This is a genomic window from Cohnella massiliensis, assembly GCF_900169535.1.
Taxonomy (GTDB): Bacteria; Bacillota; Bacilli; order Paenibacillales; family Paenibacillaceae; genus Cohnella; species Cohnella algarum.
This window is the reverse complement of sequence record NZ_LT821259.1, coordinates 3,076,504-3,134,174: the sequence shown is the minus strand read 5'-3', so window position 1 is coordinate 3,134,174 and position 57,671 is coordinate 3,076,504. Positions and strand designations below refer to the sequence as shown.

Annotated in this window: 48 protein-coding genes and 1 pseudogene (2 of these 49 only partly in view); 29 read left to right on the top strand and 20 right to left on the bottom strand. The window is 59.6% G+C overall.

The annotated features are described in order from the left end of the window. Positions 1-671: the 3' portion of an alpha/beta hydrolase family protein gene (locus tag B7E11_RS28360; protein ID WP_080840773.1), read on the top strand. The gene continues 367 nt to the left of window position 1, outside the view; the window shows 671 of its 1,038 coding nt (coding positions 368-1,038); the start codon falls outside the window, past its left edge; the stop codon is at positions 669-671. 56 nt (positions 672-727) lie between these two features. After that, a complete protein-coding gene (locus B7E11_RS28355) occupies positions 728-1,843 on the top strand; it encodes a glycoside hydrolase family 88/105 protein (protein ID WP_080841095.1) in 1,116 nt (371 codons plus the stop codon). A 66-nt stretch (positions 1,844-1,909) separates the two neighbouring features. Here the strand turns inward: B7E11_RS28355 and B7E11_RS28350 are convergent, their stop codons facing one another. The 3 genes from B7E11_RS28350 to B7E11_RS28340 are packed head-to-tail and all read right to left on the bottom strand — an operon-like array spanning position 1,910 to position 4,543. Further along, positions 1,910-2,764, bottom strand: a complete 855-nt coding sequence (locus B7E11_RS28350; RefSeq protein WP_080840772.1) for an SDR family oxidoreductase — start codon at positions 2,762-2,764, stop codon at positions 1,910-1,912. Continuing rightward, complete coding sequence (gene uxuA, locus B7E11_RS28345; RefSeq protein ID WP_080841090.1) at positions 2,733-3,848, bottom strand: mannonate dehydratase; 1,116 nt, start codon at positions 3,846-3,848, stop codon at positions 2,733-2,735. Before uxuA ends, B7E11_RS28350 begins: the two co-directional genes overlap by 32 nt. Positions 3,849-3,856: 8 nt before the next feature. Further along, a complete protein-coding gene (locus tag B7E11_RS28340) occupies positions 3,857-4,543 on the bottom strand; it encodes a GntR family transcriptional regulator (protein WP_080840771.1) in 687 nt (228 codons plus the stop codon). A 108-nt stretch (positions 4,544-4,651) separates the two neighbouring features. Between B7E11_RS28340 and B7E11_RS28335 the strand changes: the two genes are divergently transcribed. From B7E11_RS28335 to B7E11_RS28310, 6 genes are all read left to right on the top strand, one after another. After that, the gene (locus B7E11_RS28335) at positions 4,652-6,721 is read left to right on the top strand and encodes an alpha-glucuronidase family glycosyl hydrolase (protein ID WP_080840770.1); all 2,070 of its coding nucleotides are present in this window, start codon (positions 4,652-4,654) and stop codon (positions 6,719-6,721) included. 144 nt (positions 6,722-6,865) lie between these two features. Then, a complete protein-coding gene (locus tag B7E11_RS28330; protein WP_080840769.1) occupies positions 6,866-7,843 on the top strand; it encodes a carbohydrate ABC transporter permease in 978 nt (325 codons plus the stop codon). Further along, complete coding sequence (locus B7E11_RS28325) at positions 7,840-8,682, top strand: carbohydrate ABC transporter permease (RefSeq protein ID WP_080840768.1); 843 nt, start codon at positions 7,840-7,842, stop codon at positions 8,680-8,682. Before B7E11_RS28330 ends, B7E11_RS28325 begins: the two co-directional genes overlap by 4 nt. Before the next feature lie 132 nt (positions 8,683-8,814). Beyond that, positions 8,815-10,578, top strand: coding sequence for a sensor histidine kinase (locus tag B7E11_RS28320; RefSeq protein ID WP_080840767.1), 1,764 nt, complete (start codon positions 8,815-8,817; stop codon positions 10,576-10,578). A 92-nt stretch (positions 10,579-10,670) separates the two neighbouring features. Beyond that, a complete protein-coding gene (locus B7E11_RS28315; RefSeq protein WP_080841088.1) occupies positions 10,671-11,999 on the top strand; it encodes an ABC transporter substrate-binding protein in 1,329 nt (442 codons plus the stop codon). A 111-nt stretch (positions 12,000-12,110) separates the two neighbouring features. Beyond that, the gene (locus B7E11_RS28310) at positions 12,111-13,733 is read left to right on the top strand and encodes a response regulator transcription factor (RefSeq protein WP_080840766.1); all 1,623 of its coding nucleotides are present in this window, start codon (positions 12,111-12,113) and stop codon (positions 13,731-13,733) included. Positions 13,734-14,319: 586 nt separating this feature from the next. On the opposite strand, the gene B7E11_RS28305 is transcribed toward B7E11_RS28310, so the two are convergent. The 3 genes from B7E11_RS28305 to B7E11_RS28295 all read right to left on the bottom strand — a co-directional run bounded on the left by B7E11_RS28305 (position 14,320) and on the right by B7E11_RS28295 (position 15,884). Then, complete coding sequence (locus B7E11_RS28305; RefSeq protein ID WP_176220933.1) at positions 14,320-14,730, bottom strand: integrase core domain-containing protein; 411 nt, start codon at positions 14,728-14,730, stop codon at positions 14,320-14,322. Positions 14,731-14,910: 180 nt separating this feature from the next. Continuing rightward, on the bottom strand, positions 14,911-15,384 hold the full coding sequence (locus tag B7E11_RS28300; RefSeq protein ID WP_080840764.1) for a helix-turn-helix domain-containing protein: 474 nt from the start codon (positions 15,382-15,384) through the stop codon (positions 14,911-14,913). After that, complete coding sequence (locus B7E11_RS28295) at positions 15,381-15,884, bottom strand: transposase (protein ID WP_139787343.1); 504 nt, start codon at positions 15,882-15,884, stop codon at positions 15,381-15,383. The genes B7E11_RS28300 and B7E11_RS28295 overlap by 4 nt, the downstream gene beginning before the upstream one ends. Before the next feature lie 165 nt (positions 15,885-16,049). Between B7E11_RS28295 and ltrA the strand changes: the two genes are divergently transcribed. Next, positions 16,050-17,342, top strand: a complete 1,293-nt coding sequence (ltrA, locus tag B7E11_RS28290) for a group II intron reverse transcriptase/maturase (protein ID WP_080840763.1) — start codon at positions 16,050-16,052, stop codon at positions 17,340-17,342. 479 nt (positions 17,343-17,821) lie between these two features. Here the strand turns inward: ltrA and B7E11_RS28285 are convergent, their stop codons facing one another. Beyond that, entirely contained in the window at positions 17,822-18,814 is a 993-nt protein-coding gene (locus B7E11_RS28285) for an acrylyl-CoA reductase family protein (RefSeq protein WP_080841087.1), read from the bottom strand. Between the two features lie 278 nt (positions 18,815-19,092). Between B7E11_RS28285 and B7E11_RS28280 the strand changes: the two genes are divergently transcribed. The 7 genes from B7E11_RS28280 (at position 19,093) to B7E11_RS28250 (ending at position 26,305) form a co-directional block, all read left to right on the top strand. Next, on the top strand, positions 19,093-20,391 hold the full coding sequence (locus tag B7E11_RS28280) for an IS110 family RNA-guided transposase (protein WP_080840762.1): 1,299 nt from the start codon (positions 19,093-19,095) through the stop codon (positions 20,389-20,391). A gap of 410 nt (positions 20,392-20,801) precedes the next feature. Further along, positions 20,802-21,563 carry a MerR family transcriptional regulator gene (locus tag B7E11_RS28275; protein ID WP_080840761.1) on the top strand — a complete coding sequence of 254 codons (762 nt, stop codon included), beginning with the start codon at positions 20,802-20,804 and terminating at the stop codon, positions 21,561-21,563. A gap of 242 nt (positions 21,564-21,805) precedes the next feature. Then, positions 21,806-22,975, top strand: coding sequence for an SMP-30/gluconolactonase/LRE family protein (locus B7E11_RS28270; protein WP_080840760.1), 1,170 nt, complete (start codon positions 21,806-21,808; stop codon positions 22,973-22,975). A gap of 31 nt (positions 22,976-23,006) precedes the next feature. Further along, positions 23,007-23,912, top strand: coding sequence for a LysR family transcriptional regulator (locus tag B7E11_RS28265; RefSeq protein WP_080840759.1), 906 nt, complete (start codon positions 23,007-23,009; stop codon positions 23,910-23,912). Positions 23,913-24,000: 88 nt separating this feature from the next. After that, positions 24,001-24,357, top strand: coding sequence for a CidA/LrgA family protein (locus B7E11_RS28260; protein WP_080840758.1), 357 nt, complete (start codon positions 24,001-24,003; stop codon positions 24,355-24,357). Continuing rightward, positions 24,354-25,049, top strand: coding sequence for an LrgB family protein (locus B7E11_RS28255; RefSeq protein WP_080840757.1), 696 nt, complete (start codon positions 24,354-24,356; stop codon positions 25,047-25,049). The genes B7E11_RS28260 and B7E11_RS28255 overlap by 4 nt, the downstream gene beginning before the upstream one ends. A 110-nt stretch (positions 25,050-25,159) precedes the next feature. Then, positions 25,160-26,305, top strand: coding sequence for a 5-methyltetrahydropteroyltriglutamate--homocysteine S-methyltransferase (locus tag B7E11_RS28250; protein ID WP_080840756.1), 1,146 nt, complete (start codon positions 25,160-25,162; stop codon positions 26,303-26,305). Between the two features lie 54 nt (positions 26,306-26,359). On the opposite strand, the gene B7E11_RS28245 is transcribed toward B7E11_RS28250, so the two are convergent. Then, positions 26,360-27,553, bottom strand: a complete 1,194-nt coding sequence (locus B7E11_RS28245) for an MFS transporter (protein WP_080840755.1) — start codon at positions 27,551-27,553, stop codon at positions 26,360-26,362. A 222-nt stretch (positions 27,554-27,775) separates the two neighbouring features. On the opposite strand from B7E11_RS28245, the gene B7E11_RS28240 reads away from it, so the two are divergent. The 7 genes and pseudogenes from B7E11_RS28240 to B7E11_RS28210 all read left to right on the top strand — a co-directional run bounded on the left by B7E11_RS28240 (position 27,776) and on the right by B7E11_RS28210 (position 34,178). After that, positions 27,776-28,477, top strand: a complete 702-nt coding sequence (locus B7E11_RS28240; RefSeq protein WP_240353327.1) for a FadR/GntR family transcriptional regulator — start codon at positions 27,776-27,778, stop codon at positions 28,475-28,477. A gap of 108 nt (positions 28,478-28,585) precedes the next feature. Further along, complete coding sequence (locus B7E11_RS28235; protein WP_080840754.1) at positions 28,586-29,953, top strand: uracil-xanthine permease family protein; 1,368 nt, start codon at positions 28,586-28,588, stop codon at positions 29,951-29,953. Positions 29,954-30,051: 98 nt separating this feature from the next. Beyond that, a complete protein-coding gene (locus tag B7E11_RS28230) occupies positions 30,052-30,729 on the top strand; it encodes an isochorismatase family protein (protein ID WP_080840753.1) in 678 nt (225 codons plus the stop codon). Positions 30,730-31,259: 530 nt separating this feature from the next. Further along, positions 31,260-31,802 (top strand): PadR family transcriptional regulator, encoded by a 543-nt coding sequence (locus B7E11_RS28225; protein WP_080840752.1) that lies wholly within the window; start codon positions 31,260-31,262, stop codon positions 31,800-31,802. A gap of 18 nt (positions 31,803-31,820) precedes the next feature. Continuing rightward, positions 31,821-32,999 carry an MFS transporter gene (locus B7E11_RS28220; RefSeq protein ID WP_080841084.1) on the top strand — a complete coding sequence of 393 codons (1,179 nt, stop codon included), beginning with the start codon at positions 31,821-31,823 and terminating at the stop codon, positions 32,997-32,999. A gap of 44 nt (positions 33,000-33,043) precedes the next feature. After that, positions 33,044-33,229: pseudogene (locus tag B7E11_RS30515) on the top strand (aldehyde dehydrogenase family protein); the annotation flags it as partial. 91 nt (positions 33,230-33,320) lie between these two features. Then, positions 33,321-34,178, top strand: a complete 858-nt coding sequence (locus tag B7E11_RS28210; RefSeq protein WP_139787342.1) for a helix-turn-helix domain-containing protein — start codon at positions 33,321-33,323, stop codon at positions 34,176-34,178. 93 nt (positions 34,179-34,271) lie between these two features. On the opposite strand, the gene B7E11_RS28205 is transcribed toward B7E11_RS28210, so the two are convergent. Next, entirely contained in the window at positions 34,272-35,057 is a 786-nt protein-coding gene (locus B7E11_RS28205; protein ID WP_080840750.1) for an AraC family transcriptional regulator, read from the bottom strand. A 139-nt stretch (positions 35,058-35,196) separates the two neighbouring features. Between B7E11_RS28205 and B7E11_RS28200 the strand changes: the two genes are divergently transcribed. Continuing rightward, positions 35,197-37,446 carry an FAD-dependent oxidoreductase gene (locus B7E11_RS28200; RefSeq protein ID WP_080840749.1) on the top strand — a complete coding sequence of 750 codons (2,250 nt, stop codon included), beginning with the start codon at positions 35,197-35,199 and terminating at the stop codon, positions 37,444-37,446. 20 nt (positions 37,447-37,466) lie between these two features. Here B7E11_RS28200 and B7E11_RS28195 read toward each other — a convergent pair whose 3' ends face one another. Further along, a complete protein-coding gene (locus tag B7E11_RS28195) occupies positions 37,467-39,023 on the bottom strand; it encodes a histidine kinase N-terminal 7TM domain-containing diguanylate cyclase (RefSeq protein ID WP_080840748.1) in 1,557 nt (518 codons plus the stop codon). Between the two features lie 133 nt (positions 39,024-39,156). Continuing rightward, entirely contained in the window at positions 39,157-40,275 is a 1,119-nt protein-coding gene (locus tag B7E11_RS29905) for a LacI family DNA-binding transcriptional regulator (protein ID WP_176220931.1), read from the bottom strand. Between the two features lie 171 nt (positions 40,276-40,446). Between B7E11_RS29905 and B7E11_RS28185 the strand changes: the two genes are divergently transcribed. Beyond that, positions 40,447-43,662 carry a beta-galactosidase gene (locus B7E11_RS28185; RefSeq protein WP_080840746.1) on the top strand — a complete coding sequence of 1,072 codons (3,216 nt, stop codon included), beginning with the start codon at positions 40,447-40,449 and terminating at the stop codon, positions 43,660-43,662. A gap of 154 nt (positions 43,663-43,816) precedes the next feature. On the opposite strand, the gene B7E11_RS28180 is transcribed toward B7E11_RS28185, so the two are convergent. Continuing rightward, positions 43,817-45,562: a sigma-54 interaction domain-containing protein gene (locus tag B7E11_RS28180; protein ID WP_080840745.1), complete on the bottom strand. Its 1,746-nt coding sequence runs from the start codon at positions 45,560-45,562 to the stop codon at positions 43,817-43,819. Positions 45,563-45,771: 209 nt separating this feature from the next. Here B7E11_RS28180 and B7E11_RS28175 point away from each other — a divergent pair, with 209 nt between their 5' ends. Then, positions 45,772-46,683 carry a proline dehydrogenase family protein gene (locus tag B7E11_RS28175; protein ID WP_080840744.1) on the top strand — a complete coding sequence of 304 codons (912 nt, stop codon included), beginning with the start codon at positions 45,772-45,774 and terminating at the stop codon, positions 46,681-46,683. 187 nt (positions 46,684-46,870) lie between these two features. Beyond that, positions 46,871-47,653, top strand: a complete 783-nt coding sequence (locus tag B7E11_RS28170; RefSeq protein ID WP_080840743.1) for an SDR family NAD(P)-dependent oxidoreductase — start codon at positions 46,871-46,873, stop codon at positions 47,651-47,653. A 15-nt stretch (positions 47,654-47,668) separates the two neighbouring features. Here the strand turns inward: B7E11_RS28170 and B7E11_RS28165 are convergent, their stop codons facing one another. The 6 genes from B7E11_RS28165 to B7E11_RS28140 form a co-directional block, all read right to left on the bottom strand. After that, positions 47,669-48,577, bottom strand: coding sequence for a LysR family transcriptional regulator (locus B7E11_RS28165; protein WP_080840742.1), 909 nt, complete (start codon positions 48,575-48,577; stop codon positions 47,669-47,671). Positions 48,578-48,658: 81 nt separating this feature from the next. Then, positions 48,659-48,964 carry a hypothetical protein gene (locus B7E11_RS28160; protein WP_139787341.1) on the bottom strand — a complete coding sequence of 102 codons (306 nt, stop codon included), beginning with the start codon at positions 48,962-48,964 and terminating at the stop codon, positions 48,659-48,661. Positions 48,965-49,029: 65 nt separating this feature from the next. Further along, positions 49,030-50,424 carry a sugar porter family MFS transporter gene (locus B7E11_RS28155; RefSeq protein WP_080840740.1) on the bottom strand — a complete coding sequence of 465 codons (1,395 nt, stop codon included), beginning with the start codon at positions 50,422-50,424 and terminating at the stop codon, positions 49,030-49,032. 238 nt (positions 50,425-50,662) lie between these two features. Continuing rightward, entirely contained in the window at positions 50,663-51,997 is a 1,335-nt protein-coding gene (locus B7E11_RS28150) for an AraC family transcriptional regulator (protein ID WP_080840739.1), read from the bottom strand. Next, entirely contained in the window at positions 51,972-53,441 is a 1,470-nt protein-coding gene (locus B7E11_RS28145; RefSeq protein WP_080840738.1) for a sensor histidine kinase, read from the bottom strand. The genes B7E11_RS28150 and B7E11_RS28145 overlap by 26 nt, the downstream gene beginning before the upstream one ends. Position 53,442: 1 nt before the next feature. Further along, entirely contained in the window at positions 53,443-54,444 is a 1,002-nt protein-coding gene (locus tag B7E11_RS28140; RefSeq protein WP_080840737.1) for a substrate-binding domain-containing protein, read from the bottom strand. 287 nt (positions 54,445-54,731) lie between these two features. On the opposite strand from B7E11_RS28140, the gene B7E11_RS28135 reads away from it, so the two are divergent. After that, entirely contained in the window at positions 54,732-55,145 is a 414-nt protein-coding gene (locus B7E11_RS28135) for a hypothetical protein (RefSeq protein WP_080840736.1), read from the top strand. 87 nt (positions 55,146-55,232) lie between these two features. Next, positions 55,233-57,122, top strand: coding sequence for a molecular chaperone HtpG (htpG, locus tag B7E11_RS28130; RefSeq protein ID WP_080841082.1), 1,890 nt, complete (start codon positions 55,233-55,235; stop codon positions 57,120-57,122). A gap of 82 nt (positions 57,123-57,204) precedes the next feature. Here the strand turns inward: htpG and B7E11_RS28125 are convergent, their stop codons facing one another. Then, positions 57,205-57,435: a cation:proton antiporter regulatory subunit gene (locus tag B7E11_RS28125; protein ID WP_080840735.1), complete on the bottom strand. Its 231-nt coding sequence runs from the start codon at positions 57,433-57,435 to the stop codon at positions 57,205-57,207. 235 nt (positions 57,436-57,670) lie between these two features. After that, position 57,671: a 1-nt sliver of an AraC family transcriptional regulator gene (locus tag B7E11_RS28120; RefSeq protein ID WP_080840734.1), read on the bottom strand. 836 nt of this gene lie beyond the right edge of the window; a 1-nt sliver of its 837-nt coding sequence is all that appears in the window; its start codon lies off the right edge, out of view — the gene reads right to left on this strand; the stop codon is cut by the window's right edge — 1 of its three bases falls inside, at position 57,671.

Genomic DNA, 57,671 nt, shown 5'->3' with positions numbered 1-57,671 from the left:
GCTCGCCGCGCCGGGGGGATCCGGGCCTGCACAAGGATTTCGCGGTTACGCTTGCGAGGCAGGGCTTCGTCGTCGCGGCGCCGGAGCTGCTCGGCTTCGGGGACCGGCGGTTTTCCCGGGACGCCGCGGAAGGGCCGGCCAAAAGCTCCTGCTACGCGATGTCGGTTCATCTCTTGATGACGGGGCACACGCTCGCCGGGTACCGCGTCTACGAGACGATGCGCGCGCTCGACTACCTGTGCGGCAGAAGTGAAGTCGACGGCGACCGGATCGGCGCGATGGGCATTTCGGGCGGAGGGCTGGTGGCCGCCTTTGCGTCCGCGTTGGACGAGCGGATTCGCAGGACCGTCGTCAGCGGGTATGCGAACACGTTCCGGGGAAGCATTCTGGACCGGGACCACTGCCTGGACAATTACGTGCCCGGCATTTTGCAAGAGGCCGAAATGCCCGAATTGATCGGACTGATCGCGCCGCGGGCGCTGCTGATCGAATCGGGGGACGAGGATCGCGTCTTCCCGGCCGCTTCGGCGCGGGAAGCCTATGCGAAGCTTCGCGAAATTTACGAGGCGGCGGGAGCGCCGGACCGGCTGGAGGCCGATTTTTTCGCGGGCGGCCACGAAATCGGCGGCGCCAAGGCGTTTGGCTGGCTGGGACGGCTGCATAACCGATGAGCAGATGGAACAGACGAACAATGAACAAAATGAACGCCATCGAGGAGGAAGCGCGAATGACGGCACCCCATGACCTTTTTTCCCGAAAAATCGCCGAAACGATCGCCGGGCAATGCGGCGAGGACGGCTACCATCCTTTCCCCTCGGGGCGCTGGTCCTATGTCGAAGGCATGCTGCTGATGGCCATGCGGCGGGCGGGCGTTCAGCTCGAGGAACCGGGCTACGTCGATTTTATGCGGCGTCATATGGATCTGTACGTTCAGGCGGACGGAACGATCCGTTCGTACTCGCTGGAGGAATACAATCTCGATCAGATCAATCAAGGAAAAAATTTGTTCCCGCTTTTGAGCGCGGACGACTCCCGATACGAGCGGGCGGCGCACTTGCTGGCGGCGCAGCTGATCGGGCAGCCGCGCACTTCGGAAGGCGGCTTCTGGCATAAAAAAGTGTACCCTTTTCAAATGTGGCTGGACGGCTTGTACATGGCGACCCCGTTTTTGGCCGAATACGCCAAGACGTTCGAGCGCCCGGATTTGACGGACGAGGCGGCGCATCAGCTGCTGTTGATCGAGCGGAAAACGCGCGATCCGCGAACCGGCTTGCTGTATCACGGCTGGGACGAGGCGAGGGAGCAGGAATGGGCCGATCCCGTGACGGGAAGGTCGCCGAATTTCTGGAGCCGGGCGGTCGGGTGGTATGCGATGGCGGTCGTCGACGCGCTGGATTTTTTCCCGGTCGACCATCCGAAGCGGGGAACGATCGTCGGGGCGTTCCATCGGCTCTGCAAGGCGCTCGTCCGGGTGCAGGACGCGGAAACCGGCCTGTGGCATCAGGTGCTCGACCAGGGCGGCCGCGAGGGCAACTATTTGGAAGCTTCCGGCTCGTGCATGTTCGTTTACGCGATGGCCAAAGGAATCCGCATGCGATATTTGGAGTCCGGCTTCCGGGATGCGGTCGCCAAAGGCTACGAGGGGATTCGGCGTCATTTGACGGAGGAGGACGAAACGGGCGTCCATTTGCATCGAATTTGCCATGGCGCGGGACTGAGCCATGACCGCAACGGGACGTTCGCCTATTACGTTTCGGAGAAAGTCGTTTCCGACAGCTACATGGGGATCGCCCCGCTGCTGCTGGCATCGCTGGAGGTCGAACGGCTCTTGGCACCGCAATGAAAAAACGCATCCGAACGGCTGCCGCCGCAAGGATGCGTTTGCGTTTTCGCCCGTTCCGGCCGGCGGCTATACCCCGGCGTAGGCCATGAAGCCGCCGTCCACGGGAACGACCGTGCCGGTGACGAAGCCGGACGTCTCGTCGTCCGCGAGCCACAGCAGCGTTCCGAGCAAATCCTCGGGCACGCCGAACCGCCTCATCGGCGTGTGCGAAATGATTTTTCCCGACCGTTCGGTAAGCGTTCCGTCCTCCTTGACGAGCAAGCCGCGGTTTTGCTCCGTCAGGAAAAAGCCGGGGGCGATCGCGTTCACGCGAATGTTGGATTCGGCCAAATGAACGGCCAGCCACTGCGTGAAGTTGTTGATCGCGGCTTTGGCCGCGCTGTAGGCGGGCACCTTCGTCATCGGCGAAGGCGCGCTCATGGAGGAGACGTTCAGAACGACGCCGCCCCCGCGTTCCGCCATCGGCCGCGTGAAGATTTGGGTCGGGATCATCGTTCCCATGAAGTTCAGGTCGAGCACGTTGCGGAAGCCGGGAACGCTCAAGTCGAAGAACGTCGTGATCCCCTCCGCGTTCAAATCCTCAAGCTTCAAAATTTCGTTCGACGTGTTGGCGCTCGGGTGGTTGCCGCCGGCGCCGTTGAGCAAAATGTCGCACGGGCCGAGCTTTTCGCTCACGACGCGCTCCGCCTCGCGGACGCTGTCCGCGCTCGTAACGTCGCAAGCGACCGCGATCGCGGCGCCGCCGGCCTCCCGGATTTCGCGGGCGACCCGCTCGCCCTTGTCCGGCGTCCGGTTCAGCACCGCGACTTTGACCCCTTGCCGGGCGAGCTCGGCCGCCATGACGCGGCACAGCACGCCGGCGCCGCCGGTTATGACGGCGATTTTGCCTTCAAGAGACGGATGCTTCGGAAGTCCGCTCATCGGATCCCCTTCCTTCCTCGAATGGGTTAGAATGACGGGTCGCGTCCCAAAGGCCCCACAAGTACATGATGCCAAGCGCGCGATCGTACAGGCCGTAACCGGGGCGGCACTTCTCTCCCCAAATATGGCGGCCGTGATCGGGACGCGCGTAACCGGCAAAGCCGACGTCGCGATAGGCTTTGACGATGCCGGCAATGTCGACCGTGCCGTCCTGCGTGCGGTGCGACGTTTCAATGAAGTCGCCGTTATCGTACACGCGGACGTTGCGGATATGCGCGAACGGGATGCGGTCCGCGAATTCATGGATCATCCCGACGATGTCGTTCGCCGGATTCGAGCCGAGCGAGCCGCTGCAAAGCGTAATGCCGCTATAAGGGCTGTCGTGCAGCTTCAGGAAGCGGCGAAGATTGGCTTGGTTCGTCATGATCCGCGGCAGCCCGAACACCGGCCACGGCGGATCGTCCGGATGGATGGCCATCTTGATGCCGTGCCTGGCCGCGACGGGAACGACCTCGTCCAGGAAGTATTTCAGATGGCTCCACAAGTCTTCCTCGGAGACGTTCTTGTAGGCTTCGAACAGGGACGCCAGCCGGGCCAGGCGCTCCGGCTCCCATCCGGGCATCGTGAACTCGGGATTGGCGTTGATTTTGCCGGCCATCTCGAACGGATCGATGTCGTCGATCCGGCTTTTTTCGTAAAACATCGCGGTCGAGCCGTCTTCCAATTCCTTGTGCAGGTCGGTTCGCAGCCAGTCGAAGACGGGCATGAAGTTATAGCAAATGACTTTGGCGCCGACCTGCCCGAGCTTTTCGATCGTTTTCTTGTAATTTTCGATGTAAACGTCGCGGCCGGGCCGCCCCAGCTTGATGTCCTCATGAACGTTGACGCTTTCCACGACCTCGATGTGGAAGCCGGCCGCATGCGCCTTGTCGCGCATTTCCAATATTTTGTCCATCGGCCATTCCTCGCCCGCCGGGACGTCGTGCAGCGACCAGACGATGCCTTCGACGCCGGGAATTTGCCTGATCTGGTCCAGCGTAACGGTATCGTTGCCCTCTCCGAACCAACGAAAAACCATTCTCATGCCGGCTTTCATCCCCCTTGTTTGAAATAGTGCGGAAATTGCTCCATGAGCGCCGCCTGGTCCTTGACGCTGAGAAGCAAATGCTCCTGCATCGTGCCGGCGGCCGCATCGGCGTCGCCCGCCTCGATTGCCCGCACCATCCGCTCGTGCTGCTCGTACACGTGGCTCCATTGATGGGCGGAAACGAGGCGAAGCAGGCGCGCGCGGTTCAAATGGGCGTTGATTTGCTGGATGGCGATCCAGGTGTTCAGCTTGCCGCAGCCCTCGAACAGCGTCCGGTGAAACGCTTCGTCCAGCTCGAACAGGGCCATGTCGTCCTGCCGCTCCATGCCTTCAAGCTGCTTGCGCAAGTTGCTTCGCAGAGCCTCGAGCGATTCCGCCGGGAATTCGTCGCAAGCAAGCCGAATGACCGCCTTCTCCAGCTGCTCCCGCATAAAGCGGGCTTCCTCGACCTGATTCGGGTCGATCAGGGAGACGAACGTTCCCCGCTGGGGCAGCACTTGAACGAGCCCTTCCTGCGCAAGCCGCAGGAAACTTTCGCGCACGGGCGTACGGCTGACGTTAAAAGCCGAAGCCGATTCTTTTTCCGATAACGCGGTGCCGGGAGGCAGCTCCAGGTTCAAAATCTGGTTTTTCAGCTTCGCATAGACGAAATCCTTTGCGGAAACCGCCGACGTCGGGTCGAAAAATGACATGGTCGTTCACTCCTTCTATTCCATACTACCACACTTGTATGGTAGTATGGAACCGAGAAATGCTATCGATTGGAACGACGTATTCATGCATCGAGGAGGATATCATTTATGGAACATGCAGCAAAAGCCCCGAAGCCGGCCGGATACGAAGCCTGGCTGGCCCATCCGCCGATCGCCGGCTCCGAGCGGACGAAGCGGATCGTTTCCCGGACGGGGACGATCGACGCTCCCGAGCGGGAGCTTTGCGTGGCGACCGCAGCGGCGGAGCTGGAGGAAGGAATCGCCAGGCTGACCGGAACGCGGCCGGCAAGAGGAACTCCGCGGGACGGCGCGCGCGGCATCGCGATCGGAACGTTCGCGGGCAACGCGGCCGCGAGGGAGCTGTTCAGCGCGGAAGAACAAGCCGCCGTCGCCGAGGAAGGGTACCGCATCCGCGCGAACGGCCGGACGATCGCGATCGCCGGGACGACGGCCCGCGGCGCGCTGTACGGAGCGTTTCATTTCCTCCGGCTGCTGCGGGCGGGAGCGGACCTGGAAACGCTTGACATCGCCGAAAATCCCGTCAACGGAATCCGGATGATCAACCAATGGGACAACATCGACGGGAGCATCGAGCGCGGCTACGCCGGCGGCTCGATATTTTACCGGAACGACGACATCGCGGACGACCTGTCCCGCGTTCGCGACTATGCGCGGCTGCTCGCTTCCGTCGGGCTGAACGCCATCGCGATCAATAATGTGAACGTTCACAAATACGAAACGATGTTTTTGACGGAGCGGTTTTTGCCGAAAATCGCCCGCATCGCCGAGACGTTCCGCGCCTACGGCATCCGCACGTACCTCAGCGTCAACTTCGCGGCGCCGATCGAAGTCGGCGGGCTCTCGACGGCGGACCCGCTGGAGCCGTCCGTGCAGGCGTGGTGGAAGGAGAAGGCCGCGGATATTTACCGCCATATCCCCGATTTCGGCGGCTTTCTCGTGAAGGCCGACTCGGAAAACCGGCCGGGACCGTTCACGTACGGCCGCGATCACGCGGACGGAGCCAACCTGCTGGCGGACGCCCTGCGGCCGTTCGGCGGGCTCGTCTTCTGGCGCTGCTTCGTTTACGACTGCAAGCAGGACTGGCGCGACCGGAAAACCGACCGCGCCCGCGCCGCCTACGACCATTTCACCCCGCTGGACGGAAGGTTCGCGGACAACGTCATCCTTCAGGTGAAAAACGGGCCGATGGACTTTCAGGTGCGGGAGCCGGTATCGCCGCTGTTCGGCGCAATGCCGAACACGAACATGGCGATCGAGTTCCAGATTACCCAGGAGTACACCGGCCAGCAGCGCCATCTGTGCTATCTCGTGCCGCAATGGAAGGAGGCGCTCGATTTCGAGACGTACGCCCGCGGCGAAGGCTCCGCGGTCAAACGGATCGCGGACGGCTCCCTGTTCGGCAGGCCGCACGGGGGCTTCGCGGCCGTTTCCAACATCGGCGACGATCCGAACTGGACGGGCCACCCGCTGGCGCAGGCGAATCTGTACGGCTACGGGCGATTGGCCTGGAACCCCGATCTTTCGTCGGAGGCGATCGCGGACGAATGGATCGGCCTGACGTTCGGCGACGACGAACGGGTGCTTCAAGCCGTCCGGGGCATGCTGCTCGATTCGTGGAGCATCTACGAATCGTACACCGCGCCGCTCGGCGTCGGCTGGATGGTGACCCCGCATTTCCATTACGGGCCGGACCCGGACGGCTACGAATATTCGATGTGGGGCACGTATCACTTCGCGGACTGCAAGGGCATCGGCGTCGACCGGACGAAGGCGACCGGAACGGGGTACGCGGCGCAGTACAAGGGAGCCAATTTCGAGCGGTTCGAGTCGCTCGCCGATACGCCCGACGACCTGCTGCTGTTTTTCCACCACGTTCCTTATACGCACGTCCTTCGTTCGGGCAAAACCGTCATCCAGCACATTTACGACAGCCGGTTCGAGGGAGCGGAACGGGCGGAGGAGCTCGTTCGGCGGTGGAGAGCGCTGGAAGGGCTCATCGACGAAGGCATCTTCACGCAAGCGGAAAGCCGGTTCCGGGAGCAGGCCAAGCACTCGAAGGAGTGGCGCGACGTGCTGAACACGTACTTTTTCCGCAAAAGCGGCATTCCCGACGCCCGCGGCCGCACCATTTACTAAAGCTCGGAATCAAGTCCGAAGAGGCCCCGAGGCCTCTTTTTTTCGTTATTTTTTAAAAGAATTCGTGCATTTCTCTTCTACTGCCGCGGCGGCGGCTTTTCCTATAATGGAACTACACAAAGAGAGACATGAGGTGAAGTCCGCATGAGCCGTACCGCCAACGCAACGACCGCAAGCGGCAGCAAGCCCGGCCGCGCAGCCCCGAAGAAGCGCGGCCGCTTCTGGAGCCGATGGGAAACGCCGGGAATCGGCTATTTGTTCATTTCCCCGTGGCTGATCGGATTTTTCCTGCTCACGTTTTATCCGATGGCGCTGTCCTTGTACTACTCCTTTACCGACTATACGCTGATGAAACCGATCGAATGGATCGGCTTTCGCAATTACGAGCGGATTTTCACGGCCGACGACAAGTTCATTCAATCGGTCAAAGTGACCTTCCTTTACGTGCTCGGCTCCGTCCCGCTCAAGCTGATCGCGGCGCTGCTTGTCGCGATGGCTCTCGCCAAAGCGGTCAAAGGCATTTCCGCCTACCGCATCGCGATTTACTTTCCGTCGCTCATCGGCGGGAGCATCGCCGTATCGATGCTGTGGCGCAACATTTTCGGCGTGGACGGCTCGTTCAACAGCTTGCTGGGCGCGCTCGGGATCGAAGGAACCGGCTGGATCAGCAATCCGAAAACGGCGCTCTGGTCGCTGATCGTCCTGACCGTCTGGCAGTTCGGCTCCTCGATGGTCATTTTCCTGGCCGGCCTCAAGCAAATTCCCCGGGACCTGTACGAAGCTTCGAGCGTCGACGGGGCGAACCGGTTCGTGCAATTTTTCCGGATTACGCTGCCGATGCTGTCGCCGACGCTGTATTTCAACTTCATCATGGGCGTCATCAACGGCTTCCAAATGTTCACGTCGGCCTACGTCATCACGAACGGCGGACCGATGAATTCGACGCTCGTTTACGCCGTCTACCTGTACGAACGCGCCTTCAGCCGCTACCAGCTGGGCTACGCTTCGGCGCTTGCCTGGATCATGCTCGTCGTCATCGCCGTCATTGCCGGCTTGATCGCCGCGACTTCGAAATACTGGGTGTTTTACGAGACGGACGCCGGAAGGAGGAAACGCAAATGAGCTTGAAAACGAAGGGCGGCATCCGCCACGTCCTGCTGACCCTTTTCAGCCTCGCGATGGTGTATCCCGTCTTCTGGTGGGTCGGCGCTTCCCTGAAGTCCAACGAAGAGCTGTCCTCGGCCAACCTGTTTCCGTCCAAGCCGCTCTGGAGCAATTTCGTCGACGGCTGGAACGCCATTCCGGGCTATACGTTCACCGATTTTTATTTGAACACGTTCGGCCTGGAGCTGGCGGTGCTGATCACGACCATCTTCTCCTGCACGCTCGTGGCGTTCGGGTTCGCGAGGTTGGATTTTCCGTTAAAAAATTTCTGGTTCGCCATTTTGATGCTGACGCTCATGCTTCCCGCGCAGGTGCTCATTATTCCGCAGTACGCCATGTTCCATCAGTTCGGCTGGGTCAACACCTATTGGCCGTTCATCGTCCCGCACTTGCTCGCCTCGGGGGCGGGCGGCACCTTCTTCGTCTTTTTGCTCATCCAGTTTATTCGCGGCGTTCCCCGCGAGCTGGACGAATCGGCGAAAATCGACGGCTGCTCCTGGTTCGGCATCTACTGGCGGATCGTCATGCCGCTCACCAAACCGGCCATCGTCACGGTGTCGATCTTCTGCTTCCTCTGGAACTGGGATGACTTCCTCGGTCATTTGCTGTATATTAATTCAGTCGAGAAATACACGGTCGGCCTCGCGCTGAAAATGATCAACGACGCGCAATCCGGCATGCAGTGGGGCCAGGTTCTGGCCATGTCGCTCGTTTCGATCGTGCCGGCGACGATCGTGTTCGCCTTCGCGCAGAAGCAGCTGGTCGAAGGCGTGGCGACGACGGGGATCAAAGGATAAGCGCGCGGGAGCGGATCGCTCCCGTTGCGTTTCGATAGGCAAGAAACGAAAAAGCGACGGTTATCGTTGCTTTTTTGGCGTATTCGAGGCTGCAAGCATCAAAGCGAGGGGAGGCGACGGCGAACGGCGGCCATGATCAATCCTTTCAAGCGGTACCGCATCGATTATTTGTTTTTCGGCAGCTTCGCGGCGCTGATCGTCATTATCCTCGGCTGCACGATCTGGACGACCTACGTTCTGTCGTCCAAGGAAATGGCGAAAGCGACCTCCGCCAACCAGCAGAAGCTGCTCGACCAGCTGAACGGCGAAATCTCGTCGAGCTTGGCCACGCTGGAGCAAATTTCGCTGTCGACCTCCAGGGACAACACGCTGGTCGACTTTCTGCGCGGGGACGTTTCCGGGGATACGTTCGCGAGGCTGCAGAAATATAAGGAAGTTCAGCAATCGCTGGCCAATTTGACGTATTCGATCCCGCTCATTCAAGGCATCGACCTGTATATGGAAAATCCGTTTCGGTCGGAGTCCAACAGCTACATCCAGTTCCGCGATCTCGAAGGCGCCGCGTCCCAAAGCTGGCACGAGGCGATGCGGCAGAACGATTTTTTCTGGGCGGGCAAGCAAACGATCCAGACCTTTCAGGGACGGGCGGAAGTGATCAGCTTCGTAAGGACGATCGTCTACAACGACCGCCGTCTGGGCTATCTCGTTCTCCACGCCAAAGCGAAAACGCTGGAAGAAATGCTGCTCGGCTCATCCCCGGACGGCAACCGGATGATGCTCGACGCCTCGGAACAGCCGCTCATCGCCATCGGCAAAGTGCCGGACGAGCCGACCTGGTCTTCCTGGAAAAGCCGGCTGAACGACAGCTCCGGTTTGCTGCGGCTTCACTGGGACCGGGAAGGGGAGATGCTCGTCGTCTACTCCAAGCTGAGGCAGTCGAACTGGATGATGGTCGAAATTACGCCCTGGTCGTCCGTCACGGAAGGGAGCCTTCGCCTGGCCCAGACGATCGGCTTGATCGGCGCCGGCGCGATCCTGCTGGCGCTGCTGCTCGCGCTATCGCTCAGCAGGCAGTTCGTTTGGCCGATTTCGAAGCTGGTGTCCGCCATGAACCGGTATACGGTCACGGGCAAAAAGGAGGAGCTTCCCGAAGATTACCGCAATGAATTTGGGTATTTGTTTTCGGGGTACCGCAAGCAGACGGAGCGGATCGAGGAGCTGTACGAATCGCTCGAAATCCGCCACGAGCAGCTGCGCAAAGCCGAGATCGAATCGCTTCAGGCGAATATCAATCCGCACTTCCTCTACAACACGCTCGATCAGTTGAACTGGATGGCGATCGAAAGCGGGCAGGCGGAGATGAGCCGGATACTCGAATTAATGGGCCGAATGTTCCGCATCGGCCTCTCCAACGGGGAAAGTTTCATAACGGTAGCGGACGAGCTGGAGCATATCGGCTATTATCTGGAAATCCAGCGGCTTCGGTTGGGCGAGGGGCTGAGCTACCGAATCGAAGCGGACGAGGGGACGCGCAAGCTCTACATGCCCAAAATGGTGCTCCAGCCGTTCGTGGAAAACGCGGTCGTCCACGGCTTTCATGCCAGCGGCGAAGGCACGATCGGGATACGCATCCGGCCGTCCGGGGAGCGCTTGCGGATCGAAATCGAAGATAACGGCATCGGTCTTCGAGGGGATCCGGACGCGTTGAAGAAGCGAAAAACCGGAGGCTACGGCGTTCGCAACGTCCGGGAGCGGATTCGGACGCATTTCGGCGATTCGTACGGAGCCGAGCTGTCGAACCGTCCGGAGGGCGGGACGAAAGCGGTCGTCGAGCTGCCTCTTTTGCGGGAGAGGCCGGGGCCGGCGGTCCGGAAACAAGATCGGATTATTTTATAAATTATTGTGCATTTCTCTTCTACAATCGGGAGGGTGCAGCGGATACGATAAAGGAGAAAAGAGAATCGTATTCCTAGGGGAGATGAATGAAAATGGTATTTTGGAAGCGCTTAGCCGGCGTCTCGACGTCGCTCGTCCTGGCGGCCGCCCTCGCGGCTTGCGGAGCGGGCGGGAACAATAACAACGGCGGCGAAGCCGCGAGCTCGCCTTCCGGCACGTCTTCGTCCGATAGCGGAAGCTCCGGCGAGCAGGTCAAGCTCCGCATCATGTGGTGGGGCTCCCAGCAGCGGCACGAAGCGACGCTCGACGCCCTGGAGCTGTATACGCAGCAGAATCCGAAAGTCACGTTCGAGCCGGAATATTCCGGAATGGACGGCTATTTGGACAAGCTGTCCACGCAGGCCGCCGCGAAAAACGCTCCCGATATTTTTCAAATCGATCCGGGCTGGGTGGCGGACTGGGCTTCCCGCGGCTCGCTCGCGGACCTGACGGACGGCGTCGATTTGTCCGAAGTGGACGAGAAGCTGGCGAACGGAGGAAAATTCGACGGCAAGCAATACGCGATACCGCTCGGCTCCACCGCCTACGGGATGATTTACGATAAAGCCGCGCTTGAAAAGCTCGGCCTAACGGCTCCGGAGAACGGCTGGACGTGGGACGACTTCTTCGCTCTCGCGAAGGAATCCAAATCGAAGCTCGCTTCCGGCCAATATTTCACGAAGGACTACGCCGGCGACTATTTCGCGTTCAGCGCGTACCATTACGCCCAAGGCAAAGGCTTGCTCGTGACCGAGGACGGCAAGTTCAACATCGACGAGGCGACGTTCCTCGACTGGACGAAAAAATTCCAGGAGCTGCGCGAGCTCGGCGTCGTGCCTCCGGCCGACGTGAACGCTTCCGACAAGGAGTTCGATCCGACCGGCGATCTGATGGTCAAAGGAACGATCCTGTTCCGTCTCGGCTTCTCCGCCAACTTCGTCTCCTGGGACAGCCTGAAGGCCGACGCTTACGCGATGGTGACGATGCCCCGCGGCGCGGAAGCGGGCGGATGGCTCAAGCCGTCGCTGTTCTTCGGCGTATCCGAGAACTCTCAGCATGCCGAAGAAGCGGCGAAGTTCCTCGACTGGTTCACGAACAGCCCGGACGCGGTCAAAATTTTGGGCACGACCCGGGGCAATCCGGTCAACAACAAAGTGTCGGCGGAGCTGCTCTCGACGTTCAGCGAGGCCGACCAGGTCGGCATCGAGCTGTACAACGCGACGCTTCCGGACGGCCAGCAATGGGTCGCCGGCGCCAGCGGCTGGACGAACTGGATCGACAAGGACTGGGCGCTCATCCGCGACGAGCTGAGCTTCGGCAAGAAATCGCCGGAAGAGGCGTTCGCATCCTTGAAGAGCACGGCCCAGGAATACGAAAGCTAAACGGATCCGCGGCATGCCCGGAAGACGCGAAACGCGCCTTCCGGGCATGTTCCGGTACGAAGGGACCGCGCGAGGGGGGAAGGCGCGTCCGGCAAAAAGGAGAGAACGCGCATGTGGAAAATCGCCATCGTCGACGACGACCGCCAGGTGCTGCAGGGCATGAAACGGGCCATTCCGTGGGAGGAGCTGAACGCGGAATGGGCGGGCGAGGCGCTGAACGGTCAGGACGGACTGGAGATGATCCGCGCCGTTCGCCCGGATGTCGTTATCACGGATATATACATGCCGGTGATGAACGGGCTGGACATGATCGAACATCTCCGGACCGAAGCCTTCGACGGCAAGGTCATCATTTTGAGCGGCTATTCCGATTTCGAGTATGCGCGGCAGGCGCTGCGGCTGAACGTCAGCGATTATTTGTCCAAGCCGATCAGCATTCCGACGCTTAAGGAAGTGCTCGCCAAGGCGATCGCGGGCCTTGCCGAAGAGGAGGAGCGCCGCATCAAGCAGGACGAGCTTGAGCAGCGGTTCAGGCTCTACGCGCCGTTCGTGGAAAAGGAATGGATCAAGTCGGTCATCTCGGGCACGCTCGCGGATATGTACTTGCGGGACGAGGCGCTGCCTCCCGCCTATTCCTGCTGGCGGCAGGCGGAGCATACGGTGATCGGCTTCGACATCGTGCGGGATCGCCGGATCGGGGCGGCATCCTTGTCCGATCTGAACCTGTTTCGCTTCGCGGTGCGCAACATCGCCTGCGAAATCGCGGCGGAGCGGTTCGGCGGGTTCGAATATACGGAGCTGCACGGGACCCACTCCGCGCTCGTGGTCCGCTCGGAAGCGGGTTCGGACCGGAAGCTTGCGGAAAGGCGGTTGGCCGAATTCGGCGTCAAGCTGATCGAAGCCGCGGGCAGCTATTTGAAGCTGAAGCTCCGCGTCGGCGTCGGGGAGACGAAAAGCGACTGGCGCGGCATTTCCGATTCCACGGAGGAGGCGTTCCGCGCGATCGAGTGGCGGAGGCGGCCGCTCGTCGCGGGCTACGAAGTGTACGGGGCGGCGGAAGGTCCGGACGGCGAGAAGGAGATTCGCCGGATTCGTCCGGTCAAATTTTATCAGGAGCTCGCGTCCGCGATCAAATCGAGCCGGGAAACGCTCGCGCACGAGATCGTCGACGACTTCGCCGTGCAGCTGGCGGGGCGGGAGGAGACGACGCCGGAGTATTTAAAGACGCTCGCAAGCGAAATTTGGGCGATTCTCGCTTACAGCTTGTACGAAGTCGGCATGGTGCTGGACGAGTTGTTTCCGAGCGAAGCCGTGCGGCGGGAATGGGCCGGCTTTGCCCGTCCGGAGCAGCTGACGCGGTGGCTGAAAGAGAAAATTTCCGCGATTTGCGGGAGCCGCCAGTGGAGGGGCAACGGCAAGCATCGTCAGGCGGTCGATTTTATGATCCAGTACATTCACGACAACTACGCCGAAGATATCACCCTCGCGGACCTGGCGGACAAAGTGTTCATCTCGCGCAATTACTTGTCCCACATTTTCAAAAGCATGACGGGCGATTCGTTCAACACGTATTTGACCCGCGTCCGCATGGAAAAAGCCAAGGAACTGCTGATGGAGCACAAAATGCTCGTTTACGAGGTTGCGGAGAAGGTCGGCTATCAGAACGTTCCCTATTTCAGCACGCTGTTCAAAAAGTACAGCGGCATGAATCCGACGGACTTGGCGAAGTCGTAGGCGCCCGAAGGATCGCGCGTTTCCCGGCTGCGGCGTTCGCCGGCGCTGCCGCCGCAAGTTTATTTTTTTCCGAGGACGCCGCCAGGCGTTTTTTTTGTGCTTTGGCGTGCCCAGCTAAGCACGCATCTTCTAGCCGGTGAAAGTCCGGTCACAGGAGGGGCCAAGCCCCTGTGTAGCTAGGATACCTGCGTATGGCGAAAGCTGTGCGTAGAAGCGTATCGACGAAAGTACCTGTCGGAGACAGGGCGAGCAACATGTCAGGCCGTAACATAAAGTGAATCCTGCCGCGTCGTCAAAAAGGCCTCGCAAGAGGGAAAAGAGGAAGCCGAGCCCCGCGAGCATGGGCGAAGGCCATGGAAGCTGATAAGAACTTGGAGCGTCAGCGAAAAATCCTCCGGTGTAGAGGGATCGGCATGGGATGAAAGAGGATGCAGTGAACTGGGGAGACCCTCCCCTGCACGGAGATTTTTTTTTTCGAAACCGTAAAGAGACGCTCTATAAGCCAAAAGGTGAAGTGATCCGTCTGCAGGAAGGGAGTCCGGTATTTGTCAAGATAGTTGTCGCGATTCCTTAGGGAAAGTAAACGTTAAGATAGCGATTTTTTTGCAGCCGGAATAAGCGTCACTTTTTCAGGATTCAGCCAGACTTCATCTTTCAGGCTCCAGTCGCGAATGGTGCCAGACCAGCGATTAGGGTTTCTGGCTTTTGCGGCCAAATAAATCTCCTTGCGTTTCTCAAACACTTGGTGTGCTAATCCTTCATGCCGCTGGTTAGGTGTAATAAAATTCAGTCCGCTGTGTCGATGTTGTTCGTTGTACCAGCGAACAAATCGCATGACCCATTCACGCGCCTCTGACAAGGCCTTAAAGCCTTCCGTTGGATAGCCAGGACGGTACTTGCATGTGCGGAAAATCGATTCTGCGTAAGGGTTGTCGTTGCTGACGCGTGGTCGGCTTCGAGAGGGGGTAATGCCCAAACTGTACAGGGTCTCCAGCAACGTGGCCCCCTTCATCGGGCTTCCGTTATCCGAGTGAAGCACAAGCGGCTGCCGACGAATCACGCATTGCTCTCGCACGACCGTACGACGGATCAATTGGCTGGCATGCGCGGCAGACTAATCATCCGAAATCTCACAGCCTTCATGTTGACGGCTGTAGAGAGCCAGGACGGGATACAGCTAGAAGAACAGCCCTATCACGGGCCCTGGCACACATGTGATATCACACAGCCAAACTTCATTCGGGCCACTCGCAGCTTTACTGGTGATGGGTTTAGGCATGCGTTTCTTGCTGCGCCCGCGATGGAGCTGCTGATTGAATTTATGCATCACCCGGTAAAAGCTGGACTCGGAGGCGATGTAGGTTCCTTCATCGGCCAGCGCCGGCACAATCTGGCTTGGCGGCAGGCTCCTGTACGGCGGCTGCTGAAGAACCTCCAGCACCTGCTGCTCTTCTGCATCGCTTAGCTTGTTAGCGGGTGTCGGCCGTTTGGCGTGAGGGCGTCCGTCTACGGTGCCGCCTTGCTTGCGCCAGCGCTGGAGCGTCCGCTGAGTCAGTCCGAGCTCTCGGCAAGCAGCCGCTTCTCTTGCACCGGCGGCAACGGCTTCTTGAATCAGTGTAAGGGCATGCTCGCGATCTGAGGCACTGATCATTCGTCCTCTTGGTCCCCCCAGATCGCTTGGGCCTTTTTTCGCAACACCAACAAGGCGGCGGCTTCGGCGAGCGCTGCTTCTTTGCGCTTTAGCTCTCGATTTAATGCCTTGTTCTCTTGCTCTTTCTCGCGGAGTTCCTTCTGAAGCCTGTTCGCTTGCGAGGCCATTCCGCCATTAGCTTGCATACACGCATCGCGCCATGCTTCCACCTGCTCAACAAACAGCCCTTTTGTCCGACAATACTCCGCCAGCTCGATTTCGCTCAAACTTGCGGTTTCGACAACGACAGCGAACTTCTCCTGCGTACTCCAACGTTCGGGCTGTACGTCATCGGCAGGCGTCATACCTTGTGCTTTTGCCGCCTTCTTCCACTTAAATAAAGTCGTCTCCGATAGACCGATTTCCTTAGCAAGCCGACTGACCGGCTCGTTGTACGGGGGCATCATACGCTGTACAATGCTTTGCTTGAATTCTTTGGTTACGGGATTCACGTTCTCCACCTCGTCCTCGTTTCTCCTCACTATATATTCAATTTGGGGGTACGACAACTATTCTGACAGAGGGGGAGTCCGAGGGGCGAATAGTACCGGGGAACGCAGGACAACACAACCTGCGGGAGGGAAGGCGCCCTGCTTTGTTCAAGCTTCACAAGGAGGTACGAGTGAGTGAATGCCAGAAGGCTAACGACACCAACAGAAAAAGTTCAACAACTCCAAGAGAAGCTAGGTCATGCGGCCAAGACGAGCAAGAGCAGAAAGTTCCATGCACTGTACGACAAAGTCCATCGATTGGATGTGCTACAGGAAGCGTGGCGGAGAGTACGGGCAAACAAAGGAGCGGCAGGCATCGACGGTGAAACCTTGGCAGATATAGCGAAGATGGGTGAAGACCGATTCGTAGCGGAATGCCGAGAACGGCTCCAGAAGAAGTCCTACCGCCCCCAGCCCGTGCGCCGTCACTACATTCCGAAGAAAGACGGACGGAAACGCCCGCTCGGCATTCCAACGGTAAGGGACCGCGTCGTGCAAATGGCAACGAAACTCATAGTGGAACCGATCTTTGAAGCCGATTTTCAGGAATGCTCGTTTGGCTTTCGACCGAAGCGAGGCGCAAAACAAGCGCTGGAGCGAATCCGTAAAGCCTGCAACCGCAAAGGCAATTGGGTGGTCGACGTCGACAACCAAGGCTACTTCGACAACATTAACCAAGAGAAGCTCATGAAACTGGTAGAAAGGCGAATCAGCGACAGACGCATTCTCAAGCTCATTCGGCAATGGCTCGGAGCAGGAGTGACGGAGGAAGGAACGGTCAGACGTTCCGATCTGGGAACGCCGCAGGGCGGGGTGATCTCGCCGCTACTGGCGAACATCTACCTGAACTACTTCGACCGATTGTGGGAAAAGCATGGCAAAGAGGTCGGGGAACTCACGCGGTACGCAGACGACTTTGTCGTCGTGTGCAAGACAAAGAAAGATGCGCTCCATGGGTACAAACTCATTCAAGCGATATTGGAGCGTCTGGAACTGACCTTGCATCCGGAAAAGACGCGGATTGTGGGGATATGGACGGGAGAAGAAGGGTTTGACTTCCTCGGCATGCACCACCGGAAGACGAAAGCAGAAACGGGGCAGAACCGCGTGTACTATACGACGCAACAATGGCTCTGTGTTAAAGCAGAGAAACACATTCGGGAAGTCGTTAAAGAACGACTCGCGCCGCCGAAAATGCGGCACGTTTCGTTCCAAGAACATGTGGACTGGCTCAACCTGAGAATCCAAGGCTGGAAGAACTACTATTCGACGCCATACAGTTCCAAATGGATGACAAAGTTAGATGGGTACATCCGCACAAGGCTAACGAAGTGGTATGCAAAGAAGCGCCAGCGTAGTCGCTGGCGCAGTTCTGGAAATGAGGTTAAGTTGCTCTGCCAAATGTATGGACTCAAGACGCTTTTGTAAGTCGCACGCACATGAATGACGAACATCGGAAAGCCGTATGAGGGAAAACCTCACGTACGGTTTGATGAGGAGGGGCTGAATTTATTTCAGTCCTTCACTCTAGCGAGCAGCGTTGAAAAATTGCAATTGATAGCCGTTCTCAATGAGCCTATAATGAGACTAAAACGCTTGGGAGGGGATCGGAAATGGTTTCGCAGAACCCTATCTTGCTATGGAACCGCGCGAGGATCCGGACGCCGGCCGCGCGCCGCGCTTATCTGGAGTCGTCCCCCGCGCCGGAGCGACGGCGCGAATGGCGCGACGAGGCGCTGCGCGGCCTGTATGCCGGTCACCTCGCCCCGTTGTGGCGCGCCGTTTCGAAGGCCGCCAACGCGCCGCTGCCGATTTTATGGGAAAACACGGCGGTCCGCCTGTTTTCGCTGTACGAAAAGAGAATGGGTCGTCCCCAAGCCGCCGGAAAAGGTTCCGGTCTGACCGGCTTAAGGCAGGCGCACGAGCGCGCGGCCCGTCATTTTCGAATCGAGGATATCGGTCAGCGCCCCGGGCAGCTCATGCAGAGAAATCTCGCGTTCCAGCAGGGCTTCAAGCTTTGCGGGCTTCAAATCTTCGGCCATCCGGTTCCACAGCTTCCGCCTGCGATCGGCCGGACAAAACACGGAATCGATGCCGAGCAGATTGACGCCGCGCAAAATGAACGGCATCACCGTCGTCGGAACGGCGGTTCCCCCGGTCAGGCCGCTGACCGCGACGGAGCCGCCGTAGGCGATTTTGCTTAGCGTCGCGGCAAGCGAAGCGCCGCCTACCGGATCGACGGCGGCTTGCCAAGCCTGCTTGTTCAGCGGCTTGCCGGCGCCGTCCGCGACCTCTTGGCGGGAGACGATCTCGTCGGCGCCGAGCGCCAGCAAGTAGTCGGCCGCGGCGGGTTTTCCCGTGCTTGCGGCGACGGAATATCCCTTCTTCGCCAGCATGGCGACGGCGACGCTACCGACGCCTCCGGTTGCCCCCGTGACGAGCACCTTCCCCTTTTCGGGCGACATTCCGTTTTCCTCCAGCCTTTCGATCGACAGCGCGGCGGTAAAGCCCGCGGTTCCGTAAATCATCGCCTCTTTCGGCGACAGCCCGTCCGGCAGCGGCACGACCCAGTCCGAAGGCAGGCGCGCATATTCGGCATACCCTCCGTAATGGGAGACGCCGATTCCGTATCCGGTAGCCAGCACCTGCTGCCCCACGGCAAAGCGGCCGTCGGACGACGCGACGACGGTTCCCGCCAGGTCGATTCCCGGAACGTGCGGATACGTTTTGACGATGTTCCCGTCCGGACGGCAGGCGAGTCCGTCCTTATAGTTGACGCTGGAATAAGCGACTTTGACGAGAACGTCTCCCGCCGGCAGGCGATCGAGCTCCAGCCGCTTCACGGCAACGGCGAATTCCCCGGCGTTGTCGACGACAAGCGCCTGAAACGATTCGGACACGGGCGTACCCTCCTGTTCGACAAAAAGTTTGTTGACCTCTTTATACGCCAGATCGTCCGCCGGGTCAACTTCGCTCGGCTGAAGCCGGCTCTTGGGCGGCAAGCGGCATTATTTTCGATCGTTGACTCTCCTCTTGGGGGAGGCTTTATGCTAAATCAAGAAAGGAGCCATTCCTGTAATGAATTAAAATGCGGTTTGCAAAACAAAAAGCGCCTCCTGTATGCTGGGTCTCGGAATGGTGCACATTCACTGCCCTAATTAAGAGGAGGACGCTCACTATGAAGTTTAACCAATCGAGCAAGCAAAATCAACGGATTTCGAGAATTTCTGAAACAACATTGGTCATCGGGACGGATATCGCGAAGCACAACCATGTCGCTCGGGCCTTCACCTACCGTGGCATTGAGCTCGGTAAGCGTTGCCTGTTCCAGAACGACGAGAATGGCCTACTGGACTTGTTGGCCTGGGCCGAATCCATCCAGCAAGAACATGGACTGACGGACGTACTACTTGGCGTAGAGCCCACCGGGCACTACTGGTTCCCGCTGTTTCACTTCCTGAAGCAGCGCAGCATCGAAGTGGTGCTCGTGAATCCGCATCACGTCAAGAAAAGCAAGGAACTCGACGACAACTCGCCGACCAAGAACGACATCAAAGATGCGAAGGTCGTCGCCAAACTCGTCATCGACGGACGCTATACACAGCCGCAGCTGCCGGAGGGTGTTTACGCCGACCTGCGTGTACTGATGAACCAGCGTGACCGTCTATGCGGGGATTTGAATCGGGTGAAAGGAAGAATCCACAATTGGCTGGATCGCTTCTTTCCCGAATATAGGCAAGTGTTTAAAGACTGGGAAGGCAAGGCCTCGCTCATTACGTTGCAACACTTTCCGCTGCCACAAGACGTCGTCTCCGCCGGCGAAACGACAGTCGTGGCGACTTGGAAGAAGAACGATGTGAAACGAGCTGTGGGCCCCAAGAGAGCGGGACTGCTCTACCGGAAAGCCCAAACGTCCATCGGCCTCACGGAAGGCGCTACGGCGGCCAAACATGAGCTAGCCATGTATTTGGAACAGTACGCCATGCTGTGCAGGCAGATCGAACAACTGATGGAGCATGTGGCGGATCTGGTGGAACAGATTCCGGGCGCCACCCACATGATGAGCATTCCGTGTATCGGCCTCATCACTGTGGCAGGATTCCTGGCGGAAGTCGGAGACTTGAGCGGCTACGATCACAGCAGGCAAATCGTTCGTCACGCCGGTCTCAGCCTGCGAGAAAACAGCTCCGGGCTTCACAAAGGGGAAACGACCATCAGCAAGCGAGGTCGTTGTCGTCTCCGGGCTTTGCTGTACCGAGCGGCATGGACCTTGGTTGCCAAAAATCCGGAGTTCCGCGCACTGCACCTGTACTTCACGACTCGCCTGGATAATCCGCTGAAAAAAAAGCAGTCGATGATTGCGATTTCGAGCAAGCTCATTCGAGTCATGTTTGAGCTAGGCCGTAAACAGAAGAACTATGACGTCAGCAAAGTACTCGGCCCCCATCGGGAGGCTCAATTGCAAGCGGCAGCTTAATTCATTCACAGATGGATAACTCACTTTGGTTTCATCGCTTACACACATGTTGATCTTTGACAAACGAAGCACGGATAGGCTGGGAGTAATCGATTCCATTAGGGCAACGACCCCGTAAAGGAGCTAACCTGGCCTCCACCCCTTGAGAGGTAGAACGAAGGAATGTAAGGGCAACGACCCAGGGAGATATGGGAGGGTAAACCGCAAGGGCACATGTGGAGATCCATATGCGACCATACGGCTTTCAAAAAGCGGGGTGGTCCCCACCTCTATTCCCGCCAACAGGTCGATCCCAAATATTCGCTCCGCGTCAAATCTTATCCAAGGGAGCCTCGGATGTCAAAGTTGAAATCCTGAGAAAATGCGAGAAAAACGGAGAAAAGATTAATTTATTGAGGGAGGAAAATCGCATGCTCTATACGGTCAAAGAGGTATCGTCCTTGTCCGGCGTCACGATCAAAGCGCTGCATCATTATCACAAAATCGGGCTTCTCCCGCCCCGCGAGATCAGCGATGCCGGCTATCGGCTATACGGAGCGGAAGAGCTGAAGCGGCTGCAGCACATTTTGTTTTACCGGGAACTGGATTTTTCGCTGGAGAAGATCAAACGGCTGCTGGACGGGGAGCCGGATCGGCCCGCTCTGTTGTCGCAGCAGCAAAGGCTGCTGCTCGCCCGCAAGGCGAGACTGGACGCCGTCATTCAAACTTTAACGAAGTCCATGGAAAGCATGGAGAAAGGAGAAGAGATGGACAAGCGCGACATGTTCAGAGGATTCGAAAACGAGGAACAATGGAACGACGCGATGAGCGAGCACAACGTTTACCTGAAGGAGACGTACGGGGCGGAGGTGCCCAAGGTCGCCGCTGCGGAAGTCGCGAACATGAACGAGCAGGCCGAAGAGGCCGCCGCCTTCATGGGCGGGATGGCAGAAGCTTTGCGAACGGGACTGAAGCGAGACGACGGAAAAGTCCGCCGGCTGATCCGCGACCATATCTCGTTCATGAACGAACGCGGCCGCCAGGTATCCGCCGCGGATTTCGCCGATCAGACGCGATTTTTCCTCGGCGACGATTTTCATCTTCGGATGCTGGAGGACCAGCAAACCGGTCTTGCTTATTTCCTTGCGGCAGCCGCCGAATCGTTCGCGGCGGATCCGGGGCGGGCCGGGTAATCGTTAACGAAAAAGGCGGTTTACGCGCGACGCGCCCCCTTCGTCCGAGGCAGTCCGGCTTCGGATGAAGGGGATTTTTTTGGCATATCGGAAAGTCGAAGTTCTTCACCTGCGGAACCTGATCGTTGGGGAGCGGCACGGATACGAAGTGCGCCGAGAAGCGGAGAACGGGGAAGAGGCGCTTCGCCTGATCGCGGAATTGAAGCCGGAGTTGGTCATCGCGTGCAGCGGGAACGGCAAAAATGCCTCGCCGCCTGCGCCGAGCCAGCCGCAATCGTCCGCTCCGCTGCCTCGGACGGCGCCGAGCCGGCACGCCGGGCTCCGGATATGCTATGATGGACACAAGTCAAGTCAAGCTCGCCCATCGAAAGAGCCTTGTATCTTGGAAAAAAGGTGAGGTGATCCGAATGCGGAAACGCGGCGCAAGCCCTGATGCGGCTCAAAACGAAACCCCAAACGCCGCATCGAATCCGGTTCCGAATGCAAGCCCGACTCCGATCGGATCCGACACATTAAACTCGGCGCCGATTTCCGCAACCCCCGTTGCCCTCCCGGTCCCCCTATCGGATATCGGCGAGGGCCCGATTTGGGACGAGCGCGCCGGAAGGCTGCTTTGGGTGGATATTAGGCAAGCGAGCATTCACGCCTTTTGTCCGGAATCCGGCAGGACGGAAACGATTCGGGCTCCGGAGAAAATAAGCGCGCTTCTTCCTTGCGCGAACGGGAGATGGATCGCCGCGGCCTATCATAGTCTGTACGATTGGAGCGGCGAAGGCGAGAGCTTCGGGGAGATCCTGCGGCTGGAGCGGATTCCCGCCCACGTCCGGTTTAACGACGGCAAAGTCGGGCCGGACGGCGGCATCTGGATCGGCACGATGGATATGAACGGCGGAACGGACGGGTGCCTGTACCGGATCGACAAGGCGCTGGCCTGGGAAGAAAAAATCGGGGGCATCGGCTGCTCCAACGGCCTGGACTGGAGCCCGGACGGGAGCGAGATGCATTATGTCGATTCCGCGATCCGGGAGATCCGCGCGTTTGCCTTCGATTCGCAATCCGGCTCGCTCGGCGCGGAGCGGATCATCGTCCGGCTTGAAGACGAGGCGGGAGGCGTCTTCGACGGCATGACCGTCGACCGGGACGGCATGCTGTGGGCGGCGCAGTGGGGCGGCTCGCGGGTGGCCCGCTGGAATCCGGCCGACGGCAGCCTGCTTGCCGAAATTCGCCTGCCCGCGCCGCAGCCGTCGAGCTGCGTCTTCGGCGGCGACGATTACGGCACGCTGTATATTACAAGCGCCTGCGAGGGCATGAGCCGCGAGGCGCGCGCCGCTTTTCCGCTGGCGGGGGCGCTGTTTCGCCTGGATTCGAGCCGGCTCGGCATACGCGGCAGGAAGCCGTTTTCGTTCGGCTGAGAGGGATCTCGACGTCGGAGGGAGAGATAACATGACGCTGCAACAGTTAAAATACGTGATCGAGGTCGCCAACCGCGGTTCCATGAACGAGGCGGCCAAACGCCTTTTTATTTCGCAGCCGAGCTTGTCCAATGCAATCCGGGAGCTGGAGAACGAATTGGGCATTTCGATTTTCGAGCGGACGAACAAAGGAATCGTCCTATCCAAGGACGGAGCCGAATTTCTCGGCTACGCCAGGCAGGTGATCGAGCAGGCGGAGCTGCTTGAGGGCCGGTATTTGAACGCCAAGCCGTCGCCGCAGCATTTTTCGGTATCGACCCAGCATTATGCGTTCGCGGTCAACGCGTTCGTCCGACTCGTTCAAACGTACGGGCTGGATGAATACGAGCTGGCGCTGCGCGAAACGAAAACGCATGAAATCATTCGGGACGTCAAAACGATGCGCAGCGAAATCGGCATTTTGTACATGAACGAGTTTAACGAAAAGGTGATCCGGAGACTGCTGAAGGACGCCGGATTGCAATTTACCGCCTTGTTTGCGGCCAGGCCCCATATTTTTATCAGCATCCGCAACCCGCTCGCGAAGCAGTCCGTCGTCACGATCGACCAGTTGAAGGATTACCCTTATCTTTCCTTCGAGCAGGGAGAGTACAATTCGTTTCACTTTTCCGAGGAAATATTGAGCACGCTGGTCCATCCGAAAAGCATTCGGGTCAGCGACCGGGCGACGCTATTCAATTTGCTTATCGGCCTGAACGGGTACACGATTTCGACGGGCGTGCTCAGCGCGGACCTGAACGGAAACGAAATCATTCCGGTACCGCTCGATTGCGACGAAACGATCAACGTGGGCTGGATCTCCCACCGCAGCGTCGCGCTTTCCAGGCTGGCTTCGGCTTACGTGGAAGAATTGCGGCGTGCCGTTTCCGCGGTCTGATAACAAGGTAAAAGCTGTTAAAACAGAACGTTCCCCGGTATGATGAAATCGACGGTCGTTAATCTTGCCGCGAAAAGGGGACGATGGCTTGCTCGGATTTGGGATATTGCTGCTCTTTAATTTGATTGGCCTGGGACTGAAAGAAGGGCTGGACATACCGATGCCGGCCAACTTGATCGGCCTTATTTTGTTTACGCTGGCGCTTTACGCGAAGCTCGTCAAACTCGAATGGGTCGAGGCTGCCGCGGAATTTTTGACGAAGCATATGATGCTGTTTTTTATTCCGTTTATCGTCAGCGCCATGGCGCTGCTGCCGCTGCTGGGCAAGGAGCTGCTTCCGATCGCGGCAAGCGTGCTGCTCGGTCCCGCCGTCGTCATCGCCGTTGCCGGCTTCGCGACGGCGCGGCTGCGCAAAAAGGCGGACCGGGAGGAGGCCGCTTCATGAGGCCGGAGTGGCTCGGGCAGCCGCTGTTCGGCGTCGCGCTCAGCGTCGTTTTTTACAGCCTTAGCTTGATCGCGGGCAAACGGTTCGCGTGGCTTCATCCGCTGTTCGTCAGCTCCGGCGGCATCATCTTGTTTCTCGTGCTGACGGACATCCCGTACGAGGTTTACGAAGCGGGCGGAGAAATCGTTACGTTTTTCCTCGGTCCCGCCACGGTTGCCCTGGGCGTGCCGCTATACAAATACCGGAAGCGCATCCGGGCGGAATGGGTCGCGGTGCTGGGCGGCATTACGGCCGGAGCGCTGGTGTCGATCGTCTCGACGGGGGGATTGCTGTGGGCGCTCGGCGCCTCCCGCGAGACGATCTTGTCCGCCATGCCGAAATCGGTCAGCTCCCCGATCGCGCTCGAGCTGGCAAGGCTGACCGGCGGATCGCCGGAGCTCAGCGCGACGTTGACCGTGTTGACGGGGCTGGCCGGCAGCATGATGGGCATTTCCTTGCTCCGGCTGCTGCGGATTCGCGGCGACCTGCCGATCGGCGTCGCGATCGGGACGGCGGCACACGGCATCGGCACGTCCAGGCTGCTCCGCCAGTCCGAGGCCCAGGGCAGCTACAGCGGGTTCGCGATGGCGATGAACGGAATCGTTACCGGCCTGCTGTATATTCCGATCGTATGGTGGCTTGACCGGGTATAGCCAAAAGCTATATCCGGCTATAGCATTTTGGAGTTACTTGATAGCCGGACGGATGTGATATCTTTCCTTTAGCGAAACGAAACGACGAAATCGCTAAAGGAGAAGATCGCATGAGCACGACGTTCGAACAAGCCAAGCCAAGAACGGAAACGCCTTTCCGCCATGATATCGTAGGCAGTTTTCTTCGGCCGGAGGCGCTGAAGGAAGCGCGCAGAAAGTTTCGGGACGGCGAAATCTCGTCCGCCGAATTGAAAGCGGTCGAAGACCGGGAAATCGCCAGGCTGGTCGGAAAGCAGAAGGAGGCCGGGCTGCGGGCCGTCACGGACGGCGAGTTCAGACGGTCTTGGTGGCACCTCGATTTTATGTGGGAGCTTGACGGGGTGGAGAAGGCGGTCGCCGATAAAGGTTACCCGTTCCTAGGGGCGGAGACGAGGGCCGAAACCGCGCGGCTGAACGGCAAAATCGGATTTACCCGCCACTCCTTCGTCGGCCATTTCAAGTTTTTGAAGGAGATTGCCGGTGAGGATGTCGTTGCGCGGCAGACCATTCCGGCGCCCGCGCAGCTTCTGGCGGAGCTGCAGCGTCCGGAAAACCAAGCGAGCACGGAGGCGATTTACGGCGATGCGGGAGAGCTGGTCTCCGATATCGCCAAAGCGTACAAGGCGGCGATTTTGGCCTTCTACGAAGCCGGCTGCCGCAGCCTGCAGCTGGACGACTGCACGTGGGGGATGCTGGTCGATCAAGGCTACCGGGATGGGCTTCGGCGGCAGGGAATCGACCCCGCGGACGTCGCAGAGCTGTTCGCCCGCGTCAACCGCGAAGCGGTCGCCGGGCTGCCCGCCGACCTGATCGTCGCGACGCACGTATGCCGCGGCAATTACCACTCGACCTGGGCTTCCTCGGGCGGCTATGAGCCGATCGCGGAAACGCTGTTCGGCATCGACGGCGTTAGCGCGTACTACCTGGAATTCGATACGGACCGCGCCGGAGACTTTGCGCCTCTGCGGTTCGTCAAGGAAGACCGCCAGGTCGTGCTCGGCCTGCATTCGTCCAAGTTCGGAGAACTGGAGGACAAGGAGGCCATCGTCGGCCGGATTCGGGAAGCGACGAAATACGTGGACCTCGATCGCATTTGCTTAAGCCCGCAGTGCGGGTTCGCTTCCACCGAGGAAGGGAATGTTTTGACGGAAGAGCAGCAGTGGCGAAAGCTGCGCTTCATCAAGGAAATCGCGGACGAAATCTGGTCGCGGTCCTGACGCGAAAGCCCGGCGACGAAGGGGGATGCCTCTTCGCCGCCGGGCTTTCGTTTTTCAAGATTTCCGCGTCATTCGAATGAAAAAGGAAGCGGCGAGCCCCAGCGCAAGAAGGCCTGCAAATGCGAGAAAGGGCAGAAATTCGGGCCCCGTTTCGAGCAGGGCGGCCGTCAAAACCGGGCCGATGCTGGCGCCGACGAACAAGACGAAGGTGTACAAGGAAGTGGCCGTCGCCCGGTTCCGGCCGCCGATTTCCCCGACCAGGGAGATGAGGGAGGGGACGACGACCGCGATGCCCGACACGAAAACGACGCTCATCGCGACGTAGGCATACAAATCCTTCGCGAAGCCCATCGTCAGCATACCCGCGACCGCCAGCAGCAGTCCCGTTCGGAGCACCGGCAGCGTGCCCCATCGTCCGCACATTCGCCCCGCGAAAAAAGAAAGCGCCATGCCGGCGATGCCGACGGAACGGACGCCGAGGATTTGACGATCGCCAAGCGAAAAAGGCGGCTCCCGGAGAAAAGAGCCGAGCGCGCTGTACATGCCAACGAAGCACAGAAGCAGCAGCACGGCGATGCCGTAGCACAGCCGCAAGTCCGGATTGGCCAGGACGGTTTTTAAGGAAGAGCCGTCCGGTTTGCGTTTGGCCGCGTTCGCCTGCGCGGGCGCGGGAGGCAGCCATACGACGAGCAGAAGCGCGGCGAACAAATAAACGGCCGAAAGGGCGCCGAATACGCCGCGCCAGCTCCACAGCTCCACTAGCGAGCTCGCCCACACCTGGCCGAATATCCCCGCCATCAGAAACCCCGAACTGATAAAGCCGATCGCGGTAATGCGTTTGTCGGGCGGAAAAACTTCGCCCGCGTACGTAAGCGCGACGGGAGAAAACGCGGCCGCCGCGGCGCCTTGCAGGCACCGGAAAAAAATCAGCCCCCCGAATCCGGTAACGAAAGCGCCGCCCAGCGTGGCCAGCGCAAGGACGGAAAGCCCGGCGACGATGACCCGTTTTCGCCCGAGGCGATCCGAAATCGGCCCGTAAATCAGGCAGCCCGCGGCAAAAAAAAGCGAAAAGGCGCTTCCGGCCAGGGAGGCCTTGTCCGGGGAGACGTTAAACTGTTGCGCAAATACGGGAACAAGCGGGACGGTCATATACAAGGATGAAAGAATCGACAGCGCGGATCCGAACAATAAAGCGCGAATGAGCCCGTAACGAGCGTGAACCCAGGGCGGGTTGGCAAAACGTTTCATGATAGCTCCTTCTAAACAGATGATCATCAGATGTTTGATGAGGATAACGATACTCTTTTGGCTATGAATTCGTCAAGTTTTTAACTCAAATTCGTCAGGTATAGTTACATACCGTCCGAAAAAAGTGCTTGTATTTTCGAAAAACCGCTTCTATAATGTGATCCATGTAATAAAAAATGACTCGATTGTCTTGCGAGAAACGAAATCTGACATAAGGCGGTGTTGACGATAACGGCTCCTGCAGGTTTTAAAGCCATTCCCCGGAGAAAGCTGGTCGACGAAGTATTGGATCAACTGCAATCGATTATCCATTCCGGCCGGTACAAGAGCGGCGATAAGCTTCCGCCCGAACCCGAACTGATGAAGCTGCTGGCCGTCGGAAGATCGACGGTGCGCGAAGCGGTCAAAATTCTTATGCATGCGGGAGTGCTCGAGGTTCGGCAGGGCGACGGGACTTATATTCGCGCCTCCGCTCCGTCCCTGATCAACGTGAGACAAACGCTCGTTCCCGGAAACTACGCGCAAATCCTGGAGGTTCGCCGGATTTTGGAAATCGAAATCTCGGGCCTGGCGGCGATTCGGAGGACGGAAGAGGATCTCGCGTTCATGCGGTCATGCCTGGACCGGCGAAACGTCGCGCTGGAAAAAGGACAGTACGCGGAGTACGTCGAGGCGGATATCGCCTTCCACATGGCCGTCTCCCAAGCGGCGCATAACGAAGTTTTGGCGGAAATGTACAAAGCGATCGCCGAAAGCCTGAAGGAAATGCTGAGCCAGCTGATTTTGGATACGCGGCGATACGAAGACAACACGGCTTACCACGAAGAAATATACGCGGCCATTGCAGCGGGGGACGGCGACGCTGCGAAAAACGGCGCAATCCGGAACCTGGACGCGGTCATGCGAAACCCGTCTTTTCTTTAAATCGCAAACATCAGATGATCTATCCTTTCTACGGGTCAAACATCTGATGATATGCTGAATTTTCTGGTTTTGCTTTGCAAACGACCTTAACAAAAGGAGTGACCTTTCATGAACCACGATCACGACCGCCCGGACGAACAGGCGCTGCAGGTGGGTATCGAAGAAAAGCTGTCGCTTGGCGCCAATCTGACCTACGGATTTCAGCATTTGCTGGCGTTGACGGGCATTTTCCTGTTTCCGGTCCTGATCGGCCAAGCGATGGGGCTCGACACGGGTACGATCGGCTATATGATTCAGGCGTGCTTCCTGACCACGGGCATCGTCACGATTTTGCAATCCGGGAGGATGCTGAAGCTTCCGGTCGTTCAGGGGCCGACGGCGGCTTTTTTCGTTGCCGTTATGTCCGCCGGCGCAAGCGTGGGGCTGGGCACGGCTTTCGGCTCGATGGCCGTCGCCGGCTTGATCTTTATGCTTCTGTCCATTCCGATTCGCAAGTTCGGCCTGATCGGCCATGTGAACAAATTCATTTCTCCCCCGATCGTTTACGGGACGCTGCTCGTCATTATCGGGGCGCAGTTGGCCGACATCGGGCTGAAAAACTGGTTCGGCAGCGCCGACGTCGGCATCAATTTCGCCGCATCCATCGTAACGGTCGTTTGCGTGCTCGCGCTGATGGTGTTCGGCGGAAAAACGATTCTCCGGCGCGGCGCCCTGCTCTGGGGGATCGCGCTTGGAACGGTATTTTACCTCATATTCGGCAGTTCGGACTTTTCCGCGGTGGCTTCGGCCCGATGGATCAGTCTGCCGGAAATTTTCCCGTTCGGCTTCGGCGTTTCCGTTCCGGTCGTCATTTTGATGCTGCTCGCGTTTTTGCAGGCTTCCGCTGAAGCGGTCGGCATGTACACGCTGCTGACGAAATGGGGCAAGCAAAAGCTCGATGCCGAACGCGTCAATCGCGGCCTGTTCGGCGAATTTTTCGGCTGTACGCTGGGCGCCGTATTCGGAGGACTCGGCACGACATCCTATCCCGAGAACATCGGCATCGTGCGCGTGTCCGGAATCGGCAGCCGGTTCGTCACGATGACGGCGGGCATTATGGCGGTCATCCTGGGACTCATTCCGAAGGTCGGGCTGTTTATCGCCTCGCTGCCAAGCCCGGTTTTGTCGGCGGCGTCCACGGTGTTATTCGGGATTATCGCCATCAGCGGCATTCAAATGGTGAGCAAAGTCGTATGGGACGAGCTGAATCTGGTCGTGGCGGGCTCCTCGTTCATCATTTCGCTCGGCACGATGTACTTGCCCGAGGAATTGACCGCCGATTTGCCGCTGGCAATTCAGAGCATCGTCACGCAGCCGATGCTGGTCGGCGTCGTTATGCTGATCGTGCTGAACACGGTCGTCAACATCTGGATCCGGCCGAGACTCGAACGCCGAGCTCGGGACGCGCAAGGCCCGGCCCCGGCGGCGGAAGCTTGAGCGGACGACTGGCGGCCGGTATTGAGGGTTGATAGCCGGATGATGGGCGAATAGCGATCGCAAATCTTTTATATCATCATATATGGGAGCTGGTTGACATGAGCATCAAAAACAAAGTGAAGTGGGATATCGACCCGAAAAGGACGGCCGTCATCGTCGTCGATATGCAAAACGTGTTTTGCAAACCGGACGGGGCGCTTTACGTTCCGCGGGCCGAGGGGATTATCGGCAACGTCAAGCGATTGACGACGACGGCGAGAAGCGCCGGGATGCCCGTCATTTACCTTCGCCATATCGTGCGCGGGGACGGCAGCGACAGCGGCAGGATGAAGGACATGTACCCGAACACGGACGAAATCTTGAAGCGGGGGACGCACGGCGTGGAAATTATCGACGAGTTGGCGCCGGAGCCGCAGGACATTATCGTCGACAAGCTGTTTTACAGCGGGTTTCACGATACGGATCTGGACACGATTCTTCGGGTGCATGACGTCAATACGATTATCATTTGCGGCACGGTGACCAACGTTTGCTGCGAAACGACGGTCAGGGACGGCGCCCACCGCGAGTACAAGGTCATCTTTCTCAGCGACGCGAACGCGCCGATGGATTACCCGGACATGGGGTGGGGGGAACTATCCGCCGAAGAAATTCAGCGCGTGACGCTGACCGTCATCGCGTACGAATTCGGCCAGGTCTCGCCGACCGCCGACATTGTCGCGGAGATCGAAGCCAAATCGGCCGCCATGTCCTCGGCTGCAGGGCGGCAAGCGTAACGGAATCGGAAACCGCAGTAGGGGCGAAGGTTTGCCGTGAAAAAGCGGTCGCCGGCGGACGGAACGGGCATAGCCCCGTCAAGCAGACAGGTAAAAAAGACGTTTGGATTAGGCGGCGATCGATTCCCGGCATTCAACCGGGGAAAGGTCGCCGAGTTTTTTTCTGGAACCGTTCGGTGTTTAAAAGTGAATGTATTCCTACGCTGGATTTTGTCCAATCATGGGAGCGGAAAACGGGGAAATCGTTGCCTAGAGTGGATTTAATCCAACGAGGAACTTAGAAATTGAACGAAATCGCCAAAAATGCCTCGCCAGATTGGACAAAATCCAATGAAGCCGAAAGGATTCGTGAAAAAGCCGATTTTGATTGGATAATTTCCAATCAAGCTTCGCCGAACCTCGCAGCAACAGCCTTCCGACGACGCCGGAAGCGCCGGCAACGAATATTTTTACAAATCATGGTTGCAATATATGTCGATTCGATATACATTAAGTATCGAATCGACATATTTTCATGCGGAGGCCGCTTCATGTACGAATTGTTTGTGTTGGGCCAGTTGATGACGGGAGACAAGCACGGTTATTTGCTTCAGGAAAGCTTGAAGCGGGCGATCGGGCCGTTTCGCCGGATCAGCTCGGGAACGCTGTACCCCCTGCTGGGGCGAATGGCGGACCAGGGCTGGATCCGCCTGCGGATCGAAGAGGAGCAGGAGGGGGGACGTCCCCGCAAAATCTACGGCCTGACGGCGTCGGGACGAGAACGGTTCATGGAGCGAATGGCGAAGCCGCTCGAGTACGACATGGACATCGAGCTGACGTTCCGGTTCAAGATGGCTTGCTTCCCCTTCGTCTCCAAGGGAGTCCGCATCGCCTGTCTCGAGCAGTACCTGCAATATTTGGACGACAACCTCGAATACGTTCAAGCCGAAGAAAAGGTCATCGCCAAAAAGCCGGTCCCCGAACCGATCCGCTTCCAAATGCTGCGGAGCTTCGATTACCGGAAGCATGTCGGATTGGCTGAAATCCGTTGGGTGACGGCGGAGTTGGAGCGGATTCAAGCGGAGGATGATTGAATGCGGGGAGGGAATCGGATGGAACGTCTATGGACGAAATCGTTTGTCGGCTTGAGCGCGGCCATGCTGTTTTTGTTCACGGGGTTTTACTTTTTGCTGCCGACGCTGCCGCTTTATTTGCAGGAGCTGGGAGGCAGCGAATCGCAGATCGGACTCGCGACCGGCGCGTTTACGCTGGCCGCCGTCCTGTTTCGCCCGTTCGCCGGCGGGCTGATGGACCGGTTCGGGAGAAGGCCGTTTATGCTGTGGGGCCTTGCCTTTTTCATTTTGTTTATGTGCTTGTACGACTGGATCGGCGGCATTTTCATGCTCGTGGTCCTGCGTTTTTTGCACGGGGCGAGCTGGGCGTTTTCCACGACGGCCGTCTCGACGTCCATTACGGACATCGTTCCTCCCGCCCGCCGCGGCGAGGGCATGGGCTGGTTCGGAATGGCGATGACCGCGGCGATGGCGGTCGGGCCGCTCATCGGTCTGTCGATCGTGGAGAGCCTTTCCTTTTCCGAGCTGTTTCGGTTCGCGGCGGGATTCGCGGCCGTCGCCCTCCTGCTCGCCTTTGCCGTGCGCATTCCGTTCCGGCCCGCCGCGGGGAACCGCAAAATGGTCGTCGCGGAAAAGTCGGTTTTGCCCGTAGCGGCCGCCGTCTTTTTTCTGACTGTGTCGTACGGGGGGATCACCACTTTTCTTCCGCTCTTTTCCGAAACGATCGGCGTCAACTCCGGCACGTTTTTCCTCGTGTACGCGATCGCGTTGGCTTTGACCCGTCCCGTGGTCGGCAAACTGTCCGATTCGCGCGGCGAAGCGGCCGTCATCCTTCCCGCGCTCGCGATTACGGCGCTGGCTCTGCTTAATCTTAGCTTCGCGAGCGGTCTGCCGGGCGTCATCGTCTCGGCCGTGCTCTATGCCGTCGGTTTCGGCTCGGCCCATTCGGCGCTGCAGGCGGCGAACTTGCGGCTAGCGAATCCGCAGCGGCTGGGAGCCGCCAACGCGACTTTTTTTACCGCGTTCGACTTGGGGATCGGGCTCGGCTCCATCGTTCTCGGTCTTGTGTCGCAGCTTGCCGGGTACGAGGTTTTGTTTGCCGTATGCGCCGGGTCGACGGGTTTGGCCGCCGTCATGTTCGGCGTTTTTGCGAAACGGCCGCTGCAGCGGCGCAGGGCGGAGGACGCCTTGCGGGAACCGGCCGGCAAAGTGCTATAATCGAAGGCGCATTCGAACAGAGGCAAAACGGATTTACGGGGAGACACGTTCCGCTCGACGCGGCGGACCGGCTTCATGTCGGAGGCGTGCCGATCAATGGCATTCCGATGTTCCGCGTCGACCATTTGCCGTACGGCGGAGTCAAGCAAAGCGGCATCGGCCGCGAGGGAATTCGTTATGCGGTCGAGGAAATGCTGGAGACGAAGCTCGTCGTTTTTAACCGGAATCGATCCCGCAAAGCCTTTCCAGATGGACCGATGTATGGTATATTGATTGCGAACACTTGTTCTTATAACATGCATGATTTGCATTCAATGCGAAATGCTGCCGAAGGAAGGTGCGTTGCCGATCGAACGCTATCCGGAAATCGACGAGGTCGTCGCTTACATTCACCGCCATTTGGACGAGCCGCTCACGTTGGACAGGCTGGCTCGCTACGCCGCCTACAGCCCGTACCATTTTACCCGCGTCTTCAAGGAAAGGATCGGTCTCTCGCCGCAATACTATGTCTCCGCCCTCCGCTTGCAGAAGGCGAAGGAACTGCTGCTGCACACGAATATGAAAGTGCGGGATATCGCGATGGAAATCGGGCAAAACAGCCTGGGCACGTTCACGACCCGGTTCACCGAACGAATCGGCGTTACGCCTGCGGATTTCCGGAACTCGGCCCACCAGGCGAACCGCCACTTGCTGGAGCTGCGGGATTTGCGGAATTTTGGGGATCCGGGGGACTTTCGACGGCAGGAGCCTTCGTTCGGGGTGTCCCGCTTGCCGGCCGGCTGCGGTCAAGTCGAAGGAACGATAACGGCGGAAGCGCCGTTCGAGGGGGTCGTGCTGATCGGACTGTTCGCAAAGCCGATTCCCGAAGGCATTCCGCTGCACGGTACGCTTACGAGGCTGCCGTCCCCGGCCACGTTCCGCTTTGAGAACGTCGAACCGGGCACGTATTACTTAATGGCGACGTCGGTTTCCTGGAGCATGCAAGCCAACGACATGCTGCTGCCGCAGGCCACGTTGCGCACCCGCTCCCGGCAGCCGATCGTCGTCGGGCCTTGCTCGCCCTTCCACAACCTGGAGGTGCGGTTGTATCCCCCGCGTCTGGACGATCCGCCGATCCTGATTTCCCTGCCGCTGTTGATGAAGCGCTTCCTTCATCGGGCGGAGCAGGCGGCCCGCTAAACGGAAGAACGCAACGCTGTCCGGGGCTGACCGACCGTCGTCATGCGGCGCAACACCTTAAGCCTGCGATTCTTTTCGATTGCGGAGCCGGAGTCAAATCCGATGCGATCTTCGATATTCGGAGGGGCGGATGCCGAACGCCGACAGGAAGACGCGGCTCAAGTACGGGCCCGTCTCGTACCCGCACCGTTCGGCAATCCGGTCCAGGCTGAGCGTCGTTTCCTTCAGCAGGCAGCAGGCAAGCCGCAGCCGCTGCTCTTTGACGTAGTCCGAGGGGAGAAGACCGTAAGCCCGCTGAAACCGCCTCGTCAATTGAACCGGCGTCAACCCGAGCGATCCGGCGATTTGGCCCATCGCCTGCATTTCCCCCGTCTGCCAGCTGCTGTCGAGCAGCCGCTTCGCTTTCGCCATCAACGGATCGATCGGTTCCGCGCCGGGCGGCCGATCGTCCGCCGTCAGCCGCTCCGTTTCGCGCAGCATCAGCAGATCGTTGAACAAATGCGCCGCCCTGCTTCTTGTCTCTTCGCCGGTTTGCCCGTAAGCCAGCTCCAAATACCGATAGTCCGACGCGAGCCTTTCGGTATCGCCGATCGTCAGGCGAACGCCGAGCCGGGCGCCCGCTCCGCCCTCCGCGGAGGAAAGATGAAAATGAAACACGTGGAAAGAAAGCGGCGACAACGTCTCGCGCCCAAACCATTCACCAGGCGGACACGCGATCAAATCCCCGAATCCGGCTTCCCCGGTCTCCTCGCCGATCCGATAGCGAAACGTCCCTTCCGTCACGGCAAAGATCGTCCAATAATCGTACCGGTCCCGCGACAGGTCGAACTTCGGCTTGCGGCGCCAGTAGATGTGATGAAGCAATTCGAACGCGGCCATCCGGCAGCTCTCCTTTTGAAATAAGAGATATGCTCTATTGTAATGGAATGCATTCTTTTTGATAAGCGGTCGTTTTATGATTGAAAAAAAGGATACAAATTAACATGATTCGATCATGCGACCAGGAGGAACCGGCGACATGAAACATGAAATCGTGCAATCGGACATTACGGTTGTCGGAGGCGGATTGGCGGGCGTCTGCGCGGCCATCGCCGCGGCGAGACAGGGGAGAACGGTAGCGCTCGTGCAAAACCGGCCGGTGCTCGGAGGCAACTCCAGCAGCGAGGTGAGGGTGTGGGTATGCGGCGCCACGGCTCACGGCACGAACCGGTACGCCAGGGAAACGGGAATCATGGGCGAGCTGTTCGTCGAAAATCAGTACCGGAATCCGGAGGGAAATCCGTATTTCTGGGATCTTGTCGTTCTGGAAGCGGTAAAAGCCGAACCGAACATCCGGTTGTTTCTCAATACCGACGTTCATGAAGCGGAGGCGGGGGAAGAGGAGGGCCAGCGCGTCATCCGGTCCGTAACGGGCTGGATGATGGGCTCCGAGCGGCGCATCCGGTTCGAGAGCCGGATGTTTCTCGATTGCACCGGCGACGGGCTTGTCGGGTTTTTGGCCGGAGCGGAGTTCCGGCTCGGCCGCGAAGCCCGCAGCGAGTACGGCGAGGAGTGGGCGCCGGAAGTCGCGGACGACATTACGCTCGGCAGCACGCTTCTGTTTTATACGAAGGATACGGGCAAGCCGGTCCGCTATGTCCCGCCGTCGTTCGCGAAAGATATCGCGACGACGTCGATTCCGTTGAAGCGCGTCATCCGCAGCGGAGACAACGGCTGCCATTACTGGTGGATCGAATGGGGCGGGGAGCTCGATACCGTTCATGAAAACGAGCGCATCCGCGACGAGCTGTGGTCGGTCATTTACGGCATTTGGGATTACATCAAAAATTCCGGAAAATTCGACGCCGAAACGATGACGCTCGAATGGGTCGGCTCGCTGCCGGGCAAGCGCGAATACCGCCGCTTCGTCGGGGACTACGTGCTGAACCAGAACGACATTCTCGCGCAGCGGCCGTTCGACGATCGCATCGCGTTCGGGGGCTGGTCGATCGACCTGCATCCGCCGCAAGGAATGTACGCGACGGAGAGCGGATCGAAGCATCTGCACGCGGATGGCATTTATCACATTCCGTTCGGCTCGCTCTATTCGCGAAACGTCGAAAATCTGCTGTTCGCGGGGAGGAACGTCAGCGCTTCTCACGTCGCGTTCGGCACGACGCGGGTGATGGCGACGTGCGCGGTAATGGGCGAAGCGGCCGGCGCCGGCGCCGCGCTGTGCGTCGGCAAAGGCGTCACGCCGCGCGAGCTGCGGGAGCGGCACATGCGGGAGCTGCAGCAGACGATGCTGAAAAGCGACGCCTCGATTATCGGCCTCCGCAACGAGGACGAGGCCGATCTTGCGCGGAGGGCTTCCGTCAGCGCTTCGAGCGCGATGACGCGCATCCGGGTCGATCGGGCCGAAACCGCCTATCCGCTTGCAGCGGACGTCGGCATTCTGTTTCCGGTCGACGGGCCGATCGGCAAGCTCGAGCTGCTCGCGGAGGCGGACGAGGACACCGTGCTGCGGGCGGAGCTGTGGGATACGGGCAGGCCGGAAAACTACGTGCCGAAGACGAAGCGGGAGGAGTGCGAGGTGAAGGTAGCCGCGGGCGAGCGCGCCTGGGTAACGCTGCCGCTTTCGGGCGGCGCGTTCGAATCGCCCGCCAACGCGTTCCTGATCGTCCGCGCCAACGGGCGCGTCCGCCTGTTCGATTCGCTCGAACCGGTAACCGGCGTGCTCGCGTTCGAAAGGGGGGCGAAGCCGGTCGTCTCCTCCGATCTGGAGGATCACCAGCCGGATCAGCCGGTGATCGAATGGTCGATGCGGGGGCGAGCAAGGCGCCCGTTCTGCTTCGCCGCCGATTCCGGCGCGTACGGCCCGGACAAGGCGATCGACGGCTTCGCCCGTCCTTACGGCGGCCCGCACATGTGGGTGTCCGAGCCGCTGGCCGAAGGACGCGCCGAATGGCTCGAACTGGCCTGGGAGTCGCCCGTTCATGCGGCGGAAATCCATTTGACGTTCAACGACGACGTCAACGAGGACTTGATCAATCTTCACCACCACGAAACGCCGTTCCCGATCATCCCCGAGCTGGCGCGCCGGTATCGGCTGGAGGTTCCCGACGGCGCGGGCTGGAGAACGATCGCCGAAGCATCCGGCAACCGGAAGCGCAAGCGCGTGCACAGGCTGGATCAAGCCGTCGCGGCCGACCGCCTGCGCCTCGTCGTCGAGGAGACGAACGGCGGCCCGCGTGCGGAGCTCGTCGAAATAAGGGTCTATGGCGATTGAGGCGTTCGGGAGCTTGGCGGCTATACGGTTTCGGCACGCAGGCTGACCGCGTTCCGCCCGTTCCGTTTCGATTCGTATAGAGCGGCGTCCGCGTCGCGCAGCAGCGATTCCAGCGTGTCGGCGCCGTCCGCGATTTGGGCGACGCCGAAGCTGGCGGTGATGCGGACGCGGGCGTTTTGCGTTTCCAGCGGCTCGCTGCTTAGGGCGATCCGCAGCCGATCCGCGAGGGCGGCCGCAGCCTCGATGCCGGTTCGGGGAAGGCAGATGGCGAATTCCTCGCCGCCGTAGCGGGCGAACAGCATGTCCGGCGAGAGCAGCCGGCGGATCGCGGACACGGCGAATACGAGCGCCCGATCCCCGGTTTCGTGTCCGTACGTGTCATTGATCCGCTTGAAATGATCGATGTCGAACAACACGAGCGAGAAGGGGGAGCCTGAAGATTGGGCTTCCTCCAGCATCTTTTTGCCCCGGAGCAGAAATTGCGTGCGGTTCAGCAACTGCGTCAGGCCGTCATAATACGCAAGCTGCCGGAGCCGGTCCTCCAGCCGCTTCTGCTCCGTCACGTCGATCAGCATGAGCAGCGTGCCGAGCGAGTCGCCTCTTTTGCTCGTCACCGTCGAGGAACGGACGAGATAGGTCGCCGCGCGCCCTCCGTTCGTCCACTGAAGCTCTTCTTCCGCTCCGTCCAGGCTGCGGACGGCGGGAAAGGCGGTTCCCGTCATTCCGATCCAGGCTTCGTCCAGCGTTTTGCCGATGACGCGGCTGCCGAACGCGGGCAGCATTTCGCCCAGCGCGCGGTTGAAGTCGACGATCCGTCCGGCCGCGTCAAGGACGATGACGCCTTCCTTCATGCTTTCGAAGATGCTGTCCTTGGCAATCGGCACGATCGTCAGCATGCGGCTGGTGACGATCGCCCAGATGTACATGGCGGAGGTCAGGCACAGCACGACGGGCACCGGGTCCATTCCTTGCGGCGTCACGCCCATTAAATAAAGAAAAGCCGCCAAAATGGGGACGATCTGCGAAAGGATCAGGACGGCAAGCTGCAGCCTGTACGTTTTTTTCGTCTGTTTCCATCGCCGGAGCAGCAGGACGAAGCCGGCAAGCAGGCAGCCGAACGTATAGGCGCCGTGAACGATGAACCACTCTCCGACGACGATGTCCACGAGCGGCTTCGGGGAAGATTCCCGCAAATAAATCGACTGGTAAAACAAGTGATGGAAGTCGTTCGTCGCCACCATCGCGAGCGTAATGGCGGGGATGACGAACATCGCGGCGGCCGCTTTGCGGGCAACGGTCCGGCCCGTGTAGCGCATAACGAGAAGCAGGCCGAGCACGACGGAAAACGGCATCCCGACATATTCCACGACGATCCAGCGCTTGATTTCCGCCAGCGTGTCGCTGGCGAGCTCGAACGCGTAACCGAAAATATAAATGGCAAGCGCCGCATTGTAGAGCACGAACAGGCTTGCGCTAGGAACGCTTTTCCGCTTGAGAAAGGCGTACAGGCCAAGAAAAACGCTGAGCACTCCCGAAGTTGCGGCCAGCGTGATAAAGATGGTAATTTGCGATTCCATCGATTCCGTTCCCCGCTGTCAAAAAACGTCGACTTCCTCTCTAATATTACTAGAAGCGGAGCGGGTTAGAAATCATTTTTTTAAGTCGAAAGTCCCGCCGCGGAGGACGGCAAGGCCGCAATTAGGCTCGCCGTTACCCGGATTGGCGCACGATCAGTTCGGCCGAGAGCACGATTTTCTCGCGAAGCGCATGCGGCTGCGCAAGGCGACGGAGCAATGCATGCACCGCCCGCGCCCCGAGCTGCTCCTTGGCAAGGTGGACGGTCGTCAGCGGCGGACGCGCGGCTGCCGACGGCTCGATATTGTCGATGCCGACGATGCGGCACGGATGCGGTACGCCGATGCCGGCCTCTTCCAGCGTCTCGGCGAGCGCCATGGCGATGCGGTCGTTGGCGCAAACGAATCCGTCCGGGACTCCCTCGTCTCCGGCTTCGATTACGCGCCGCCGGAGATGCTGGGCGAAGTCGCCGGACCCGTACGGCACCGTCCATTTTCGCAGGACGCATCCGGTCTCCGGGCGCGTCTTCTTCCATTCGTCCGCCGTCAGCTTGCAGCCCCACCACCGCTCCTTGAAGCTGACGGCGAACCGGTCCCGGCCGACGAACGCCAACTTTCGGCAGCCTTGCGAAAGCAGATGGCTGCACGCGAGCCGCGCCGCCTCCAGATTGTCGTTCCATACGGTATCCGCGCGCACGAGCGGATCGTCGTGATCGATCACGACGACAGGCGCTTTCAGCCGGTTCAGGGCAAGCAGACGCTGCCGCGGGACGGAACCCATAACGATGACGCCCGCCGCCGTCTCCGGCCGCCCGCCCGGATCGTCCGCGAATCGCATGCCGAATCCCGCCTCCCGGCATGCCGCTCCGATGCCCTCCAGCACCCTTTTCCAAAAATCCGGTTCTTCGCGGTATTCCGGCCTGACTTCGATCGCGATAACGGGCGCGGCCGGTTCGGCCAAAGACGGTTTGCCGGCCAGTATCGGCGTGTCGGCGAACAACGGCGTGTCGCCGGACGGCAGCGTGTCGCCGGGGGACGGCAGCGTTCGGCGTGACGGCACGGGCGCGAAGGGAAGCGGCGAAGCCTGCGCCCCCGCGCGAACGGGCTTGCTTCGGTAGCCCAGCGTTTCCGCCATCTCCAGCACCCGAAGTCGCGTTTCTTCGCCGATTCCCGGTTTCCCCGACAGCGCCTGGGACACGGTATATTTCGATACGCCGAGCCGGTCGGCGATCGTCTGCATCGAAACTTTGCGCAAAGCGAACATCTCCTTCGGCTAAAGCCGGCATTATTCATAATGCCGAAAAACGGAAAATCTCCTGTTGACATCCTCGGAGAAACGGCTTACATTGTCCGTGATTTGAGGTTAAGAGCCTAACAAACCTAACAAAAATTATATCAAATCCAATGTCCGATTCAAGGAGGAACTATGAGCAAAATCGTCGTTTTCTACGATCCGGATTTTCCGTACGAGGGAACCCGTCCCGATGAGGAAACGCTGGCTTCATTAGGCCGTTCGTTCGTCATCGCGGGCGCGGCCGGTTTGGGCGAAGCGCTCGCCGAGGCCGATGTTTTCGTCCATTTGCACGGTTCGCATTTCCCGAAGGAGGCGTGGCCGTCCGTCTTGCGGCATGTCCGCTCCGGCAAAGGCCTCGTTTCGATCGGAGGCGCGCCGTTCCGGATCCCCGTCAGGCCCGACGGCAGCGGCTGGTTGGCCGAACCCGAACAAACCGCGTATCACCGGCAGCTGCACATTCACGAGGCGCTGCACATCGATCCCGCGCCGATCTCCCGGCTTGCGCACAACCCGGATCTTCCGCTTTTCCGGCAGGAATCGCTGTTCACGGTCGAAGCCGCCCGCGGCCTCGTCCTTCATGCCACGTGGGCCGACGACAAGCCGGACGAGCTCGGAACGTCCGGTCCGATGGACGCCCACATTTATCCGCTGCTGACGGGCGTCGGCGGCGTTCCCGAACGGGAGCTGGCGGCGCCGGCAGTGCTTCTGGAGCATACGAAAGGCGAATTCGCGGGAGGCCGCTGGATCTTCGTTACGCAGCCGGTCCGCGAGGCGTTCTGGTGCGCTGCCGGACTCGAGGCTCTAACCGAATGGGCGAGCTTCGTCGCCGCGGGCGTTACCGAAATGTGGCTCAAAACCGCTTTCGCCACGTACGATCCGGGCGACCGCGCGGCCCTGACGCTGCAAATCCAGCGGCTTGCGCGGACGGAAGGGCAATCGGGCGCGGCGTCCGGGCGATCGCAGACTTGGCGCGCCCGGCTGAGCGTCCGGAAAGCGAAAACGTCAGCCGCGGCCGCCCCCGAGACGCGAGTCGGGCATCCGAAATCGGATTTCGATCCGGTCTGGAGCGAAGAACGCGCCGTAACGGCCGGAAGAGAGCTCGGCTTCGAGCGGTTCGTCCTGCCTTTCGAGGTGGAGGCGGGCTTTTACCTGGTCGAATGCGAGATGGCGATGCCCGATACGGGGGAGCGGCGAACGCTGCGCCAAGGGTTCTGGGGAATGGACGAAAAGCTGCTGCGGGAAGGGGAGTTCCTCCGCTGTGGCCGCGATTATTTCGAGAAAGACGGCCGCCCGTTCCCGGTCGTCGGCATGACGTATATGTCGAGCGACGTGGCGCGGAAATATTTGTTTTTGCCGAACGCGGCGGTATGGGAACGGGATATGGCCCGGATGAAACGGGCGGGCATCAACCTGATCCGCACCGGCATTTGGTCCGCCTGGCGGCAATTCATGTTCGTCGACGGGCATGCGTACGAGGAAACGCTGCGCGCCATTGACGCGTTTTTGCTGACGGCCAAGCGCTACGATCTGGAAGTGACGTTCAACTTCTTCTCGTTTACTCCGGAAATGTGGGAGGGAACGAATCCGTATCTCGACCCTCGCAGCGTCGAGGCGCAAAAGCGGTTCATCGCGGCGGTCGTTTCCCGCCATTCCGAATCGAAGCACGTGCATTGGGATTTGATCAACGAGCCGTCCCTGTTCGACCCGAAGCGGATCTTCGACGGCCCCCGTTCGGCTGGAGACCGGTACGAGCGGGAGGCGTTCGCGCGGTGGCTTCGCGATCGGCACGGCGATATCACCTTGCTCCAGGAGCGCTGGAACATGACGCCGGAGGAGCTGCCTTCGTTCGAAGCCGCGCTGCCGCCGGAACCGGGCGATATCCCGTTCGGCACGACGGAAACGATGGAGAAAAAAGGGGGGCCCTGGCTCGATTACGCGCTGTTCACGATGGAGATGCACAACCGGTGGGCGAGGCAGCTGTCGGACACGATCCGCAGCTTTCAGCCGAAGCAGCTCGTTACGGTCGGCCAGGACGAAGGGCTGGGCGCCCAGCGGCCGTCCCCGTTTTTTTACGCGGAAGCGGTCGACTATACGACCGTGCATACGTGGTGGAAAATGGACGACCTCGTCTGGGACGGCGTGTTCGGCAAGGACCCCGGCAAGCCGACGCTCGTTCAGGAGACCGGCATCATGTATGTGGAGGCGCCGGACGGGCGCGCGAAGCGAAGCGAGCTTGAGCTGAGAAACATTCTGGAGCGAAAATACGCCTACTCATTCGCGACGGGCGGGGCCGGCGCGGTGCAGTGGATTTGGAACATCAACTTTTACATGCATAACGTGAACGAATCGCATATCGGGGCGCTGCGCGCGGACGGCACGGAAAAGCCCGAGGCTGCGGTTTCGTACGATTTCGGCGCGTTTATCGGCGGCATCCGGGATTTGTTCCGCGGTCGGAAGCTTGAGGAAACGGCCATCGTGTACCCGTATTCGAACGACTTCTCCCATCGCCCGCTGGCGTGGGACGCGACGACCCGTTCCGTGCGCACGCTATCCTATCGGATGAACGTGCCTGCGCGCGGCGTCGGCGAGTATCATCTGGATGCGCTGGCGGACGCGCCGCCGAAGCTGATCGTCGTGCCGAGTCCCCACAATTTCAGCGGCGAAGCGCTGGAGCGGCTGTTATCGCACGTCGAGTCCGTCGGCGGGGTCCTGCTGTTGACGGGGCCGGTCGGACTCGACGCGTATTGGCGGCCCGCGGAGCGGCTGAAGGAGCTGCTCGGGGCGGGCGAGGTCGTCAACCTGCTGCGGGAAGAGCGGGTATCGATCGGCGGGACGGTCTGGCCCGCGTCGTTCGGGGGCGCGCGCATCGCCGACAGCTTCAAGCAGCTGGCCGAGGGCGCGTCCGGGAGCGGGCCGTCCGCGGTCGTCGAGGCGGCGCACGGCAAGGGAACGCTTCTGTGGTGCCCGCTGCCGCTCGAATTGAACGAGGACAAAGCGTCGCTGGCCGCCTTGTACCGGTTTGCGTTGGCGCGCGCAGGCGTCGCGCCCGAGCTGGAGTGGCTGTCCGGCGGGGATTTGCGGGGGGTATACGGCCGCAAGCTCGAGATGAGCGAAGGCAGCTTGTTCGTCTTCGTTTCCGAATTCGGGGAAGACGCCGATATTTCCGTCAAAGATCCCGTCACCGGCACGGTCTATTCGTTTACGTTGGAATGCGAACGGTCGGTGCTGTTCGCGGCGGATCGGGAAGGACGGCTGCTGTCGGTGTACCGACCCGGGGAAACGGCGGTAGCGGCGAAGGGAACGGCGGCACGCGGAGGGGAGACCGTCCGGGATTCGGCCGGCGGTTAAAAAGGGGAAGGGGCGAAGCGTTTCGGGCTTCGCCCCTTCGTCGCGCGCCCCCGTCGATCCGGCGATCAGGATTCGCAAAAAACACCGACCCGCCGGCAGCGGTACGCTGCTTTCGGACCGGTCCATCGGCTGAATATAACGATGCTACGGCCGCTTATCCTTCAAGCCGCAGCTCCCTCATTTTGTTGTACAGCGTTCCGCGCGAAATGCCGAGCAGCTTGGCGGCCGCGCTTTTGTTGCCGAGCGTCTGGGCAAGCGCTTCCTCGATCAGCGCCTTTTCTTCTTGTTCCGTAGCTCGCGTCCTCAGCGCCTTGAATTGCGGCTGGCCGGCCTCGGACTCGCTCCTTTCGAGCTTCGGCTGCTCCTTCTGCAGATGGGCCGGAAGGACGGAAAGCCCGATTCGCTCGTCCTCGCTTAAAATCAGGCAGCGCTCCACGACGCTTGTCAATTCGTTCAAATTGCCCGGCCAGTCGTAATTGGCGAAAGCGAGCAGCACCTCCGGATCGAATTGCGGGACCGGTTTTTGATATTGGAGGGCAAATTGGCGCGCGAACGTCTGGACGAGCGACGGCAGGTCTTCCTTCCGCTCGCGCAGCGCCGGCAGGACGATGGAAATGACGTTCAGGGCGTAGTACAGATCGGAGCGGAACGACCGTTCCCGGACCAGCTCGCCCAAATTTCGCTCGGTCGCCGCGATAATCCGGGCGCGAACCGGAATCGGTTCCGTTCCTCCGACGCGATAGACGGTTTGCCGCTGCACATATTCGTAAAGCTTCGCCTGCACGTCCGGCGGCAGACGGTCGATTCCGTTCAGAAACAGCGTGCCCTCGTCCGCCAGCTCCAGCTTTCCCGGGCCTCCCGCGCCGTTTCCCGTAAACGTGCCCCCCTGATAGCCGAACAATTCGGTTTCCAGCAGACCGTCCGGAATCGAAGCGCAATGAACGGTCAAAAACGGCTGCTTCGCCCGCGGGCTGAGCTGGTGGATCATGCGCGCGAGCTGCTGCTTGCCTACGCCGGGTTCGCCGACGAGCAGCAGCGGATTTTCCGTTCCGGCCGCTTTGCGGGCGAGCCGGACCGCGGTTTCGAGCCGCCTGCTTTTGCCTTTGATAAAAGGAAACGGCTCGTCGGCGCCCGGCCGATCGTCGGGGAACGCGGCATGCGCCGACATCAGCTCGTCGTTCAGCCGGACGAGCTGCGTAATGTCCTGTTCGGTGGCGATGCCGCCGATAATGCGCCCGTCCTCGTCCAATACCGGGGAAGCGTTGATCAGCACGTGATTGCCGGGGCGGGGACGGTGATACGTATTGCGCACGGTGCGTCCTTCGTCCAGCATGCGGAGCACGACGAGCGCATCGGGCTGAAAATGCTCGCCGATGCGGCGCCCGACGATGGTATCCCGGCCGATGCCGTACGTTTCTTCCGCAACGCCGTTCCAGCAAATGACGGTGCCGGTCCGGTCGACGACCGTTACCGCGTCGGACACCGTTTCGGCCAGCGTTTGAAAATACGAAGCGAAGCGCCGTCTTTCCCGGAGGAAGTAGGCGAGCAGCTCGCCGATCCGGCAGTAGCCGGCGATCGTCCCGTCCGCTTCCCGGAACACGACCGGCCGCGATGCGCCGGCCAGGAGCCGTTCGAGCGTTTCGAAGCGGCCGGCCGCGACATCTTCGGAAGCAACGACGGGAGACCGCAAGCTTTCGTACCGCTCCAGCCATTTCGCGGCCGGTCGGCCGGTTTCGCCGAACAGCGGCTCGTCCTCGGCCGTAAACAGATAAGCCCGATCGCCCGCCGGCATATAGACGGCAACGCCGCCGCGCAGCCGCTCCGAAATTTCGTTTGCGGGGTCGGTCGGGGAGGCGGTATGGAATTGTCGATGAATCGGAAACTGTTCAGGTTTGAACATGTGCAACCTCGCAAAAGGATCGTAAAGTAGGTACGTTCGGTTTAAATGTATCATGTGAAGCAGCCGGAAACAACAAGACGCGAGGTTGGGGGAGCCGGCGGAAAACGGTAAACGTGAGGCGGCGCGCGGAATATACTGTATAATCTTAAACACCGATGGACAGCCGCCGCTGAGTCGTTGAGCCGCGGCGAAGGAGGCGACTTGTCGCAATGAGAGTGGGCGACCTGTTTCGGACGATGGGAAAAAGCCGTCTCGCCAATCGGGCGGCGCGCAAGTACGGGCTTCGTTTCGGCGCCTCGCGTTTCGTTGCCGGAGAGACGGTCTCCGCCGCGATCGAAGCGGTCCGCAGGCTGAACGCTTCGGGCATCGCGGCGACGCTCGACCATCTGGGCGAGTTCGTCGCCGGCGAACAAGAAGCGCGGCTTTCGGCCGACGCCGTCTTGCGGACGCTGGACGCGATCGCGGATGCAGGCGTCGATTCCAACGTGTCGGTCAAGCTGACGTCGCTTGGCCTGGACGTCGATTTCGGGACGTGCGAGAGCCATATGCGGCGCATTTTGGAAAGGGCCGCCCGGTACCGGAATTTCGTCCGCATCGACATGGAAGATTATGCGCACTGCCAGCCCGCGATCGAGATGTACCGAAAGCTCGGACGGGATTACGACAACGTCGGGATCGTCATCCAGGCCTATTTGTACCGGTCGGAGCGGGACGTGAAGGAGCTGCGGGAGGTCGGCGCGAATTTGCGGCTCGTGAAGGGAGCCTACAAAGAAACCGCCGATGTCGCCTACCCGGATAAAAAGGACGTCGACGCGAATTTCAAAAACCTCATCCGGAAACAGCTGCTTGGAGGCGGCTACGCGGCGATCGCCACCCATGACGAGGACGCGGTCGAATACGCGAAGCGGCTGGTCCGGGAATACGGCGTCTCCGGCGACCGTTTCGAATTTCAAATGCTGTACGGAATCGGCGAGCCGCTCCAGCGCAGGCTTGTTCGGGAAGGCTATAAAGTGCGCGTGTACGTTCCTTACGGAATCGACTGGTTCGGCTATTTTATGCGCCGCTTGGCGGAGCGCCCCGCGAACGTTCGGTTCGTATTGAAGCATTTGTTCAAAGGCTGAGCGGGGCCTATGGATTTTATCAGGCAAAGTCCAATCAAGCGGGAGAGCTTCGGCGAAATAGCTTTAATGCTATCTATAAGCCAAACTAATGTTAAATGCAGAACAATTAATTATACATGATGATAATCGAACGTTAAAATAGAAATGACAACGATTTCATTTTTAACGATTCGAGGAGGAAACGGACATGGCAATGGAAAATCGTTTTAAAGACAAGGTTGCCGTCGTGACCGGCGGCGCTTCCGGGGTCGGGTATGCGATCAGCCGGCGTCTGCTGGCGGAGGGAGCCAAAGTCGTCGCGGCGGATATCAACAAAGACCGGTTGGACGCCCTGCAGGCCGAACTCGGCGATTCGTTTGTCGGCGTCAAGACCGATGTCACGCAAGAAGCGCATGTGGAGGCGCTCGTGGGCGAGGCGGTCGAACGGTTCGGCGGATTGGACATCGCCTTTAACGTAGCGGGGGCTTCGAAGGCCGGAACGATCGTCAATCTTTCCGAAGCGGATTGGGATTTTACGGTCGATCTGTGCCTCAAAGGCGTATTTTTAAGCATGAAGCATGAAGCGAAGGCGATGACGAAACGAGGCGGCGGCGCCATCGTCAACGTCGCGTCGCTCAACGCCCATGTGCCGATGTATTCGGGCTCGGCCTACGCTTCGGCCAAAGCGGGCGTCGAGATGCTGACGAAAAACGGCGCGCTGGAGATGGCCCGCAACGGCATTCGGGTGAACGCGATCCTTCCCGGCCTGATCGAGACGCCGCTAACGGCGGGGCTTTTGCAAAGCGAGGAAATTACCGCGGCCTACATGGAGCGCATTCCGATGGGACGCGCCGCGAAGCCGGAAGAAATGACCGGCCCGGCGCTGTTCTTGGCCAGCGACGATGCCGGTTACGTCTCCGGGGCAAGCCTGCTAGTCGACGGCGCGTGGGCGACGAGCGGGTACCCGGATCTGAGCCGCTGGTTTTCCTGATCGCCGGGCCAAGGCTTAAAGGCTGTTTTTCTCCAGCTCGCGCTGAAAGCGGCCGATGCAGTACTCGCATAAAAACGATTTTTGCTTGGCCTCGGATTTGAGCCAGCCGATTTGCGTTTCGCGCTGAGGGAACGAGGCGATTTCGACCATGGCGAATTCGCCGTTCCGGTAGGCGGGATGGTGAACGAACGAGTAGTCGTGTCCGACGGTGACCGCAATATTTTCCTCAAGGGCGGTTTGAATCGCTCCGGCGTTGTTGGTGGTAAAAAGAATCGAAGGCTCTCCGTGCCGCGAGCTGAAGTCGGCGATAAAATCGTCCAGGAAGTTGTCCTGGTAAAGAACCCAATCCAGCTTCAACAGTTCCTCTGGGGAAACGGTTTTTTTTCGCGCGATCGGGGAGTTCCCGTTTGCCATAATGACCAGTTTCACTTGTTTGGAAGCCTCGAATTCAAGGCCGTTCAGCTGCCGGATATCCTTCGGATAGACGGCGACAAGCCCGACGTCGGTCCGGTTCGCCCGAATATCCTCGACGATGGACATCGAGTCCTTTTCCTCGATGGCGATTCGGAGTCGGGGATTTTCTTTTTTTATGGATGCGATCGTCTGCACGAGCAAAGGCATAAGGCCCGGAAACGCCGCGATTTGCAGCTTGCCTTCGATCAATTGCCGGTCATGCAGCGCCGTTTGTTTCATTTCGTTCAGCTCATGAAGCACTTTGAGCGCCTGGCGGACGATTTTTTTTCCTTCTTCGGTCACGGTCGCGCCCGTGCGGGAGCGAAGGAAAACCGCTACGCCCAATTCGGCTTCCAGCCGGGCGATCGACTGGCTGATCGCGGATTGGGTCACGTGCAGATGGGCGGAGGCGGCCGACAAGGATCCCGCTTTGGCGACCTCGACGACATATTCCAGTTGTTCGATATTCATCTTGTAATCCCTCGGAGTTTACTTCGTCTTATAGGAAAGTATAATCGATAAGCATCGCTAAACGAAAGGCTGACGCGATTTTCAAACGATTGGAAAAACGTCTGACTTCGTCCTTGAGAAGACGGTCTTGAGAAATCGGGCTTCCTTGAGCGGGGTGGAGCGGGGGAGCGGGATAACACGGGTCGAGACGGGGTTAGGCGAAGCTTGGTTGGATTTTGTCCAATCAAAACCGGTTTTTTCGCGCAATGCGTCATCTTCGTTGGATTTTGTCCAATCGGGCGGGGCGGTTTCGTCCATTCCAGGCGAAATGGCCGTTTCTCGTTGGATAAAATCCACTCTAGGCCGCGGTTTCCCCGTTTCCCGCTCCATTGATTGGATAAAATCCATTATAGGCAAGCGACCCCCCTCTTCTTGAAAAGGAAGAGAAGGGTCGCTCTTTGGCGGCCGAGGGGTTATTTTCGCTTCGCCGGCGTCCAAAGCGCTTCGATTTGCTCCAGCGATTTGCCCTTCGTTTCGGGAACGAAACGCCAGGTGAACAGCACCGTAATCAGCGACATCGCTCCGAACGTCCAGTAGGTGGCGGCCGGTCCCGCCGAACCGAGCAGCGGGGGGAACGATTGGGAAACGACGTAGTCCGCCGCCCACAGCGCCATCGAAGCGATCGCCGTCGCGCGGCCGCGCACGCGGTTCGGAAAAATTTCGGACAGCAAAACCCAGACGACCGGGCCCAGCGAGACGGCAAACGCCGCTACGTAAACGAGGATCAGCACCAGCACGACCGGGCCCGTGCTTTGGCCCGAGTGAAAAACATATCCGATCAACAGCAAGCTGATCGTCATAACCGACGAGCCGGCCAGGAGCAGCGCCTTCCGCCCGGCCTTGTCGATCAGCCAGATCGACAAAATCGTAAACGCGAAATTGATGAAGCCGACCAAAATTGTCTGCACAAGCGCCGCGTTCGTGCCCGCGCCCGTTTCCTTCAAAATTTCCGGCGCATAATAAAGAATGGCGTTAATGCCGGTCACTTGCTGCAGAATCGCGATGACGACCCCGACGAAGAGCGCGAACCGAAGGCCCGGCTTGAACAGCTCGCGATAGGTCGCTTTTTTCTCCTTGAAGGAAGCTTTAATATCCAGAACTTCTTGCTTGGCCGCTTCTTCCCCGTGAACGCGGAGCAAAATGGACAGCGCCTCCTCGGCTCTTCCTTGCTTGATCAGCCAACGCGGGCTTTCGGGAACGAGGAACAGAAGAACCATGAACAGGATGCCCGGAATCGCGCCGACGCCGAACATCCAGCGCCAACCTTCGGAAACGTCCCACGCGTCGTTGCCGTAACTCGCGATGCCGGAGTTGACGAAATAGGTAAGGAAAATTCCGGTAACGGTCGCGAATTGGTTAAGGGCGACGAGCCGCCCGCGGTATTGGGCCGGCGCGATTTCGGCATTGTAGAGCGGGCACAGGGTCGAGGTGATGCCGATCCCGAGCCCGCCGATCATCCGGAAAACGATATATCCCGCGAACGTTTCCGGAAGCGCCGAGCCGATCGAACCGACGATGAACAGAACGGCCGCGGCGATAAGCACCTTTTTCCTACCGAACCGGTCGCTGAGCGTTCCGGACAACGCGGCGCCGACGATGCACCCGATGATCAGGCTGGAAACGGCCCAGCCGACCTGAATGTCGTTCAAATTGAATTTTTCCGTCATGAAGCCGATCGCTCCGGACACGACGGCGGTATCGAATCCGAACAGCAGCCCTCCGAGCGCGGCGACGATCGAGACGATCGTCACGTATTTCATGTTCGGACGGTTTCCTTGTTCGGGCCATGTAACGGTTTTGGTTTTCATGAGCGTTGCCTCCCTTCGCTGCCTTGCAAAACGGCTTCCCGCAAGGGAAGCGAAACTCAGTATAGCATGATGAAAAAGCCGAAGGCGGAACGAACAGCTTCATTAATTTGCGCCAAAACCGCACAATCCTTCGATGCGGCCGCCGGGCGAAAGAACGACGGGGGACGATAGCATTTTTTTGTCCGACCCGCGCAAAAAAATCCGCCTCCCGGAGGAGACGGATCGGCATGCGCGGATGCTAGGATTCCGGCGCAAACGCGGCCCGAAACTCGGACGGCGTGACGCCGGTTACTTTTTTGAACACGCGGCTGAAGTAGTTCGGATCGTTATAGCCGACCTCGTAGCTTACTTCCTTGATGCTGAGGCGATCTTCCCCGATAAGCTCCTTCGCCCGGTCGATCCGCAGCCCGGTCAAAAAGTCGATGAACGTCTCGCCGGCATGCTGCTTGAACACTTTGCTGAAATAAAAAGGGTTCAAATGCACGAATTCCGCCACGTCCTCCAGCGACAAGTCTTCCGCGAACCGGCTGCGGATGTAGGCTTTCGCCCGGTCGATGACCGTCGAGGTCTGCTCTTCCCGGATTTCGCGAATGCGGTTCAGCGCGGACATGACGTAACTGCGTTGGGCGGCGTCTTCGGCTCCTTCCCGGGGGAAGCCGACGGCTTGTCCCTGCTTCAAATCGTCGAACGGGCAAATTTGGCCTTCCCGGTCGGAACAGGCGGAGGCGAACACCGCTTCGAAATACGAGCGGCGCAGCCCTTCCGTTCCGGAGCGGAGCGTCCCGATTCCGACCGACAGGCCGATCGCCAGCTCGCCGCGAACCGTGTCGCGAAGCTTTTCGCCGAGCTGCACGGCCTCCGCCTTCCCGTCGCCGTCCGCTTGCTGCGGCTTGCGCGCGAACAACGCCAAATGGTGCTCGAGAATGGAGCTGACGATGCACCGGGCATGGGACTTCGCGTATCGGCGAATCGTCTCGAACAGCATTCGCCTGTCCGGGCCCGATACGTGCCCGGAGAAGGCCAGCACGAGGCAACGGCAATCGTCCAGCGGAAAGTCGAGCCAGGACGCCAGTTCTTCGGGCCCGGCGCCCGAAACCTGATCGACCATCAGCGTGAGCGCCAACTCGTTTTCGACAAGCGGCTGCAGCGCGTATACTCTGCTTTTCAGTTCGAGCTGCTCGGCTTTGGCGTCTTTTTCCCGGTCCAGCTCGTCCTTCAGACGCCGCAGAAGGTTCGCGATTTGCTCGCGGCCGGCGGGCTTGACGATGTATTCCTTCACGCCGAGGGACAGCGCTTCCTGCGCATAGGAAAAGTAATCGTAGGCGGTCACGAGCACAAGCTTGGCTTCGGGCAGCGTTTTCCGGATTTCCTTCAGCGCCTCGAGCCCTTGAATGCCGGGCATCTGCACGTCCATGAACACGATGTGCGGGCGCCGCTCCTCCGCGGCTTCGATCGCCTGCCTGCCGTTTTCGGCGTGAAGGATCTCGAACGTATCGGGAAGCTCCCGCCCAACGATCCACTCCAGGCCTTCCCGTTCCAGCGCTTCGTCATCCGCGATCATCAATCGGTACATCGGTCTGCGTTTCCTCCTTTGTCAACGGGATGCGAATCGCGATCGTCGTCCCGAATCCCGGCCGGCTCCGGATCTCGACGGCGTCGTCGCGCCCGCAGAACAATTGCAGCCTGCGGAACACGTTGCGGGTGCCGAGACCGGACGACTTTCCTTCGGAAGCGAATCCGGCCGACGGCTCGTAGTCCATCCGAAGCAGCGCTTGCCGGGTCTCTTCGTCCATGCCGGCGCCGTTGTCCGCGATTTCCACGATGGCGTTCCGGCCGTCGGGGGCGCGACGCACGGAAAGCCGGATGACGGCGTTTCGTTCCAGGCTTTCGATGCCGTGGACGAACGCGTTTTCGACCAGCGGTTGGATCGTGAGCGGCGGGATCGGCGTGTCCAGGACCGACTCGTCGATTTCGGTTTCGAACCGGAAGCGGTCGCGGAACCGGGCTTTCTGGATGGCGACGTACGCGTCCGCTTGTTCCAGCTCGTCTTTAAGGCCGACCGGCTCGTCCAGGCGGCGCAAATTGTAGCGAAGCATGCGGGACAGGGAGACGATCAGGTCGGACGTCCGCTCCGCGCCTTCCAGCAACGCCAGCTTCGACAGCACGTTGAGCGAATTGTACATGAAATGAGGCCGGATCTGGCTTTGCAGCGCCTGCAGCTCCAGTTCCTTGACGAGCCGGCTTTGCTCCAGCATTTCGCGGTCCCGCCTCGCGGACGCTTTCAAGTCGGCCAGCATTTGCCGAAACGCGCCGGAGAGCGTACCGAGCTCGTCCTTGCCGGCGGCGGGAAGATCGGGCGGCGTCTCGTAGGTGCGATGTTCGGAGACGTGCTTCGCCGCTTTGACGAGCCGGCCGACCGGATCGGTCACGCCGCGGGAAATCCAGACGGCAAGCGCGACGCCGAGCGCCGTCTGGGCGACGAAGACGGCGGCCCCGAGCCGGTTCATGCGCGCGTTCTCCTCCTGGATCCGGCGGAAAATCGGCTGGTCGAACGCCAGCTCGAGATCGACGAGCCGCTGCGCCTCCTCGCGGACGAAGCCCGCGATTCGTTCGGCCGATTCGTATCGCGACAGCGCATCGGACGGATAAGCTGCGGAAAGGGCGGCTTTCTCCTCCTTTGCCAGCGAGTCAAGAAGCCGAAGGTAGCCGGTCCCGGCGGCGCCCTGGGAAGCGGGGCGAACGGTTCGCTCAAGCTCTCCGGCGCGCCGGATCAACTCCTCGATGCCGCCCGCCGCCCCGGTTCGGCTTTCGGGATTCGGGTCGAGCAAGTGCGCGTAAAGCGCCTGGAGCGACCGGTCCGCGGCCTCGACCGATTGCTTGTAGGCAAGAATGCGATCCATCATCCGGTCGTAGCTTCGCTGGACGATCGTCGAGCTTTGAAAAAGGAAAAAGGTGACGGTATTGGCGAGCAGGACAAGGAGCGGGATAACCAGCAGCAGCTTCGCGCGGATCGACATTTTATTCACCTCCGGAGCCGTTTCCGTCCGAAGGCGCTGACGGGCTTCGGGCGAGCACGGTCGTCGGAACGACGTGCTGCGATTGCCCGAGGGGCTCGCCTTGAAGGAGGGCATGCAGCAGCCGGACCGCTTCTTCGCCCATCCGGTAAGGATGCTGGACGACCGACGCTTCGATTTTGCCCGACTGGATCGCTTCCTTCGTATTTTCCAGATCGTCGAACGCGAACACGCTGACGTCCCCGACGCCAAGGCGCTGGACAGCTTCCGCGATGCCGAGGCCGTCCAGCGCGCTGAAGCCGACGATCGCGCGAAGCTCCGGGAACTCCTGCAGCAGTTCCGCAGCCTGCTCCGCCGCTTGGAGCCGGGAAATGTTGGAGATGCGGACGTCGGCAATCGAGAGGCCGGGATAGCGGGAGACGACGTTTCGGAAGCCTTCGAGCCGAAGCCGCTGATTCGTTGCCTCGCTGCCGAGCAGGACGCCGATTTCGCCCTCGCCGTCCAGTTTGCGGGCGACCAGTTCCCCCATTTGGGCGCCGGCAAGCTCGTTGTCCGAACCGACGTAAGCGATTCGGCGGCTGTTCGGCTCGTCGGCGTCGACGGTTACGACGTGAATGCCCCGTCGGACCGCTTCGTCGATCAACCGCGCGTAGACAGGATCGTTCAAGCCTTGCACGAGCAGCGCGTCGGCTCCCTTGGCCACCGCCTTTTCCAGCAGGCGGGTTTGCTCTTCCGGGTCGATCCGCGTCGGCCCGGCGTATTCGAGCTCCATGCCGTAAGACTCGGCCGCCTCTCGCGCTCCGCTTTCCAGCGATCTCCAGAACGGGTTGTTCAACTCCTGGGAAATCAGTTCGATGCGAAGTCCCGAAGGTTCGCTCGGCGCGGGCGGGTCCAGCTGCGTCGTCAATTTGCGGATATTCAAAGCCGACAGGCCGAAACCGGCGAGAAGGCCGATAAAGATAAGCGAAAGCAGGATAATGGCCAGCTTCCGAAGTCGGTTCGTCATCGGGGCGTGACTCCTTTGGCGAGAGGGATAATTCGCAAGCCTCATTATAGCAAAAGATGTCCCGATTTTAAGAATTTTAACGGCGGAAGGGCAAAAAGCGGACTGAATGACTGCATGGCTGAGGGCGGCGGGTTTTGCGGGCAGGAAGGGAACCGGTCGGAATTGCGGCAACTGCAACGCTTGTCGGAAACGTCAAGCGGAAACCCCGCTCCAGGCAGAGCATCACTAAATCTTTCCGGATTTCATTACGGCGAGGACATGAAAAAGCTGTTCGGAGAACGGCTCGCATGGGAGCTGGAAACGGATCTCCTCCTCATCAGCCGGATGTCGCTATCGACCTTTACCGCCGCGGCCGCCGCCTGGATCGCCCTGTTTCTCGTTTTCGCAACGTCGGGCAATTGTTCATGTCCATCGCGCTGTCCAATTCGATTTCCCGAACGCTGCCGAAGGAGCGGGCGGGCGTCGGCATGGGGCTGTTTTCGATGCTGAACTTCATGTCCCAGGCGATCGCCGCGGGCATTTACGGCAGAGCGATCGACGCCGGCGCGGCCGCGAGCTGGAATCCGGCCAACGCGTCCGGACGCGGCTTCGTCTTCAGCAACATTTATCTCGTTCTCGCCGTGCTGCTGCTGGCCGTTCTTGCCGTCTATTATTTTCGGCAAATCCGGACGCGAAGCGCGGACGTCGGCCTCGGTCATTGACATCAATTTGGAGGAATGATATAAAAAAAGAGATGCTGGCACTCGAAGGATGAGAGTGCTAATACGATGGCGGAAGGGGTCTCCGAAGTGGAAAAGAAGCAGTTTCAGGCGGAATCGAAGCGGCTTTTGGAAATGATGATCAACTCCATTTACACGCAAAGGGAAATTTTCCTCAGGGAACTGATTTCCAACGCGAGCGACGCGATCGACAAAATTTACTACAAGGCGCTCACCGATGAGAACCTCGTTTTCGACAAGGACAATTATTACATTAAAGTGACGCCCGACAAGCAAAAGCGGACGCTCACGATTTCGGATACCGGCATCGGCATGACGAAAGAGGAGCTCGAAAACAATCTCGGCATCATCGCCAAAAGCGGTTCCCTCGCGTTCAAGAAAGAAAACGAAGCGAAGGACGGCCACGACATTATCGGCCAATTCGGCGTCGGCTTCTACTCCGCGTTCATGGTCGCGGACGTCGTGACGGTCGTCAGCAAATCGCTGTACGGCGACAGCGCCTACAAGTGGGAATCGACCGGCGCGGACGGCTATACGATCGAGCCATGCGAGAAGGATTCGGTCGGCACGGAAATCACGCTGAAAATCAAAGGCAACGCCGAGGACGAAAATTACGACGAATTTTTGGAGCAATACCGGCTGAAAGCGATCATCAAAAAATATTCCGACTTTATCCGTTATCCGATCAAGATGGACGTCACGACGTCGAAGCCGAAAGAAGGCAGCGAGAACGAATTCGAAGACGTGACGGAAGAACAGCGGATCAACAGCATGGTGCCGATTTGGCGCCGCAACAAAAACGAGCTGACGACCGAAGACTACGAAAATTTCTACAACGAGAAGCGGTACGGCTTCGACAAGCCGCTCAAGCACATCCATATCAGCGCGGACGGAACGGTCGTCTACCAGGCGATCCTGTACATCCCGGAAACGATTCCGTTCGATTACTATTCGAAGGAGTTCGAGAAGGGGCTAGAGCTGTATTCGAGCGGCGTGCTCATCATGGAAAAATGCGCCGACCTGCTGCCGGACTATTTCAGCTTCGTCAAAGGGATGGTCGATTCGGAAAGCCTGTCGCTCAACATTTCGCGGGAAATGCTGCAGCACGACCGGCAGCTCAAGCAAATCGCCAAAAACATCGAGAGCAAAATCAAAAGCCAGCTCAAATCGATGCTCAAGGACGAGCGCGAGAAATACGAAACGTTTTTCAAATCGTTCGGCCGCCAGCTGAAATTCGGCGTGTACAACGATTACGGCATGCACAAGGACGTGCTGCAGGACCTGCTGCTGTTCACTTCCTCCAAGGAGAAAAAGCAGGTCACGCTCGACGAGTACGTGTCGAGAATGCCGGAGGAGCAAAAGTACATCTACTACGCGACCGGCGATTCCGTCGAGCGGATCGAGAAGCTTCCGCAAACGGAGCTGGTGGCGGACAAGGGCTACGAGATTTTGTACTTTACCGACGACGTGGACGAGTTCGCGATCAAAATGCTCATGCGCTATAAGGACAAGGAATTCAAGTCCGTGTCGAGCGGCGATCTGGGCATCGAGCCGGAAGAGGGCAAAGGCGAAAACGAGGCCGAAGCAAGCGAGCACAAAGAGCTGTTCGAGCATATGCAGAGCCAGCTTGCGGGCAAGGTAAAAGCGGTCAAGGCTTCCAAGCGGCTCAAGTCGCACCCGGTTTGCCTGTCGGCGGAGGGCGAAGTTTCGATCGAAATGGAAAAAATCCTGAACGCGATGCCGGGCAATCCCGATATGCCGGGGGTCAAAGCCGACAAGGTGCTGGAAATCAACGTGAACCATCCGGTGTTCCAGTCGCTGAAGGATTCGTTCGCGACCGACAAGGAGAAAGTCAACCTGTACACCGCGCTGTTGTACAACCAGGCGCTGCTGATCGAAGGGCTGCCGATTCAGGACCCGGTCGAATTCACGAACGACATTTGCAAAATCATGGTTTAACCGGTTTGCCGGCCCCGCCTTGCGCGGGGCTTTTAAATTCGGCGATCCCGGCCCTCGAGGCTGCGACGCGGGCCGATTCCTGTTACGATTGCGGTTTGAGCGTCATGCCGCCGATGATGGCGGCGACCGCCCGCGCCTCTTCGTCGTCGAGCGTAATCACGGAAAGCATGTCCGCATCCGGTTCGTCCGAGTCCAGATGGAACATTTCCCGGCGATCGTCGTGATGAACGACGATGACGAGCGTTTCCCCGCTGCGCGTCCGAATCTTATATTTCCGGCCGATGCCGGGCAACTCCGTTTCGCGAATATCCAACGCATAACCCTGCCTTCACAAATAATGAGCCGCAATCGCGGGCGGGCGAAGCCGGTTTCCGAACGATGCGGGCAAAAAATGAACGGCGCGCTCGGGCGCGCACGCCTATTATCGTCCATGCGAGAGAGAACGTCAAGAATGAAAACGTTCCCCTCATGTCCGCCGCCGGCCGAATAAGCGCTTTCCCTTAGCAGTTTATGCGGTTCTCGCCGGATCCGCATGGATGTTTCGACGGT

Coding starts and splice junctions, on each gene's coding strand:
- B7E11_RS28355 (WP_080841095.1), top strand. CDS start 728: ATGACGGCACCCCATGACCTTTTTTCCCGAAAAATCGCCGAAACGATC.
- B7E11_RS28350 (WP_080840772.1), bottom strand. CDS start 2,764: ATGAGCGGACTTCCGAAGCATCCGTCTCTTGAAGGCAAAATCGCCGTC.
- uxuA (WP_080841090.1), bottom strand. CDS start 3,848: ATGAGAATGGTTTTTCGTTGGTTCGGAGAGGGCAACGATACCGTTACG.
- B7E11_RS28340 (WP_080840771.1), bottom strand. CDS start 4,543: ATGTCATTTTTCGACCCGACGTCGGCGGTTTCCGCAAAGGATTTCGTC.
- B7E11_RS28335 (WP_080840770.1), top strand. CDS start 4,652: ATGGAACATGCAGCAAAAGCCCCGAAGCCGGCCGGATACGAAGCCTGG.
- B7E11_RS28330 (WP_080840769.1), top strand. CDS start 6,866: ATGAGCCGTACCGCCAACGCAACGACCGCAAGCGGCAGCAAGCCCGGC.
- B7E11_RS28325 (WP_080840768.1), top strand. CDS start 7,840: ATGAGCTTGAAAACGAAGGGCGGCATCCGCCACGTCCTGCTGACCCTT.
- B7E11_RS28320 (WP_080840767.1), top strand. CDS start 8,815: ATGATCAATCCTTTCAAGCGGTACCGCATCGATTATTTGTTTTTCGGC.
- B7E11_RS28315 (WP_080841088.1), top strand. CDS start 10,671: ATGGTATTTTGGAAGCGCTTAGCCGGCGTCTCGACGTCGCTCGTCCTG.
- B7E11_RS28310 (WP_080840766.1), top strand. CDS start 12,111: ATGTGGAAAATCGCCATCGTCGACGACGACCGCCAGGTGCTGCAGGGC.
- B7E11_RS28300 (WP_080840764.1), bottom strand. CDS start 15,384: ATGATCAGTGCCTCAGATCGCGAGCATGCCCTTACACTGATTCAAGAA.
- B7E11_RS28280 (WP_080840762.1), top strand. CDS start 19,093: ATGAAGTTTAACCAATCGAGCAAGCAAAATCAACGGATTTCGAGAATT.
- B7E11_RS28275 (WP_080840761.1), top strand. CDS start 20,802: ATGCTCTATACGGTCAAAGAGGTATCGTCCTTGTCCGGCGTCACGATC.
- B7E11_RS28270 (WP_080840760.1), top strand. CDS start 21,806: ATGCCTCGCCGCCTGCGCCGAGCCAGCCGCAATCGTCCGCTCCGCTGC.
- B7E11_RS28265 (WP_080840759.1), top strand. CDS start 23,007: ATGACGCTGCAACAGTTAAAATACGTGATCGAGGTCGCCAACCGCGGT.
- B7E11_RS28255 (WP_080840757.1), top strand. CDS start 24,354: ATGAGGCCGGAGTGGCTCGGGCAGCCGCTGTTCGGCGTCGCGCTCAGC.
- B7E11_RS28250 (WP_080840756.1), top strand. CDS start 25,160: ATGAGCACGACGTTCGAACAAGCCAAGCCAAGAACGGAAACGCCTTTC.
- B7E11_RS28245 (WP_080840755.1), bottom strand. CDS start 27,553: ATGAAACGTTTTGCCAACCCGCCCTGGGTTCACGCTCGTTACGGGCTC.
- B7E11_RS28235 (WP_080840754.1), top strand. CDS start 28,586: ATGAACCACGATCACGACCGCCCGGACGAACAGGCGCTGCAGGTGGGT.
- B7E11_RS28230 (WP_080840753.1), top strand. CDS start 30,052: ATGAGCATCAAAAACAAAGTGAAGTGGGATATCGACCCGAAAAGGACG.
- B7E11_RS28225 (WP_080840752.1), top strand. CDS start 31,260: ATGTACGAATTGTTTGTGTTGGGCCAGTTGATGACGGGAGACAAGCAC.
- B7E11_RS28220 (WP_080841084.1), top strand. CDS start 31,821: ATGGAACGTCTATGGACGAAATCGTTTGTCGGCTTGAGCGCGGCCATG.
- B7E11_RS28210 (WP_139787342.1), top strand. CDS start 33,321: ATGCTGCCGAAGGAAGGTGCGTTGCCGATCGAACGCTATCCGGAAATC.
- B7E11_RS28205 (WP_080840750.1), bottom strand. CDS start 35,057: ATGGCCGCGTTCGAATTGCTTCATCACATCTACTGGCGCCGCAAGCCG.
- B7E11_RS28200 (WP_080840749.1), top strand. CDS start 35,197: ATGAAACATGAAATCGTGCAATCGGACATTACGGTTGTCGGAGGCGGA.
- B7E11_RS28195 (WP_080840748.1), bottom strand. CDS start 39,023: ATGGAATCGCAAATTACCATCTTTATCACGCTGGCCGCAACTTCGGGA.
- B7E11_RS28185 (WP_080840746.1), top strand. CDS start 40,447: ATGAGCAAAATCGTCGTTTTCTACGATCCGGATTTTCCGTACGAGGGA.
- B7E11_RS28180 (WP_080840745.1), bottom strand. CDS start 45,562: ATGTTCAAACCTGAACAGTTTCCGATTCATCGACAATTCCATACCGCC.
- B7E11_RS28175 (WP_080840744.1), top strand. CDS start 45,772: ATGAGAGTGGGCGACCTGTTTCGGACGATGGGAAAAAGCCGTCTCGCC.
- B7E11_RS28170 (WP_080840743.1), top strand. CDS start 46,871: ATGGCAATGGAAAATCGTTTTAAAGACAAGGTTGCCGTCGTGACCGGC.
- B7E11_RS28165 (WP_080840742.1), bottom strand. CDS start 48,577: ATGAATATCGAACAACTGGAATATGTCGTCGAGGTCGCCAAAGCGGGA.
- B7E11_RS28160 (WP_139787341.1), bottom strand. CDS start 48,964: ATGGATTTTATCCAATCAATGGAGCGGGAAACGGGGAAACCGCGGCCT.
- B7E11_RS28155 (WP_080840740.1), bottom strand. CDS start 50,424: ATGAAAACCAAAACCGTTACATGGCCCGAACAAGGAAACCGTCCGAAC.
- B7E11_RS28150 (WP_080840739.1), bottom strand. CDS start 51,997: ATGTACCGATTGATGATCGCGGATGACGAAGCGCTGGAACGGGAAGGC.
- B7E11_RS28145 (WP_080840738.1), bottom strand. CDS start 53,441: ATGTCGATCCGCGCGAAGCTGCTGCTGGTTATCCCGCTCCTTGTCCTG.
- B7E11_RS28140 (WP_080840737.1), bottom strand. CDS start 54,444: ATGACGAACCGACTTCGGAAGCTGGCCATTATCCTGCTTTCGCTTATC.
- B7E11_RS28135 (WP_080840736.1), top strand. CDS start 54,732: ATGGGAGCTGGAAACGGATCTCCTCCTCATCAGCCGGATGTCGCTATC.